General features: G+C 63.0%; 47 protein-coding genes and 2 pseudogenes (2 of these 49 cut by a window edge). 36 read left to right on the top strand and 13 right to left on the bottom strand.

Annotated elements, in window-relative coordinates; all coding sequences use genetic code 11:
* From NKJ11_RS02900 to NKJ11_RS02935, 8 genes are all read left to right on the top strand, one after another.
* Window positions 1–146, top strand: the final stretch of a protein-coding gene (locus NKJ11_RS02900) for a HalD/BesD family halogenase (protein WP_352628587.1). It extends 643 nt beyond the left edge of the window; the window shows 146 of its 789 coding nt (coding positions 644–789); the start codon falls outside the window, past its left edge; its stop codon occupies window positions 144–146.
* A 106-nt stretch (window positions 147–252) separates the two neighbouring features.
* Window positions 253–945, top strand: a complete 693-nt coding sequence (locus tag NKJ11_RS02905) for a GntR family transcriptional regulator (RefSeq protein ID WP_023808713.1) — start codon at window positions 253–255, stop codon at window positions 943–945.
* Window positions 946–979: 34 nt separating this feature from the next.
* The gene (locus NKJ11_RS02910) at window positions 980–2,086 is read left to right on the top strand and encodes a mandelate racemase/muconate lactonizing enzyme family protein (RefSeq protein WP_352628585.1); all 1,107 of its coding nucleotides are present in this window, start codon (window positions 980–982) and stop codon (window positions 2,084–2,086) included.
* 1 nt (window position 2,087) lies between these two features.
* Window positions 2,088–3,272, top strand: coding sequence for a mandelate racemase/muconate lactonizing enzyme family protein (locus NKJ11_RS02915; protein ID WP_352440021.1), 1,185 nt, complete (start codon window positions 2,088–2,090; stop codon window positions 3,270–3,272).
* Window positions 3,273–3,509: 237 nt separating this feature from the next.
* Window positions 3,510–5,174: an ABC transporter substrate-binding protein gene (locus tag NKJ11_RS02920; RefSeq protein WP_352440022.1), complete on the top strand. Its 1,665-nt coding sequence runs from the start codon at window positions 3,510–3,512 to the stop codon at window positions 5,172–5,174.
* Window positions 5,175–5,245: 71 nt separating this feature from the next.
* Window positions 5,246–6,199, top strand: a complete 954-nt coding sequence (locus NKJ11_RS02925) for an ABC transporter permease (protein WP_352792731.1) — start codon at window positions 5,246–5,248, stop codon at window positions 6,197–6,199.
* A complete protein-coding gene (locus NKJ11_RS02930) occupies window positions 6,196–7,074 on the top strand; it encodes an ABC transporter permease (RefSeq protein ID WP_352440023.1) in 879 nt (292 codons plus the stop codon). Before NKJ11_RS02925 ends, NKJ11_RS02930 begins: the two co-directional genes overlap by 4 nt.
* Complete coding sequence (locus NKJ11_RS02935; protein ID WP_352609385.1) at window positions 7,067–9,109, top strand: dipeptide ABC transporter ATP-binding protein; 2,043 nt, start codon at window positions 7,067–7,069, stop codon at window positions 9,107–9,109. Before NKJ11_RS02930 ends, NKJ11_RS02935 begins: the two co-directional genes overlap by 8 nt.
* Window positions 9,110–9,133: 24 nt before the next feature.
* Here the strand turns inward: NKJ11_RS02935 and NKJ11_RS02940 are convergent, their stop codons facing one another.
* Entirely contained in the window at window positions 9,134–10,036 is a 903-nt protein-coding gene (locus NKJ11_RS02940; protein ID WP_352628583.1) for a LysR family transcriptional regulator, read from the bottom strand.
* Between the two features lie 114 nt (window positions 10,037–10,150).
* Here NKJ11_RS02940 and NKJ11_RS02945 point away from each other — a divergent pair, with 114 nt between their 5' ends.
* From NKJ11_RS02945 to NKJ11_RS02970, 6 genes and pseudogenes are all read left to right on the top strand, one after another.
* On the top strand, window positions 10,151–11,806 hold the full coding sequence (locus tag NKJ11_RS02945; protein ID WP_352628581.1) for an ABC transporter substrate-binding protein: 1,656 nt from the start codon (window positions 10,151–10,153) through the stop codon (window positions 11,804–11,806).
* A gap of 17 nt (window positions 11,807–11,823) precedes the next feature.
* The gene (locus tag NKJ11_RS02950; RefSeq protein WP_502895876.1) at window positions 11,824–12,693 is read left to right on the top strand and encodes a DUF427 domain-containing protein; all 870 of its coding nucleotides are present in this window, start codon (window positions 11,824–11,826) and stop codon (window positions 12,691–12,693) included.
* 89 nt (window positions 12,694–12,782) lie between these two features.
* Window positions 12,783–13,546 (top strand): annotated as a pseudogene (locus tag NKJ11_RS02955) (SDR family oxidoreductase).
* Between the two features lie 420 nt (window positions 13,547–13,966).
* Window positions 13,967–14,941 (top strand): ABC transporter substrate-binding protein, encoded by a 975-nt coding sequence (locus NKJ11_RS02960; RefSeq protein ID WP_127291030.1) that lies wholly within the window; start codon window positions 13,967–13,969, stop codon window positions 14,939–14,941.
* Between the two features lie 76 nt (window positions 14,942–15,017).
* Complete coding sequence (locus tag NKJ11_RS02965) at window positions 15,018–16,103, top strand: quaternary amine ABC transporter ATP-binding protein (RefSeq protein WP_352792669.1); 1,086 nt, start codon at window positions 15,018–15,020, stop codon at window positions 16,101–16,103.
* Window positions 16,100–18,082 carry an ABC transporter permease gene (locus NKJ11_RS02970; protein ID WP_352792670.1) on the top strand — a complete coding sequence of 661 codons (1,983 nt, stop codon included), beginning with the start codon at window positions 16,100–16,102 and terminating at the stop codon, window positions 18,080–18,082. The genes NKJ11_RS02965 and NKJ11_RS02970 overlap by 4 nt, the downstream gene beginning before the upstream one ends.
* 11 nt (window positions 18,083–18,093) lie before the next feature.
* Here NKJ11_RS02970 and NKJ11_RS02975 read toward each other — a convergent pair whose 3' ends face one another.
* Window positions 18,094–19,452 (bottom strand): trimethylamine monooxygenase, encoded by a 1,359-nt coding sequence (locus tag NKJ11_RS02975; RefSeq protein ID WP_128302438.1) that lies wholly within the window; start codon window positions 19,450–19,452, stop codon window positions 18,094–18,096.
* A 259-nt stretch (window positions 19,453–19,711) separates the two neighbouring features.
* Between NKJ11_RS02975 and NKJ11_RS02980 the strand changes: the two genes are divergently transcribed.
* A complete protein-coding gene (locus NKJ11_RS02980) occupies window positions 19,712–20,428 on the top strand; it encodes a helix-turn-helix domain-containing protein (protein WP_127270283.1) in 717 nt (238 codons plus the stop codon).
* A gap of 313 nt (window positions 20,429–20,741) precedes the next feature.
* On the opposite strand, the gene NKJ11_RS02985 is transcribed toward NKJ11_RS02980, so the two are convergent.
* Genes NKJ11_RS02985 through NKJ11_RS03000 form a run of 4 tightly spaced genes read right to left on the bottom strand, consistent with a single transcriptional unit; the run spans window position 20,742 to window position 24,525 of the window.
* Complete coding sequence (locus tag NKJ11_RS02985; RefSeq protein WP_352792671.1) at window positions 20,742–21,782, bottom strand: heme-dependent oxidative N-demethylase family protein; 1,041 nt, start codon at window positions 21,780–21,782, stop codon at window positions 20,742–20,744.
* Between the two features lie 9 nt (window positions 21,783–21,791).
* Window positions 21,792–22,757, bottom strand: a complete 966-nt coding sequence (locus NKJ11_RS02990; RefSeq protein ID WP_352792672.1) for a PDR/VanB family oxidoreductase — start codon at window positions 22,755–22,757, stop codon at window positions 21,792–21,794.
* A complete protein-coding gene (locus NKJ11_RS02995; protein WP_352792673.1) occupies window positions 22,754–23,350 on the bottom strand; it encodes a dimethylamine monooxygenase subunit DmmA family protein in 597 nt (198 codons plus the stop codon). Before NKJ11_RS02995 ends, NKJ11_RS02990 begins: the two co-directional genes overlap by 4 nt.
* Before the next feature lie 41 nt (window positions 23,351–23,391).
* A complete protein-coding gene (locus NKJ11_RS03000) occupies window positions 23,392–24,525 on the bottom strand; it encodes an aminomethyl transferase family protein (RefSeq protein ID WP_352792674.1) in 1,134 nt (377 codons plus the stop codon).
* Window positions 24,526–24,811: 286 nt separating this feature from the next.
* Here NKJ11_RS03000 and NKJ11_RS03005 point away from each other — a divergent pair, with 286 nt between their 5' ends.
* The 16 genes from NKJ11_RS03005 to NKJ11_RS03080 all read left to right on the top strand — a co-directional run bounded on the left by NKJ11_RS03005 (window position 24,812) and on the right by NKJ11_RS03080 (window position 42,390).
* On the top strand, window positions 24,812–25,099 hold the full coding sequence (locus tag NKJ11_RS03005) for a hypothetical protein (RefSeq protein WP_023808733.1): 288 nt from the start codon (window positions 24,812–24,814) through the stop codon (window positions 25,097–25,099).
* 12 nt (window positions 25,100–25,111) lie between these two features.
* Complete coding sequence (locus NKJ11_RS03010; protein WP_013532899.1) at window positions 25,112–25,489, top strand: hypothetical protein; 378 nt, start codon at window positions 25,112–25,114, stop codon at window positions 25,487–25,489.
* Between the two features lie 35 nt (window positions 25,490–25,524).
* Complete coding sequence (locus NKJ11_RS03015) at window positions 25,525–25,686, top strand: hypothetical protein (RefSeq protein ID WP_013532900.1); 162 nt, start codon at window positions 25,525–25,527, stop codon at window positions 25,684–25,686.
* 14 nt (window positions 25,687–25,700) lie between these two features.
* On the top strand, window positions 25,701–27,104 hold the full coding sequence (locus NKJ11_RS03020) for an APC family permease (RefSeq protein ID WP_352628560.1): 1,404 nt from the start codon (window positions 25,701–25,703) through the stop codon (window positions 27,102–27,104).
* 45 nt (window positions 27,105–27,149) lie between these two features.
* Window positions 27,150–27,839, top strand: a complete 690-nt coding sequence (locus NKJ11_RS03025; RefSeq protein ID WP_352792675.1) for a hypothetical protein — start codon at window positions 27,150–27,152, stop codon at window positions 27,837–27,839.
* Window positions 27,836–28,159 carry a hypothetical protein gene (locus NKJ11_RS03030; RefSeq protein ID WP_352792676.1) on the top strand — a complete coding sequence of 108 codons (324 nt, stop codon included), beginning with the start codon at window positions 27,836–27,838 and terminating at the stop codon, window positions 28,157–28,159. The genes NKJ11_RS03025 and NKJ11_RS03030 overlap by 4 nt, the downstream gene beginning before the upstream one ends.
* 103 nt (window positions 28,160–28,262) lie before the next feature.
* Entirely contained in the window at window positions 28,263–29,159 is an 897-nt protein-coding gene (locus tag NKJ11_RS03035; RefSeq protein ID WP_127255241.1) for a class II glutamine amidotransferase, read from the top strand.
* A gap of 4 nt (window positions 29,160–29,163) precedes the next feature.
* Window positions 29,164–29,889, top strand: coding sequence for a GltB/FmdC/FwdC-like GXGXG domain-containing protein (locus tag NKJ11_RS03040; protein ID WP_128302431.1), 726 nt, complete (start codon window positions 29,164–29,166; stop codon window positions 29,887–29,889).
* A gap of 6 nt (window positions 29,890–29,895) precedes the next feature.
* Window positions 29,896–31,224, top strand: coding sequence for an FMN-binding glutamate synthase family protein (locus tag NKJ11_RS03045; protein ID WP_023808740.1), 1,329 nt, complete (start codon window positions 29,896–29,898; stop codon window positions 31,222–31,224).
* A gap of 62 nt (window positions 31,225–31,286) precedes the next feature.
* Window positions 31,287–32,594 carry a type III glutamate--ammonia ligase gene (gene glnT, locus NKJ11_RS03050; protein WP_352792677.1) on the top strand — a complete coding sequence of 436 codons (1,308 nt, stop codon included), beginning with the start codon at window positions 31,287–31,289 and terminating at the stop codon, window positions 32,592–32,594.
* A gap of 36 nt (window positions 32,595–32,630) precedes the next feature.
* Window positions 32,631–33,884, top strand: coding sequence for a sarcosine oxidase subunit beta family protein (locus tag NKJ11_RS03055; protein WP_128302429.1), 1,254 nt, complete (start codon window positions 32,631–32,633; stop codon window positions 33,882–33,884).
* Between the two features lie 17 nt (window positions 33,885–33,901).
* Window positions 33,902–34,177 (top strand): sarcosine oxidase subunit delta, encoded by a 276-nt coding sequence (locus NKJ11_RS03060; RefSeq protein WP_128302428.1) that lies wholly within the window; start codon window positions 33,902–33,904, stop codon window positions 34,175–34,177.
* On the top strand, window positions 34,177–37,158 hold the full coding sequence (locus NKJ11_RS03065) for a sarcosine oxidase subunit alpha (RefSeq protein ID WP_352792678.1): 2,982 nt from the start codon (window positions 34,177–34,179) through the stop codon (window positions 37,156–37,158). Before NKJ11_RS03060 ends, NKJ11_RS03065 begins: the two co-directional genes overlap by 1 nt.
* Window positions 37,151–37,780 (top strand): sarcosine oxidase subunit gamma, encoded by a 630-nt coding sequence (locus NKJ11_RS03070; RefSeq protein ID WP_023808744.1) that lies wholly within the window; start codon window positions 37,151–37,153, stop codon window positions 37,778–37,780. Before NKJ11_RS03065 ends, NKJ11_RS03070 begins: the two co-directional genes overlap by 8 nt.
* Window positions 37,781–37,922: 142 nt before the next feature.
* The gene (locus tag NKJ11_RS03075) at window positions 37,923–40,292 is read left to right on the top strand and encodes a trimethylamine N-oxide demethylase (RefSeq protein ID WP_352440037.1); all 2,370 of its coding nucleotides are present in this window, start codon (window positions 37,923–37,925) and stop codon (window positions 40,290–40,292) included.
* Between the two features lie 388 nt (window positions 40,293–40,680).
* Window positions 40,681–42,390, top strand: coding sequence for a trimethylamine N-oxide permease (locus tag NKJ11_RS03080; RefSeq protein ID WP_128302425.1), 1,710 nt, complete (start codon window positions 40,681–40,683; stop codon window positions 42,388–42,390).
* A 68-nt stretch (window positions 42,391–42,458) separates the two neighbouring features.
* Here NKJ11_RS03080 and NKJ11_RS03085 read toward each other — a convergent pair whose 3' ends face one another.
* The 4 genes from NKJ11_RS03085 to NKJ11_RS03100 form a co-directional block, all read right to left on the bottom strand.
* Window positions 42,459–45,605, bottom strand: a complete 3,147-nt coding sequence (locus NKJ11_RS03085) for an efflux RND transporter permease subunit (protein WP_352792679.1) — start codon at window positions 45,603–45,605, stop codon at window positions 42,459–42,461.
* A 199-nt stretch (window positions 45,606–45,804) separates the two neighbouring features.
* On the bottom strand, window positions 45,805–46,956 hold the full coding sequence (locus NKJ11_RS03090; protein ID WP_023808748.1) for an efflux RND transporter periplasmic adaptor subunit: 1,152 nt from the start codon (window positions 46,954–46,956) through the stop codon (window positions 45,805–45,807).
* A gap of 55 nt (window positions 46,957–47,011) precedes the next feature.
* Window positions 47,012–47,617, bottom strand: coding sequence for a TetR/AcrR family transcriptional regulator (locus NKJ11_RS03095; RefSeq protein ID WP_352792681.1), 606 nt, complete (start codon window positions 47,615–47,617; stop codon window positions 47,012–47,014).
* 375 nt (window positions 47,618–47,992) lie between these two features.
* On the bottom strand, window positions 47,993–49,645 hold the full coding sequence (locus tag NKJ11_RS03100; RefSeq protein ID WP_352792683.1) for an acyl-CoA synthetase: 1,653 nt from the start codon (window positions 49,643–49,645) through the stop codon (window positions 47,993–47,995).
* A 191-nt stretch (window positions 49,646–49,836) separates the two neighbouring features.
* Between NKJ11_RS03100 and NKJ11_RS03105 the strand changes: the two genes are divergently transcribed.
* From NKJ11_RS03105 to NKJ11_RS03120, 4 genes and pseudogenes are all read left to right on the top strand, one after another.
* Window positions 49,837–50,802 carry a sugar-binding transcriptional regulator gene (locus NKJ11_RS03105; protein ID WP_127291072.1) on the top strand — a complete coding sequence of 322 codons (966 nt, stop codon included), beginning with the start codon at window positions 49,837–49,839 and terminating at the stop codon, window positions 50,800–50,802.
* Between the two features lie 90 nt (window positions 50,803–50,892).
* On the top strand, window positions 50,893–52,947 hold the full coding sequence (locus NKJ11_RS03110; protein WP_023808752.1) for a bifunctional aldolase/short-chain dehydrogenase: 2,055 nt from the start codon (window positions 50,893–50,895) through the stop codon (window positions 52,945–52,947).
* Window positions 52,948–53,068: 121 nt separating this feature from the next.
* A complete protein-coding gene (locus NKJ11_RS03115) occupies window positions 53,069–53,329 on the top strand; it encodes a type II toxin-antitoxin system ParD family antitoxin (protein WP_023808753.1) in 261 nt (86 codons plus the stop codon).
* Window positions 53,330–53,342: 13 nt separating this feature from the next.
* Window positions 53,343–53,609: pseudogene (locus NKJ11_RS03120) on the top strand (type II toxin-antitoxin system RelE/ParE family toxin); the annotation flags it as partial.
* Between the two features lie 70 nt (window positions 53,610–53,679).
* Here the strand turns inward: NKJ11_RS03120 and NKJ11_RS03125 are convergent.
* From NKJ11_RS03125 to NKJ11_RS03135, 3 genes are all read right to left on the bottom strand, one after another.
* Complete coding sequence (locus NKJ11_RS03125) at window positions 53,680–54,732, bottom strand: substrate-binding domain-containing protein (protein WP_023808755.1); 1,053 nt, start codon at window positions 54,730–54,732, stop codon at window positions 53,680–53,682.
* A gap of 51 nt (window positions 54,733–54,783) precedes the next feature.
* Window positions 54,784–55,779, bottom strand: coding sequence for an ABC transporter permease (locus NKJ11_RS03130; RefSeq protein WP_127291078.1), 996 nt, complete (start codon window positions 55,777–55,779; stop codon window positions 54,784–54,786).
* Between the two features lie 79 nt (window positions 55,780–55,858).
* On the bottom strand, window positions 55,859–57,370 hold the full coding sequence (locus NKJ11_RS03135) for a sugar ABC transporter ATP-binding protein (RefSeq protein WP_352609365.1): 1,512 nt from the start codon (window positions 57,368–57,370) through the stop codon (window positions 55,859–55,861).
* 135 nt (window positions 57,371–57,505) lie between these two features.
* On the opposite strand from NKJ11_RS03135, the gene mtnK reads away from it, so the two are divergent.
* Window positions 57,506–57,671: the start of an S-methyl-5-thioribose kinase gene (gene mtnK, locus NKJ11_RS03140; RefSeq protein WP_128302416.1), read on the top strand. It continues 1,109 nt past the right edge of the window; 166 of the gene's 1,275 nt are visible here — the first part of the coding sequence; the start codon lies at window positions 57,506–57,508; its stop codon lies beyond the right edge, outside the window.

The following is a 57,671-nucleotide window of genomic DNA, read 5'->3' on the forward strand; positions in this document are numbered from 1 at the left end:
TCTTCCGCGGCAAGAACACCGCGCATCGCGTCACCACCGTCGAAGGCGAGCGAGAGCGCATGATCGCGGTGTTTTCCTACTATGAGAAGCCCGGCGTGATGTTTAGCGCCGAGGAGCGCGTCGGCTTCTACGGCCGCGCCGCCTGAGACCGAAGAGGCAATATGCCAGCGGCCCCAAGAATCCGAAGATGACCTCTTGTTAGATTGTCGACAATCTGCTTGTCTTGCTTTCGATTTCCCTGGGAGCGGCCGAATGGCGAAAGCGGATTTCAGTCCGATTGCGGACACGACGCGACGCGCCGAGATCGTCGCGCTGTTGCGGCGCGCGATCCTGACCGGGCAGCTCGCACCCGGCCAGAAGCTCAACGAGCTGCGGATTTCCGAACAGATGCGGGTCAGCCGCGCGCCGTTGCGCGAGGCAATGCGCGAGCTGGTGCAGGAAGGCATCCTGACCAGCATCCCCTATGCCGGCACGTTCGTCATCGAGGTCACGGCCAAGGACATCGATGATGCCTATTCGTTCAACAAAGTGATGGACGAGCTGGCCATCGAGCGGGCGTGGCCGCTGCGCGACCAGCGCTTCTTCGATGAGCTCGACCGGCGCCACGAAGCCGTGAAGCAGGCGACCCGTGCGTTGGACACGACACGCCAAATCGAAACCGCGCTGCAACTGCATGGCCTGATCTACGAATGGGCCGACAATTCGGTGCTGCTGGAAACCTGGCAGCGGCTGACCAGCCGGTTGCAGATGTATTTTGCGCTCCACCAGCATGCCCGCAATGAGCCGGTGCCGGCCGAAGACGTTCACGAAACCTATGTGCGGTTGCTGAAGGGCAAGGACATGCGTGCAGCCCAGCGCCATGCCAGGGAGCACATCGATCTCGATTTCGAGGAGTTGCTTGCCTACGCGCGCGGCCTCGAACAACGCCCGTCGAGGGGCGCCTGACCCGTTCCCAACTCACAGACAGCGGACAAGACACGTGCAGATCGAAACCATCAAGGCCTACCACGTCGTGCAGCCCTTCGTGGACGGGCCATACCGCATGTCGAAGGGGCGCGAAGCCGACGCATTCGACGCGGTGATCGTGTCGATCACCTCAGACAGCGGCCTCACCGGCTGGGGCGAGATGGCGCCGCTCGGCAATTTCTATTCGGCAGCCTTCCCGGCCGGCACCCGCGCCGGCGTGCCCGAAATCGCGCCGCACCTTATCGGCCACGATCCGCGCGGGCTGGCAAGCATCGGGCGGCTGATGGATACGGTGTTCAAGGGCCATCCCTACATCAAGTCAGCGCTCGACATGGCCTGCTGGGATCTGGCGGCACGAGCCGCCGACGTGCCGCTGGTAACGCTGCTGGGCGGCAAGGAGAGCGAGACGGCCGAACTCTACAAGGTCGTCACCCATGGCAGCGTCGACGCCATGGCCGCGCTGGCCAAGCGGATCGTCAAAGACGGCTTCCACCGGCTGCAGGTCAAGGTCGGCGGCAATGTGCATGACGACATCGAGCGTGTCACCGCGGTCGCCGCCTCGGTGCCGAAAGGCACGGTCATCTTCTGCGACGCCAATGCCGGCTGGACGCCCTATCAGGCGCGCCAGTTCGCCGACGCCACGCGCGCCATCGACTACACGTTCGAGCAGCCCTGCACGACGATCGACGAGAACATGTCGGTTCGCCGCATGCTCGACAAACCGATGGTGCTCGACGAATCCGTCACCTCGCTCGAGGCGATGCTGGAAATCCACCGCCAGGGCGCGGCCGACGGGCTAACGCTGAAGATCTCGCGGCTGGGCGGCGTGACCAAGACCCGTCAGATCCGCGATGTTGCCGTCGATTTGGGTTTCATGATCACGGTCGAGGACACTGGTGGCGCCGAGATCGACACCGCTGCGATGGCACACCTGTCGCTGTCGACGCCCGAGGAGCGCCGGCTGCACGCCATCGCCTTCCATGAATGGGTGACGGTGCGCACGGCGTCGAACATGCCGCCGGTCACCGGTAGCCGCATGGGCATTCCGGACGGACCGGGCCTCGGTATCGACGTCGTTCCCGATCTGCTGGGCAAGCCTTTCTTCGAAGTCGGCCGCTGAGATGAAAATCCGCAGCATCAAAGCCACGCCGATCAATTTGCGCCTCGAGGCGCCCTATGCCTGGGTGTTCGGCGAACTCGACGGATTTTCGCCGACCATCGTCGAAGTCGAGACGGAGGATGGCTTGATTGGCCTCGGCGAAGCGCCGACGCCGGCGGCGGCCGCGATCATCAACGATGTCCTGGCGCCATGGCTGGTCGGGCGCGATGCCTTCGACATCGCCGGCGCCGAGCATGTCTGCCTGCCCTTCTGGACCGGCGTGCAGTCGATCAACGACCGCACCCGCATCATGGCTTTCGGCGCCATCGAGATGGCTTTGTGGGACCTGCGCGGGAAGGCGTGGAACCAGCCGCTCTACCAGTTGCTCGGCGGCGCCGTGCGCAAGGACATCCCGTTCACCGACTATTTTTCGCTGCGCGGTGACGGGCCAAAGGTGAAGGGCGAGACGACGCCGGAGGAAGTCGCCGACTATTGCGTCGAATTGCACGAGACGCATGGAACGACCTTCTTCGAAGGCAAGTTCTCGACCGAAGATCCGAAAATCTCGCTCAGGATGGTCGAGCTGATCCGCAAGAAACTCGGCGACGATGCGATGATCCGCATCGATTCCAACCAGGCCTATTCGCTCAGCACCGCGCGTCGCCTAGCGCGGTCGCTGGAAGACCTCGGCGTGCGCAACTGGGAGGATCCGGTGGCGACGATCGAGGAGATGCGCGAATTGCGGCGCCATTGCTCGATCCCGTTTTCGACCCACAACATCGACATTGCGCGCGCCATGGAAACCAAGGTGCCGGACGCCTTCGTCGGCAACCCGACGACGCATGGCGGCATAGGCCGGCTGTTGCGCTTCGTCGGCGCCTGCGAGCATGCCGGCATCGATTTCTGGTGCTACAGCGGTGACAGCGGCATCGGCAGTGCCGCCTATCTGCACCTGTGCGCGGCACTAGGCTGGATCAGGGAGCCTAACCAGTCGCTGTTTCGCATGCTGCCGATGGATGTCACCGAGGAAGGGCCGTTTTCGCCGAGAAACAATTTCGTGCGCGTTCCGGAAGGTCCCGGTCTCGGCGTCACCTTATCGCGCGAAAACCTCGCTGCCTGTCACAGAGACTTTACCGAGAAAGGACCGTGCAACAAGTATCATGACCCGGCAAAGCCCGGAACCTATCGCCGTTTGCCGCTGAACTAGATGACGGCAAGACCGACGGCCAGGCACGAGAAGCCAACCACCGCGACTTCGGCCGGGAAGGTTGGACAAAGACGATGGAAGCAGTGCAGCCAGCAATCCGGCGCGTCCGTGCCACGACTAGATACCGGGCAAAACCGCATGCTAAGATTCCGATCGACAGGCCTCTCTGGCGATCCGAAATGGAGCAATCCACGAAATTTCGTCAACCATAAGAAATAGGGGAAAGGGTAAAAACCCATGAGCAAGAACTACACCATTCTCGACCTGATCCGGCGCAATCGCACGCCGCTTGAAAATCACCTGATCGACGGCCTTGTCGACGGTCGTGTCAGCCGCCGCGACTTCGTCCGTCACGGCAGCCTGCTCGGCCTGTCGCTGCCGCTGCTGGGCCGTATCGGCATGGCAGCCGGCCTCAGCGGCATGCCGTCGCTGGCGCGCGCCCAAGGCGCGCCCGGCGCCACCATCCGCGTCGCCAGCAGCGTGCCGGCAGCGACAATCGACCCGGTCACCATCGCTGACGCAGGCGGCCTGCTGGTCATGCAGCAGGTTGCCGAATTCCTTTGCGTCGACGGCCCTGACCTCGTTCTTCAGCCGGCCTTGGCCGAAAGCTGGAAGCCGAACGACAATGGCACCGTTTGGACCTTCAAGCTGCGCAAAGGCGTAAAATTCCACAGCGGCGGCGAGATGAAAGCCGACGATGTCGTGGCCAGCATCGACCGCCTTGCCGATCCGGCCAATTCGTCCAATGCGCTGTCGGTGTTCACCGGCATCCTGCAGAAGGGCGCCTCGAAGAAGGTCGACGACTACACGGTGGAATTCCACCTCGATGCGCCGAACGGCAACTTCCCCTACATGCTGTCGTCCGACAACTATAACGCCGTCATCATCCCGGCGAGCTACAAGGGCGACTATGAAAAGAGCTTCGACGGCACCGGGCCGTTCAGAATAGAGAAATACACGGCAAAGGTCGGTGCGTCCTTCGTCCGCAACGAGGACTATTGGGGGCCGAAGGCGCTGCCGGAACGCACCGAGTTCACCTTCTTCACCGACATGCAGCCGCAGATCCTGGCGCTGCAGGGCGGCCAGGTCGACATCATCAACCAGATGCCGGTGCTGGCCGGCGTCGCTCTGCTCAACGATCCGAACGTCGACATCATCAGCTTGAAGTCGTCAGCCCATCAGCAACTGCACATGCGCTGCGACGAGGGCCCGTTGAAGGATGCGCGCGTGCGCCGTGCCATTGCGCTCTGCCTCGATCGCGACAAGCTGGCCGCCGGCCTCATGAAGGGACGCTCCGCTCTGGGCAATGACAGCCCATTCGCCGCCGTCTATCCTTCGACCGATACGAGCGTGCCGCAACGCAAGCAGGATATCGCCCAGGCCAAGCAGCTCATGGAAGCAGCCGGCTTTGGCCAGGGCTTCAAGATAACCCTGACCACCGAACGCTACCTAGAAATCCCTGAATACGCCCAGCTCATCCAGAACTGGGTCAAGGAGATCGGTGTTCAACTCGACCTCAATATCCTCGACCAGAGCGGCTATTACGGAGACGCGGTGTTCGGCAAGTCGAACTGGCTGGATTCGGTGATGGGCATCACCGACTATGGTCACCGCGGCGTGCCGAATGTCTATCTCGCGGCACCGCTGAAGAGTGAAGGCACCTGGAACGCGGCACACTTCAAGAACAAGGACTATGATGCGCTGGCGACCAGCTACATCGCGGCCCTTGACCTCGAGGCGCAGAAGGCCGACGCCGGCAAGATCCAGAAGCTGCTGCTCGAGGAAACGCCTGTCATCTTCGGCTATTTCTACGACTATCTGACGGCGACGGCGAAGGGCGTGGCCGGCGTACAGCCGACCGCCATGTCGCAGCTGTTCCTCGATAAGGCATCGAAGGCCTGAGCGGAAAGGAAAAGCCAATCCTCTAACAGCCAGCTCCCGCATGGGGGCTGGCTCCACAAGGAGTCCTAGCCATTCTCTCCTTCCTTGTCCGGCGTGTCTCGCTGTCGCTCGTCACGCTGTTCCTGCTCAGCATCATGGTGTTCCTGGGCGGCCAGGTGCTGCCCGGCAATGTCGGGCGCGCAATATTGGGTCCGTTCGCAGACCAGCGCGCGGTCGACACGCTCAATCACACGCTCGGTGTCGATCGTCCGCTGCTGGCGCAGTATTGGAGCTGGATCTCCAATTTCGTCCAGGGCGACATGGGCACGTCCTACATCTTCCGCTCGCCGGTCGCGCCTTTCGTCATCGATGCGCTCGGCAATTCGATGAAGCTGGCGGCGGTCGCCTTCGTTCTGGTGGTGCCGATCGGCATTCTCGGCGGCGTCATTGCAGCGCTCAACCTCAACCGGCCGCTCGATCGCATCATCAGCCTTGGCGGCCTGTCGGTGACGGTGCTGCCGGAATTCGTCACCGGCATCATCCTGATCCTGATCTTCGGCGTGTGGCTGCGCTGGCTGCCGATCTCGGCCGCATGGCCGCGCGATACCGGCTTCTTCACGCAGCTCTATTACCTGATCCTGCCCTCGCTGCCGCTGTTCCTGGTGCTGTTCGGCTACATCGCCCGCATGGCACGCTCCGGCATGATCGAGGCGCTCGATTCCGACTACACGCGAACGGCCGTGCTGAAGGGCCTGCCCTGGCGCACGGTGATCTGGCGGCATGTGCTGCGCAACGCGCTGCTGCCGACCATCACTGTCATCGCGACGCAGACCGGCTACCTCATCGGCGGCCTTGTCGTCATCGAAACGCTGTTTCGCTATCAGGGAATCGGGTCGCTGATCTTCACCGCCGCGCGCGGCAAGGATTTCCCGATGCTGGAGTCGGGCATCCTCACCATCGGCATTGTCTATGCCGTGGCCACCCTTGTCGCCGACTTCCTCTATTCCGTGCTCAATCCGCGTATCCGTCTGGGGTCAGATCAATGAGCGCCGTCCAAACCAGCTCTCCGACACCAGACGACACGCGCCGGCGCGGCCCGCTGGCGGAGGTCTTTTTCTCGCTGTTGCGCTCCCGAACATTCCTTGTTGGTTTCGCCATCGTGCTGTTCTGGGTTGCCTGTGCGCTGTTCGGCGAGCATTTCGCACCTTATGATCCACTTGCGGACGACATCATCAACGCGCTGGCGCCGCCCTCTTCCGAACACTGGTTCGGCACCGACCAGATCGGCCGCGACGTCTTCTCGCGCGTCATCGTCGGTTCGCGCGACATCCTGACCGTCGCACCGCTGGCAACCTTGCTGGCGACAGTGGCCGGCACGGCGCTCGGCCTCCTTACCGGCTATTTTCGCGGTCTCGTCGACGATGTCGTCAGCCGCATCCTGGAAGCCTTCATGGCGATCCCGGTGGTCATCGTCGCGCTGCTGGCCATCGTTGCGCTCGGCACCTCGAAGACGACCGTCATCGTCGTCATCGGCCTGAGCTTCGCGCCGATCATCGCGCGCACCGTGCGCTCGGCGGTGCTGGCCGAGCGCGAACTCGACTATGTCGCCGCCGCACAGCTTCGGCATGAAAGTGCGCTGCATACGATGTTCGTCGAGATCCTGCCCAACGTCATCCCGCCGATCCTGGTCGAAACCACCGTGCGGCTCGGCTATGCCATTTTCGCCGTCGCCACGCTCTCCTTCATGGGCTTTGGCATCCAGCCGCCCTCGCCCGACTGGGGGCTGTCGATCTCCAACAATTACGGCATGATCGGCGGCGGCTTCTGGTGGACGGTGCTGTTCGATGCGCTCGCCATCGCTTCGCTGGTGATCGGCGTCAATCTGGCGGCCGACGGCGTTCACGGAGCGCTCAATGACTAACTCCGCCAAGGCCGGAAACGCACTCGAACTCACCGATCTTTCGGTTGCCTACCGCGTCGCCGGCCGCAATCGCGCCGTTCTGCGCAACCTCAGCCTCACCATCGGCCAGGGCGAAGCCTATGGGTTGGTCGGCGAATCCGGTTGCGGCAAGTCGACAGTGGCGCTCACTGTCGTGCGTTATCTTCCTAGAAACGGTTCCATCACCGGCGGCGCCATCTCCCTCGATGGCCAGAATGTGATGAAGCTGGACGCCGAGGCGCTCAGGCGGGCGCGCGCGGAAAGCGTCTCCATGGTCTATCAGGACCCGGGCAAGGCGCTGAATCCGTCGATCCGCGTCGGCCGTCAGCTGACCGAGATTTTTGAACTCGGCGGCATTTCGGGACAAGCGGCCACCGACCGGGCGATTGCGATGCTGAACCGCGTGCGCATCTCCGACCCCGTCAGCGTCATGCAGCGCTACCCGCACCAGCTTTCCGGCGGCATGCAGCAACGCGTGGCGATTGCCATGGCGCTGGCCAACGATCCGTCGATGCTGATCCTCGACGAGCCGACCACCGGCCTCGATGCGACGGTGGAGGCCGAAGTGCTCGACCTGATCGCACAGCTCAGGCAGGAACTGTCGGCCTCTATCCTGTTCATCAGCCACAACCTCGCGGTCGTTTCCAACATGTGCGACCGGGTTGGCGTGCTCTATGCCGGCATGCTGGTCGAGGAAGGGCCGACGGAGGTCGTGTTCAACGATCCGCGCCATCCCTACACGGTGGCGCTGCTGCGCTGCCTGCCGCGCGGTGGCCAGCGCAAGGATCAGGGCCGCCTCGACACCATTCCGGGGTTTCTGCCCGGCATCGGGGCCGACATCAAGGGCTGCGCCTTCGCCGACCGCTGCGCGCTCGCCGACGACCGTTGCCGCACCGAATTGCCGCCGCTCTATGATCTGAGTGACGAACGCGGGAGGCGCTTGTCACGCTGCCACTATCACGACAAGGCGCAAGCGTTGCCGCGTGCGACACCGAGCGATGTGGCGCCGGCGCCAAAGGTGGCAGCAGCACCGGTGCTGCGCGTCGCCGGGCTGAACAAGACCTATGCCAGCCACGGCCATGCACTGCGCGCCGTCAAGGACGTCTCGCTTGATCTCAGACCCGGCGAGACGCTCGGGCTGGTCGGCGAGTCCGGCAGCGGCAAGACGACCTTTGCCAGGCTGCTGCTCGGCCTGGTGCCGCCAGACGCAGGCGGCACCATCGAGCTTGAGGGCAAGGCCCTGGCGCCCAGGCTGGAGAACCGCAGCGACGACCAGATCAAGGCGATGCAGATCGTCTTCCAGAATCCGGATTCGGCGCTCAATCGTTCGCATTCGATCCGCCACCTGATCGGCCGCGCGCTGAAGCGGCTGGCGGGTTTGAGCGGCAAGGCACTAGAGGTCCGCCTCAACGACCTCGTCCGCTCGGTGCGGCTCACCGACCGGCATCTTGCCGTCAAGCCGCGCCAGCTCTCCGGCGGCCTGAAGCAGCGCGTCGCCATCGCGCGCGCCTTCGCCGGCGATCCGCGCATCGTCGTCTGCGACGAGCCGACCTCGGCGCTCGACGTGTCGGTGCAGGCGGCCATCCTCAATCTGCTCGCCGACCTGCAGTCGAAGGAAGACGTCAGCTACATCTTCATCTCGCACGACCTTGCCGTGGTTCGTTACCTCTCCGACAAGATCGCCGTGCTCTATCTCGGCCGCATCATGGAACTCGGACCGTCGGAAGACGTCTTTTCCGGGCCGCATCACCCCTATACCGAAGCGCTGCTGTCGGCCGTGCCCAAACTCGACCAGACCGAGACGGCACGCATTCGTCTCGACGGCGAAATCCCCAGCGCCACCAACCCGCCCTCGGGCTGCGTGTTCCACACGCGCTGCCCGCGAAAGATCGGCCCGATCTGCGAACAGCAGGAGCCGCCGCTCAGCGAGGCCCAGCCTGGACATTCGATCCGCTGCCACATCCCCTACGCCGAACTGGCCAGGTTGCAGCGGGCGGTCGCAACCGAGCCGGCATAGCGCTGCGCTTCCGTGGCTTGGCAGTCAGATCTGGCCTGCCATGCTCAGGGAACGATCCCCTTCTGAAAAGCCCTGCCCTTCGGCCCAGTCTCTGGCCAGCGTGCGAAGCCCAGTCAAAGCGACATCCAGGACATCCGAAGACACGGGATTCGAGGGATAGGCGAGGTAGATCGGCCGCTGGAATACCGGTGTGTTGTCGATGCGCCGCATCTCACCGCGCTCGATATGGCCGCTGACGGCGCTGAGCGGCAGATAGGCGGCGGCTTGCTGCGACAGGACATGCTGGAGGCCGATGAAGACCAGCCCGGCCGATATGGCCGGCTTGACCATGCTGGCAAAGGCGCGGTCGTGCTCGATGCGGAATTCCAGTCCCCAGTCCATCAGAATGTAGTTTTCGGTCCACGGCTTGGTCTGCGCAGCATGCTGGACAAGCACGACCTGATCGACGGCCAGCGTCTCGTAGACGATGCCGGGATGCGGTCGCGGAAGATAGAGGATGCAGATGTCGAGCAGGCCTTCCGCCAGCTGGTCGATCGCCGAGTCCGGAAAGCTGCCCTCCAGCCGCAGCGCCACGTTCGGCCGCCTAGTGCGCATCCACTCGACCCATGGCGAGGTGATGCGGTCCCACAGATAGGCCGGCGCGGTCAGCCGCAGCAAGGTCTCGTAGCCATGGGGAACGGCAATGTCCTGCCGCGATTGCTCCCAGGTGCGGGTGATCGACGAGGCATGCGGCAGGAACTGCCGGCCGGCCGGCGTCAGCGTGACACCATCGCGATCGCGCACGAACAGCCGGCGCCCCAACTGTTCCTCCAGCCCTCTGATCCGTGCGCTGACGGTGGACTGGGCGAGATTGAGCCGGCTGGCCGCGACGGTGAAGCTGCCATGGGTGGCAACTTCGAGAAAGCTGCGCAGATTTTCAGTGTCCATGCCTCGCCCCTTGCATCGAAAATTTCGATGACCCCTATCAAAAAATATCGCTTTCCGGCCGCGGTCAACAATGAACTAGATGGCTTGGCCCCACGACTAGCGAGGAATGCAGCCATGCCAAGGCATTTCAGGATAATCGATGCCGCTCGCAGGAATCTGACCGCAATCGAAAATTCCGCTATCGACGAATTGCTGGCCGGCAGGATGGGCCGGCGCGACTTCCTGCGCCATGGCAGCGTGCTCGGCCTCTCGCTGCCGTTCCTGGGCAGCCTCGTCGCTGCTGTCGGCCTTGGCACGCAGCAGGCACGCGCCGAGGGCAAGCCCGGCGGCACCGTGCGCGCCGGCGTGGCGACGCCGGGCGGCGCCATCGATCCCGTCACCTACTATGACAGCGGCAGCTACCAGCTGGTTTTCCAGACCGCCGAATTTCTCTGCATCACGCAGCCAGATCTCACCTTGAAGCCGGTGCTGGCGGAGAGCTGGTCGCCGAACGAGGACGGCAGCGTGTGGACCTTCAAGCTGCGCAAGGGCGTGAAATTCCACAATGGCGAGGACTTCAAGGCCGACGATGTCGTCGCAACCTTCGACCGGCTGGCCGATCCCAACGGCGCTTCCAATGCGCTATCGGTGTTCAAAGGCCTGCTGTCGAAGGGTGGCACCCAGAAGGTCGACGATCACACCGTCGCCTTCCATCTCGATGCGCCGAATGGCAGCTTTCCCTATTCGGTGTCGATCGATAATTACAACGCCGTCATCCTGCCGGCGAGCTACAAGGGCGACTACGAAAAGACCTTCGAGGGCACCGGGCCGTTCCGGCTGGAAACCTACACGCCCAAGGTCGGCGCGACCTTCATCCGCAACCCAGACTATTGGGGTGAGAAAGCGCTGCCCGACCGGCTCGAGTTCAAGTTCTACGGTGACGTGCAACCGCGCATCCTGGCGCTGCAGGCGGGCGAGGTCGACATTCTCGATGCCGTTCCGCTCGATGTCAGCCAGGTCGTGCTGAACAGTCCTGATATCACCGTGTTGCGTGTCGCTTCGACCGCGCACCGCCAGCTTCACATGCGCTGCGACACCGGCCCGTTCACCGACAAGCGCGTGCGCCAGGCGCTGGCGCTGTGCATCGACCGCTCCAAGCTGGTCGACGGCTTGTGCCGCGGCATGGCGGCGACCGGGAATGACAGCCCGTTCGCGCCGGCCTTCCCTGCGACCGACAAGTCGGTGCCGCAACGCGTCCAGGAGATCGCCAAGGCCAAGCAGTTGCTCGAGGCGGCGGGTCTCGCCGAAGGCTTCGACATCACGCTGACCACGCTGCGCTATTCCGACATTCCGGGCTATGCGCAATTGTTCCAGAATTTCGCCAAGGAAATCGGTGCCCGCATCTCGCTCAACATCGAGGACCAGGACAAATATTACGGCAAGGCGGTGTTCGGCCAGTCGGACTGGCTGGACAGCCCGCTCGGCATTACCGACTACGCGCATCGCAGCGTGCCGAACGTGTTTCTCAAGAGCCCGCTGGTCAGCGACGGCCCGTGGAACGCGGCGCATTTCAAGAGCCCGGCCTATGACGGCATGGTCACCAGCTATCTGAAGGCGCTCGACGTCGGCGCGCAGCGCGCTGCCGCCTCCGACATCCAGAAACTGCTGCTCGACGAGACGCCTGTCATCTTCAGCTATTTTCCCGATCTGCTGGTGCCGGTGCGCAAGAATGTCAGCGGACTGCCGCCAATCGCCGCCGGGCTGCTGCTCGATCGCGTGTCATTGAGCTGATCGTGCCCCAACGCCCGATGACAAAAGAAAAGAAACGGGAGACTACCATTCGCAAGCCCCATCTGCGCGGCCGCGGGCCGCATTTTCCGCCACTCGACTCGATCACCCAATATGATTTCGAGCCGGGCTATGTCGCCTTCACCATGCCGACGCAGAAGCGGTTGCGCGTGCAGGTCGGATCGATGATCGTCGCCGACACGGTCAACGCGCTGGTGCTCTACGAGTCCGACCATCTGCCGGTCTACTATTTCCCGATGAGCGACGTGCGCGAGGAGTTCCTGCTGCCGAGCAAGACGACGACGGAGGACCCATTCAAAGGCATAGCCAGCCACTATTCGCTCAACACCGGCATCACGCTGGTCGAGGACGCGGCCTGGCGCTATCTCGATCCGGTCAAGGGCTGTCCGCCAATATCGGACTATATGTCGTTCACCTGGAGCAAGATGGGACACTGGTTCGAGGAGGACGAGGAAATCTTCGTCCACGCTCGCGATCCGTTCCGCCGGGTCGACTGCCTGCCGTCGTCGCGGCGCGTCCAGGTCATTCTCGACGGCGAACAGGTCGCCGATTCACGCCGCGGCGTGTTCCTGTTCGAGACCGGCCATCCGGTGCGCCACTATCTGCCGATCGCCGACACGCGGCTCGATATGTTCGCGCCCAGCCGCTACATCTCGCGTTGCCCCTACAAGGGCATCTCCAACTACTACCACGTGACGACGAAGGCCAAGCGTCACGAGAACCTGGTCTGGTATTATCCCGAGCCGGTGCACGAGGCGGAGCGCATCAAGGGGCTGGTCTGTTTCCACCACGAACTGGTCGACAAGATCCTGGTCGATGGCGTCGAAATCCCGAAGGAAGCCACGGCCGCTTCGAGCGGTTATTTCTGAGCATCGACGCCGCTTGACCCGTTTGCGCGAGGGCGCTTGATCGGAGCATGGTGCAGCGCATACCCTCCCCGAGACAGGGAGGGCACTCGATGGATCTTTTCAAGCTGGACGGCAATGTCGCGCTGGTCACCGGCGCCGGCAGCGGCATCGGCCAGGCAATCGCGATCGGACTGGCCGAGGCAGGCGCCGACGTCGCCTGTTTCGGCCACGCGTCGAAGGGTGGGCTGGACGAAACCGCTCACCGGATCACGCAACTCGGCCGCAAGGCGCTGGTGCTGACAGGCACGGTGACATCTGAGCGCGATCTCGCGGCGGCGATCGATCGCGTCGAGGCGGAACTCGGTGCGCTGACCGTCGCGGTCAACAATGCCGGCATTGCCGGCTCTGAACCGGCCGAGACGATGCCGCTCGAGACATGGCAGAGGGTGCACGAGGTCAATGTCGCCGGCGTCTTCCTGTCCTGCCAGGCTGAGGCGCGCAAGATGCTGGCGCGACGCAAGGGTTCGATCATCAACATCGCCTCGATGTCGGGCACCATCGTCAACCGGGGCCTGACGCAGGCGCACTACAATTCCTCGAAGGCCGCCGTCATCCACATGTCGAAGAGCCTCGCCATGGAATGGGCCGACCGCGGCCTGCGCGTCAATGTCGTCAGTCCGGGCTACACGCTGACGCCGATGAACAAGCGGCCGGAGGTGGCGGAAGAAGTGAAGATCTTCAAGCGCGACACGCCGATGGGGCGCATGGCGGCGCCGGAGGAATGGTCGGGCCGACGGTGTTCCTCGCCAGCCGCGCAGCGAGCTTCGTCACCGGCCTCGACCTGATTGTCGATGGCGGCTACGTCTGCTGGTAAGAGCTCAGCTTCGCCTGCAGTCTGAATTTGTACGTCTCGCGAAGCGTTAGTCGTTGCGCGACATGAACCTTGGTATATATAATTTCATCCTATGAAACGGCCTTGGCGAGATGGGGCTTACCAGGCGGGTAGCCGAGATCATAGGACCTTGATGGCTCGCACCTTGCAGGGGCGCCGCAGGACTGGCAATCGATCCGCAGATGACCGCTCCCGCAGCGATCCGTCGGCAGCCATGACGCCGACACTCCAATCCTGTCCCATCATCACCAGAATTGAGCACCATCTTGCCTGCGCTGGCCAAAGCCGGGGCAACAATTTGGCGCCGACGGCCTTGCGCAAAGACCAGCCTTTCCAACACAATCAAGAAAAGCCGCAAGAAGGGAACGAACGATAATTTTCACAGCTTGAAGGAGAACAAGCATGTCACTTCGCAGTGTGATTTCGAACTTAACAATGGGAGCCTTCGCGCTTGCCGCCGCAAGTGCGCTTACATCACCGGCTTACGCAGCCGCGCCGGAATCGAACGACCCGATCAAGATCGCGCTGTTCGACTGGACCAGCGTCAACCTGAACGCCAAGATCCTCGGCGGCATCCTGGAAAAGCTCGGCTACACCGTCGAGTATCCGACCGCCGACTACCTCTCCAGCCTGACCACAGGCCTCACCAATGGCGATCTCGATGTCGGCATGGAATTCTGGGACACGACCGCCGGCGAGGCCATGAAGGCCTCCGATGCGACAGGCCAGACCGAACGGCTGGGCAAGCTCGGCCCGAAGGCCAAGGAAGAATGGTGGTTTCCCGAATACATGAAGGAGAAGTGCCCCGGCCTACCCAATTGGGAAGCGCTGAAGGACCCGAAATGCGCCGAAGCCTTCTCGACGGCCGAGACCGCACCGAAGGGGCGCTATCTCGGCGGCCCGGTGACCTGGGAAGGCTTTGACGACGAGCGCGTCGAGGCACTGAAGCTGCCCTTTACCGTCATCCATGCCGGCACCGACGCGGCGATGTTCGCCGAACTCGATTCCGCCTATCAGCGCAAGGCGCCGATCATGCTGTGGATCTATTCGCCGCACTGGGCGCCGGCCAAGTACAAGGGCGAGTGGGTGGAATTCCCCGAATACACGCCCGAGTGCTACAACGACCCGAAATGGGGCACCAATCCCGACGCCAAATATGATTGCGGCAAGCCGCATGGCGAGATCTGGAAGTACTCCTGGTCCGGCATGAAGGACAAATGGCCGGTCGCCTACAAGGTGGCCAAGGCCTACACGGTCGACACCGACGAACTCAACAAGATGAGCGGCGAGATCGATCTCGGCGGCAAGACGCCGGAAGATGTCGCCGCAGCCTGGATCGCCGCCCACGAGGCCGACTGGAAAGCCTGGGCGCAGTGATCGTTCCGACTGGAAGATGAGACCCGGCTGCTGATCAGCCGGGCCTGGGTTCTTGGTGTTCCAGAAGGACGTTTGAATGACGGACAAGACTGAACAGGGCGCCAAGGAGGCGGGCACGCCAAAAGATGCCCGCCCGATAAAGCTTGCCTGCCGCAACGTCTGGAAGCTGTTCGGATCGAATGCGGCCAGTTTCATCCGCGAACGCAACGGCAAGGCCAGCATGGCTGATGTCACCGCCGCCGGGCTGGTCGGCGCGGTGCGCGCCGTCGACCTCGAAATCCGCCAGGGCGAGATTTTCATCATCATGGGCCTGTCGGGCTCCGGCAAGTCGACGCTGGTCCGCTGCATGTCGCGGCTGGTCGAGCCGACCCATGGCAAGGTCGAATTCGAAGGCAATGACCTCCTGAAAATCTCCGATGCAGCACTCATCGAATTGCGGCGGCACCGCATGGGCATGGTGTTCCAGAACTTTGCCCTGCTGCCGCATCTCAACGTGCTGGAGAACATCGCCTTCCCGCTCGGCATCCAGGGTCAGGACCGGGCGACACGCGAAGCGCGGGCGCGCGAGGTCATCGAACTTGTCGGCCTGCGTGGCCGCGAGCATTTCTATCCGCGCGAGCTGTCCGGCGGCCAGCAGCAGCGTGTCGGCATCGCCCGGAGCCTTGCGACAAAACCGGAAATCTGGTTCCTCGACGAGCCGTTCTCGGCGCTCGATCCGCTGATCCGCCGCGAAATGCAGGACGAGCTGATGCGGCTGCAGACCATGCTGCACAAGACCATCGTCTTCATCACCCATGATTTCGACGAGGCCATCCGGCTGGCCGACCGCATCGCCATCATGAAGGATGGCGAGGTCATCCAGATCGGCACGCCGGAGGAGCTGGTGGTCAATCCGGCGACCGACTATGTCGCCGAGTTCACCCGGGACGTCGACCGCGCCAAGGTTATTTCAGCACGCAGCCTGATGCGCGCCTGCGACGGGTCGGAACATGGCGGCACCGTTGCCCCGGATGCCAAGATCGCCAGCTTCTCGGCCGGCATCGTTGCCGCCAACAAGCCGTTCGCGGTGGTCAACGGCACCGGCAAGCCGATCGGCGAGGTGACGCCGCAAGCGGTGATCGATCTGCTGGCCGGCATCGATCGCTCAAGGGTCGGCGCATGACGGTGACAGCAAGCGCCAGCGAGGCAAGGCCACGGCCGATTCAGGTATGGCTGCTGATCTGGGCGGCAGCGCTTACCGTTGTGCTTGTCGTGCTCCTGCTGCAGGATCGCCTGCCCTGGGCCGTCAATTATCCGGCCAGCGCCGTCGTGCCGGTCGCCGATTGGGTCAGCGCGCTGATGCGCTGGATCAAGTCGAACCTGTCCTGGTTGACCCGCTCGATCACCGCTGTGCTCGGCGTTCCCCTCGATTTCGCGCTCAATCTGTTGGCCAAGAATTTCAAGATCGGCCACGGCGCTGACGCCTATATCCTGCCGCGCCTGTCCTGGGTCGGCGTCTGCGCCGCCGCCTTCCTCGCCGGTCATGCCGTTGGCGGCAGAAAACTCAGTCTGCTGGTCGGTGGCTGTTTCCTCTACATCGCCCTGTTCGGCCAATGGACCAGCGCCATGCTGACGCTGGCGCTGATCTCCATCGCGGTTCCGTTCTGCATCGTCACCGGCCTGTTCGCCGGCATCTGGGCGTGGCGCAAGCCATGGGCCGAAAGGCTCATCGTCTCTCCTGCCCTTGACCTGATGCAGACGATCCCGACTTTCGCCTATCTCATCCCGATGCTGCTGCTGTTCGGCAACAGCCCGGTGTCGGCGATGATCGCGACCGCCATCTTCGCCACGCCGCCGATGGTGCGGGCAACGATGCTCGGCCTGTCGCGGGTGCCGTCGGAGATCGACGATTTCAGCGAGATGGCAGGCTGCACGGCGCGGCAGAAACTGTGGCGAGTGCTGCTGCCCTCGGCACGGCCGACACTGATGGTCGGCGTCAACCAGGTGATCATGCTGGCGCTGAACATGGTGATCATCGCCTCGATGATCGGCGCCGGTGGACTCGGTTATGACGTGCTTCTGGCACTGCGCGCCCTTAAGGTCGGCGAGGCGATGGAAGCCGGCCTTGCCATCGTCGCGCTGGCCATCGCGCTCGACCGGCTGAGCCAGGCCATCGCGCACAAGCAGGCAAAGGGCCATGTCCATCAGGAGGTAAGGCTGAGCCTCTGGCGGCGTTACCCCAATCTGACGCTGGCCATCGCCATCCTTGTGGTGACGACACTTCTCGGCCTGTTCGTGCCGGCCTTCGCGGCGGTGCCGAAGGCGATCACCTTCACCACCGCGCCCCTGTGGAAAGCGGCCGTAAACTGGGTGACGATCAATTTCTTCGACATGATCGAGGCGTTTCGCGTGACGCTCATCCTCAATCTGCTGAACCCGCTGCGCGCCTTTTGCGAGGGCTTTCCCTGGCTGGGCGCCGTCTTCCTGCTCGGCCTCGCAGGCTATCAGCTCTCCGGCCTGCGGCTGGCCGTGCTGGTGGCAGCGCTGACCGCTTTCTGCGCCATCACCGGCCTGTGGGAAAAGACCATGGCGACCGTCTATCTCTGCGGCATCTCTGCCTTCATTGCCTGCCTGATCGGCATCCCCATCGGGCTGATGGCTTCACGCAGCAACCGTTTCGAGAAGATCGTCACACCGGTCATCGATACGCTGCAGGTGCTGCCGTCCTTCTGCTTCATCATCCCGGTGGTGATGCTGTTCAGGGTCGGCGACGTCACCGCGATGATCGCAACGATAGCCTTCGCCGTGGTACCGGCGATCCGCTACACCAATCACGGCATCAGGCAGGTGCCGCCGGCGCTGATCGAGGCAGCCAAGGTTTCCGGGTGCACGCCACGCCAGACCTTCTTTCGCGTGCAACTGCCGCTGGCGCTGCCGGAGATCATGCTTGGCGTCAACCAGACGATCCTGATGGCGCTGGCGATGATCATCATTTGCGCCATGGTCGGCACGCGCGATCTCGGCCAGGAAGTGTTCATCGCGCTGTCCAAGGCCGATTCCGGTCGTGGTATCGTTGCGGGCTTGGCCATCGCCTTCATCGGCATCGTCGCCGACCGGCTGTTCGGCGCCTGGACGGCGAAGGCCAGGGCGAGGCTGGGATAGCAGGCGCCGCCCTACTCCGCCGCGACGCCCTTCATCTCGAGATAGCTCTCCATCGAATCGTCCAGCGCCTGCAGCCACGGCGTATGATGCAGCGGCGCCATGGTCCCGGTCATCAGCGAGCGGTAGGCGTGGTCGCGGAAGCCCATGATGTTCTCCGCCTTGTGATGTTCCCATTCCATGAAGGTCTGGTTGACCGCCTCGACGTCGAAGCCCGGATAGTCGGTCTGGTCCATCAATTCCTTGGTGTAGTCGCCCTGGAACCAGATCATCTGCTCGGCGTCTTCGAGCGTTTCCTCACGCGTCCTCCATTTCGCGCCGTGCTCGGCCATTGCCTTGGCCGACGGCAGCTTGATGCGGCCCATGATGACGTCGCGGGCGAACCAGGCCTGCGCGTCGAACATGTTGAAGGTGTAGAACTGGTCCTGCATGCCGATGAAGGACAATTTCGGGTTCTTCTCCCAGACGACGCCCTCATAGAGCCCGTCCGGCCACATGCGGTTGGCGGTCTTCAGCTTCAGGTCCTCGGTGAGGAACGGGAAAGAGTGCAGGTAGCCGGTGCACAGGATGATGGCATCGACATCCCTAGTGGTGCCATCCTTGAAATGCGCGGTCTTGCCGACGACCTTCTGCAGCAGCGGCACCTCTTTCCAATTGTCGGGCCATTTGAAGCCCATCGGCTTCGAGCGGTAGCTGGAGGTGATCGATTTGGCGCCGTATTTGTAGCATTGCGAGCCGATGTCCTCGGCCGAATAGGAGCGGCCGATGATCAATATATCCTTGCCCTTGAACTCCATCGCGTCGCGGAAATCGTGGCTATGCAGGATGCGGCCGTTGAAGGTCGAAAAGCCCTCGAAATAGGGCACGTTGGGCACCGAGAAATGCCCGGAAGCGACGACGACATTGTCGAACTCTTCCGAATAGGTGACGTCGTTGGTGCGGTCATGCGCGGTGACGGTGAATTTCTTCGTCTCGTCGGAAAACGTCACCATGCGCACCGGGCTGTTGAAGCGCACCCATTTGCGAAGGCCTGATTTCTCGACGCGTCCCTTGATGTAGTCCCACAGCACGGCGCGCGGCGGATAGGAGCCAATCGGCCGGCCGAAATGCTCCTCGAAGGTGTAGTCGGCGAATTCCAGGCATTCCTTCGGTCCGTTCGACCAGAGGTAGCGGTACATCGAGCCGTGCACCGGATCGCCATGCTCGTCGAGGCCGGTGCGCCAAGTGTAGTTCCACAGGCCGCCCCAATCCGACTGCTTTTCGAAGCAGACGATCTCGGGAATGTCGGCGCCCTTGTCGGCCGCCGACTTGAAGGCCCTGAGCTGTGCCAGGCCGGACGGGCCGGCTCCGATGACGGCAACGCGACTTTTCATGGCAGGCCTCCCGATCTGAATTGCTCTTACGAAACAAATTTCACTCACAGGACAGTAATTGGCCCTTTCGTGCTGTCAACAGCCCGATGCTGAAACAAGGTTCCGCCGATGTGGATTTCCCGCGAAAAACCGGACGCTGCCAAACATCATTATCGTGCGCATGCGCGTTCACGCGACTTGCCGTCGCAGTTGCGCTCCTGTATCGGCACCTGACATGTTCACCTAGAGTGAAATAAATCCCAGGAGTGCCGGGGGCGACATGGCGAAGAAGGTTTCCGATCCCAAGGCTGGTCTCGCCGGTGCGACGGCCAAGCCGCTGCCAAAGGTTTCGGCCGACGGCAAGACCATCCGCGCGCCGCTGACGCAGAACCCGCATGCCATTCGCGACACGCGCGAAAAAGTGCTGGAGGTGGCGATCGGCCGCGAGGTGCGGGCGTTCCGCAAGAAACTCGGTATCACCGTCGCTGATCTCGCGGTCGCCACCGACATTTCGCTGGGCATGCTGTCGAAGATCGAGAATGGTATCACCTCGCCGTCGCTGACCACCTTGCAGGCGCTGTCGCGGGCGCTCGGCGTTCCTGTCACCGCCTTTTTCCGCCGCTTCGAGGAAGAGCGCAGCGCCGTCTTCGTCAAGGCCGGCCAAGGCCTCGATGTCGAGCGCCGCGGCACCCGTGCCGGTCATCAGTACAATCTGCTCGGCCATATCGGCTCCAACACCAGCGGCGTCGTCGTCGAGCCCTATCTGATCACGCTGACCGAGGATTCCGATGTGTTCCCGACCTTCCAGCATGAGGGCATGGAGTTCCTCTACATGCTCGAAGGCGAGGTCGTTTACCGCCACGGCAGCAACCTCTACCCGATGAAGCCCGGCGACAGCCTGTTCTTCGATGCCGACGCACCGCACGGGCCGGAGCAACTGACGAAACTGCCGATGCGGTATCTCTCAATCATCTGCTATCCGCAGAGCGCGGGGTGAGGTTAGCTGTCCCGCAAAACTCTCTTCCTCTCCCTCCGGAGGGGGGAGAGGTGGCGCTGCGAAGCAGCGACGGAGTGGGGGAAGGCGGTCCTCAAACGCGAAGCCGCCGACAAGTGGCACGACCGAGCGGGCCTGAAATCTCGGCAGGCAGCTGAACAATCGCAAGCATCGCCTGGGCGCGAACTCACAACCGCCTAATCAGGTCGACCCCAACTCGGGCGAGCTTCGCTCGACACCTCTCCCCCGATCGACGGGGTAGAGGAAGGGAGCGAAACCGTCCCGCCGGGCTCCTTTCTTTCTCTCCCAGCAGGCTCTAATCCGGCCCAAAGCCCGAACTTGTCGCACTCCCATCATCCAGCTTCGACAGCCACTCGACCAACGCCGGACGATAGCGCGTCAGGCCCTTGTAGTTGGCGAGTTCGTCGGGCAGGTCGCGGATGACGCGGTGCAGGCGCCGTGCCCATTTCGGCTGCATCACCAGTTCATCCATCTTGATCAGGTAGCAGCGGATCGGGAAGACGATGCCGTTGGAGCGCGGCAGGCGCCAGAAACTCTGCAGCTCGACACGCAGATGTACCTTGTCGCCGACATTGTCCGGCGTCACCGTCGCCCGGTCCGGACCCCATTTGTGGTAGTTCTCGGGGCTGGTGTCGAGGCGCGGATTGATGGTCATCGTCCAATTCAGGCGCCGCGCCGGCTTGCCCTGCTGGATGTTGGTGAGGAATTTCAGCGCCCTGACGAAAATCCCCTTCTCATGCGCCAGCGGCACCGGCGCATGCCATTCGAAGAAGTTCATGCCGATGTCGAAATCGAGCGACCAGTCGGCCTGGGTGGTGACCATGCCGGCATCCATCCACAGATTGCCGTCGCGCTGGTCGAGGATGCAGAAATCGCCCTGGCTTTGCCGGGTGATGTATTCCATCGGGCCGTAAGGCAGCGTCGAGGTGTCGCCGAAAGTGAAGGTGTCGTCGATACCGAGCGGCCGGTTGATCCAGCGCCAGCGATCGCCGTCGCGGGTCAGCGTGAAATGCTCGGGATAGCCCAGCGCCTGCTGCTCCATCAAAAGCTCGAGCAGGTCCCAGCCGGCCAGCGTCATGTGCGGCAGCGACTGGCAGCGCAGCGGATCCTCGGCCAGGACCAGTGCGCGGTCCTGCATCTCGGCGACATAGTGCTCGTCGACGTCGATCAGGTTTTCCAGCACGCTGCCCCTGGGCCCGACGACATGCGGCTCGATGTTGACCGCATACATGTAGGCGTCTTCGTGGAACGGGAACGGGAAGCGCCTGATGTGCTCAGGGCTGTTCTTGAAGGTGAAGTCGTCGCGGAACGTTTCCTTGCGAAAGGTAATGCCCATGATCTTCTCCTACCGTTCCAGGACCAGCGACCGGCCTTCGAAGCGCGACACGCACGGCATGATCTTCTTGCCCGAACGGTGCTCTTCCTCGCTCAGCCAGTGGTCGTTGTGGATGAACCTGCCGTCGCAAGAGATGACGTTGGTCTCGCACTGGCCGCAGACGCCGCCGCGGCAGAGATAGGGCGGATCGACGCCGGCCGCCTCGATCGCCTCGAGCAGGCTCTGCTGTTCGTCGACGCGGATCGCCTTGCCGCTGACGGCAAGCGTCACGTCGAACGCCAGTCCGGGTTGAGGTGCCGCGAAATGCTCGAAATGCACAGTTTCCGCCGGCCAGCCAAGGCTTGCCGCGCGATCGCGCACCCAGTTGATCATCCCGGCCGGGCCGCAGACATAGAGATGCGTGCCGAGCGGCTGCGTCGACAGCAACCGGTCGAGTTCGATGCGCTCCTCGAGGTCGTCGTGATAGAGCCTGACCCGGCGGTCGTAGCGCTCGCGCAGCACATCGGCATAGGTGCCGAGCGATGCGGTGCGGCAGGTGTAGTGCAGTTCGAAATTGCCGCCTTCCGCCGCAAGCTGAGCGGTCTGCGCCATGAACGGCGTGATGCCGATGCCGCCGGCCAGCATCAGATGCTTTTTGGCGCGCAGGTCGAGCGAGAACAGGTTGACGGGATAGCTGACCACCATCTCCAGGCCGGGCCTGACGCTCCGGTGCATGAACAGCGAGCCGCCACGGCCGACATCGTCGCGGCGCACCGAGATCGTGTATTCGCGCGTGTCGAGCGGCGAGCCCATGAGCGAATAGGGATTGAGCCTGGTGCGTTCGCCGTCGCGCATCTCGACCACGACATGGGCGCCGCCGGAAAAGGTCGGCAGAAGCTCGCCGTCGCGCCGGCGAAAATGGAAGCGGGTGACGAGGTCGTTGACCGGGACGACGTCGCTGACAACGACATCGAGTTTTGTTGTTCCGGTGCTCATCGAAAAATCTCCTCCATCGGAGGAATCTCCGAGCGATCTTCCGCATTGATGCAGACGCCCTGGAAGGCTGCGATGCGCCTGGAATAATGGTCGCGCACCAGAAGCAGCAGGCCGCAATGCGCGCAGGTCGCCGGCTGCGTCGTGACATTCTCGGTGATGCCTTTGCAATGGACACATTGCATGCGCCGCGCCAGGGAACCGCGATGCTCGGTCTGGATCGAGGTGTGGTCGATGCCGGCTTCAAGCGCCAACTGCATCGCCTGGCCGATCAGGCCCTCCGTGCCAGCGAGATAGAGGCGCAAGCCCATATGCGCGTTGGCCAGTGTCTGCCTGAGCCGTGGCAGCAGGCTGGCGAAGGACGGCGCCTGATGAAATTGTGCCGGTTTCAGCGCTTCGAGGGCGGCGGTGTGTTTGCCGTCCGGCCCTGGAATGAAGACGATTTCGGCGTCGTCGAAAAACCCGGGCGGCGCCCTCCCGGCCATCTCCGCTATCGCCAGCGCCCCTTCCGCGTCCGCGATGAAAAGATGATGCTTGCCGGGTTGCGGAGACAAGGTTCCGTAAACGGGCCGGCTGATGATACTTTTGGCTGCCATTTATGTCTTCGTGCCTCGAACCCCTCGGTGTTGACTATGCCTCAACCTTTCGCCGTGCGCTTGGTCTTCTTGGGATCATCGAAGGGAAGCGGCTGCGCCGTCGCCTTGATGGCACCGCTCTTGTTGCGGATTTCGAGCTTGGTGTCCTGGACCGCGCAGTCGACATCGAGCCGGGCGATGCCCATCGATTTCTCGACCAGCGGCGAATACATGGCGCAGGTCACCACGCCGACCTTTTTGCCGTCGCGATAGACCGGCGCTCCTTCATCGGCCGGCTCCTTGCCGTCGAGCAGCACGCCATAGATCTTGAAGCGCTCCTTGCCCTTCAGCCGATAGTGCTCCTCGGCGCCGCGAAAGCCGGTCTTGCCGGGGCTGACGGTGAAGTCGAGGCCGAGTTCCCACAGCGTGTCGCCCGGGCCTTCGTTCTCAAACGGATATTTCTGCGAATTGTCGTAGGGGTAAAAGAGCAGATAACTTTCGACGCGCAGCATGTCGAGCGTGGTGAAGCGGCACGGAATGATGCCGGCGCTCTTGCCCTCGTCGAGGATCCTGTCCCAGATCGTGCCGGCATCCTGGCCGCGGCAGAAGATCTCGTAGCCGCGCTCGCCGGTATAGCCGGTGCGCGAAATCATGACGGGCAAGCCGAACAGTTGCGTCTGCATGTGATGGAAATAGTTGAGGTCGCGAATGCCCGGCACGTGCTTGGCCAGATAGTCGACCGCTGTCGGACCCTGCAGCGACAGATCGTGCAGATTGTCGTCGAAGCGCAGCGAGACGTCGCGTCCTACCGAAGCACGCTGCAACTCCTCATGGCCGGTGCCCGAACCATGCACCACCATCCAGGAATTCGGTCCGGTGCGGTAGAGGATGCAATCGTCGGTGAATTTTCCCGCCTCGTTCAGCATGCAGGCATAGGCCGACTTGCCGGGATAGATCTTTTCGACACCGCGCGTCGTCGCCAGATCGATCAGGTGCGAGGCATGCGGCCCGGTGATGTGGACCTTCTTGAGGCCGGAGACATCCATCAGACCGGCCTTGGTGCGGATGGCGATGTACTCCTCGTCGGCGTCCTTGTCGTAGGTCCAGGCGGTTCCCATGCCGCTCCAGTCTTCGAGCTTCGAACCGAGCGCGCGATGGCGATCCGCCAGCGTCGAAAATCTCCAGGATGCCGTCATCCGCACGTCCTCCGTTTCAAAAAGTCTTTGCTGTTCCCTGCTCCCTGCGCAGCGGCGGGAGCTTTGGCCGAATATTGATCGCAAACCTCCGGGCGCCGCAATACCCATAAGCAATTAATTTCATTATCAGGCAAAATCCGTTGCGCCAAGCAAACGGTTAACCCCGCGTAAATCGCGCTTGACAATTGCAGGATTCAGTCAGAACTTATGAAAAAAATTTCACTCTGTTGAAAGAGGACGGCGGACGGGAGATTCGGAACCGGACGGCGGAAAAGGGGAGAAACCGATGTCAGACATGCAGCAGCGCATCGAAGCGCTGTACCGTTCCGACCTGCGCGGAGCCGCGCTCCTGATCGTCTGCCTGTGGGCGACGATCCTCTTCGTCCTCCTCATGACATGGCCCTACATCCCGCACAGCGGCATCAAGGCCGTCGTCGCGATCGCCGCCGCCGCCGTGCTGATCTTCAACACCGCGGCCATCCTGGCGATGGTCAAGCACTACAAGGAAGACAAGGAATTCATTTACGGACTCGACATCAAGAACGCCGACGCGTTCAGCAACCGCAAGTCCTGAGGGGTAGAAGAAATGTCCCGCTACACGCCGCCGGAGCAAAGCAAGGCCGGGCAGGTTTTCGACATCGCCGTCGTCGTCGTCGCCATTTTCGTGGCACTGTGGCTACCGCTCAAGCTGGGCCTCGCCGGCGCGGCGAAATCCATCGACGCGCTCGACGCCAAGACCTGGGAAGCGCTAGGCCAGAACCCGACCATGGCGTCTATCTGGGAAAAGCTCGGCTATACGCCCGAGACCGCGCACGACATCATCCAGAACCGCTTCCACTATGTCATCGACTGGCCGACGCTGATCATCATGGCGGCGGTGCTGATCGGTTATTTCGTCTTCCTGTTTCGTGCATCAGACCGCGAATATCGCGACGTCATCAACGAAAAATTCGACGACAAGTAAGAGTTCTGAGGACGATCTAATCGGGGGACACGATCATGTGGGTAGCACTCTCTTACGCATGCTGGGGCATCTCGATCGTGCTCGCTTTGTGGATGCTCTACGACTGGTTCAAGGTCGACACGACCTTCTCCGAAGAGGTGCTGACCTCCTCGCGCGAAGGCGAACTGGAAGCCACTTCCGAAAAACACCGGATCTGAGTGAGGATTGAACAATGACGATCGCACTTGAACCGGCTGCCCCGGCTGCCCAAGGGGACAGAGTTTCACTCCTGCGCGTGCTCGGACCGGCCCATGTCTGGGCGCTCGGCGTCGGCATCGTCCTGGTCGGCGAATTCACCGGCTGGAATTTCTCGGCCGACAAGGGTGGCGCACTGGCCGCGCTGATCGTCTGCTGGGTCGTGGGATTGCTCTACACCTCGGTCGCCATGATTGATTCCGAGGTGACATCGACCGTGGCCGCCGCCGGCGGCCAGTATGCGCAGGCAAAGCACATCGTCGGACCGCTGATGGCGTTCAACGTCGCGCTGTTCCTGGTCTTTGCCTACACCATGCTCGAAGTGTCCGACGCCATCCTGCTCGGCGATACCATCGTCGCCAAGGCCGGCGTCGAAGGGCTCACCCACAATTCCTTCATCGCCGCGACCATCGTCGTGCTGGCGTGGCTGAACTATCGCGGCGTGCTGATGACGCTCAACGTCAACTTCGTCATCACAGCAGTCGCCTATATCTCGATCGTCATCCTGTTCTTTTCGGTCAGCCCGTGGACGCAAGGCGCCGTGCTGAAGCTGAACGAGTTGGTCACATCAGGCAATGCGCTCCCCTATGGCTGGATCGGCGTCATCGCCGCCTTCCAGTTCGGCATCTGGTACTATCTCGGCATCGAGGGCACCACACAGGCCGCCGAGGAAGTGCGCTCGCCGGCCCGCTCGCTGCCTTACGGCACCATGGCCGGCATGATCACGCTTTTGATCGCAGCCGCCATGACCTGGTATGTCTGCGCCTCGATGATGCCATGGGAGTATCTCGGCATCACCTATTATCCGCTGTGGGACGCCGGCAAGCTGACTGGCAGCCCGCTGCTCGAGAACCTGTTGTTCGTCGCCACGCTGCTTGCTGCAATGGCCTCCGCCAATGGCTGCATCAACGATGCGGCGCGCGCCTGGTTTTCGCTCGGCCGCGACCGCTATCTGCCGACATGGTTCTCGGCTGTGCATCCGAGATATCGCACGCCCTATCGTTCGATCCTGTTCCTGCTGCCGATCGCGCTGGCCTTCGCCTTCATCGCCGACCTCAACCAGGCGATCACCTTCTCGATCCTGTCGGGCGTGCTGCAATATACCTTCATGAGCATCAACATCATCATGTTCCGCAAGAAGTGGCCGCTGGGCTCGATCCGGCGCGGCTACACGCACCCCTTCCACCCGATCCCGGCCATCGTGCTGTTTTGCCTGTGCGTGGTGACCTTCTTCGCCATCTTCCTCGGCTTCGGCTCGCAGCTGATCGCCATGGTCGCCTTCTACTTCCTGATCTCACTGTGGTTCCATTTCTATCGCTACAAATTCGTGCGGCGCGGCGATCAGTTCACCATGCCGTGGCCGAAGCCGCAGGGTTATTGATGGGAGAAGGCCCGTCCATAGCCTGGGCGGGCCTGGCATGAGAAAATGTCCGAGGTGACATCAGCACTGCTGGCCGGGGCCATTGTCCTGGCTGTCGTTCTCCACCTTGCCCGGCAGGCGCGTGCCAGCCGCAGCAGGGCATCGATGGCGCTCGCCGTTGAGCAAGGCCGCATCCGCACAGTCATCGCCGACGCTGCCAATGTTTCGGATGGCACCGCCGGCGTCATCACCTGGGAAGGATCCTGGAACAGCAAACGTGTCCAGGTGCGCACCATCGTCGATACGCTGGCGACGCGAAAACTGCCGGCGCGCTGGCTCAGTGTTTCGGTCACCGAAGAGGTCGCGGTGCCGGCGACGTTCGACATGATGATGCGGCCGGGATCGCCGACGACCTTCTCCAATTTCGATCATCTCGAGCACACGCTGCCGAAGAGCTCAGCATTTCCGGCTGAGGCCGTGTTGCGGACGGATCGCAGGGGCGTCCACTTCCCACTGGAGACCATCGCCGGCCACCTCGGGATTTTTTCCGAAGGACGCGCCAAGGAACTGCTGATCACCCCGAAAGGGGTACGCATCGTGTGGCTGCTGGCCGAAGCCGAACGGGCGCGCTACGGTGTGTTCCGGCAAGCCGAATTCGGCGACGCCACACTCGATCCCGCGCTGATCGAAAGACTGCTGGTGTCGGTGTCGGCGCTTCGCGACGCCATCAACAAAAGCGAACGGCAGGCCGCATGACCATTCCCACCACGGCGCCCACTAACCCCTATCTGGTTCTCGGCGCCGCAATCGTGCTGCCGGGAAGCGGGCATGTCATTCTCGGCGTGCCGGTGCGCGGCCTTCAGTTCCTTTTCTTCATGGTGATCCTGGCATGGGTGACGGCCAAGATCGCACCGTCGGATGCCAGCTTTGTCGGCCGTCACGCCGGCGGCTTCCTGATCTATGCCTTGTCGATTCTCGACGCCTACAAGATCGCTCGCATCCGCACCGCGAAATGGGTTCACAATGCCCGGCGAGACGGCGACAGTGCGCAGAGCGGTATTGAGCCGCCTAGGTAACTAGAGGAATATTTTTTTCATACGATTGAATTTGTGCAACTCATTCGATACATCCTCTCTTAGCTACAAACGATCTCTTGGCTACAAACATCGGGAGGCTGACATGTGTGGAATTGTCGGACTGTTTTTGAAGGACAAGTCGCTGGAGCCCCAGCTTGGCGCGATGCTGTCGCAGATGCTGATCTCGCTCAGCGATCGCGGTCCCGACAGCGCCGGCATTGCCATCTATGGCGCGCCTTCCAAAAATGAGGCCAAGATCACCATCCAGTCGGCCAAGCCGGACCGCGATTTCCGCGGCCTCGAGGCGGAGCTCGCCAAGGCCATCGGCACGCCGGTGACGATCGCGGTGAAATCCACCCATGCGGTCGTCAGGACCACGCCCGCCAAGATCGATGAAGCGCGCGAAACCATCCAGACGCTGCGCCCCGACATCCGCATCATGGGCGCCGGCGACGTTGTCGAGATCTACAAGGAAGTCGGCCTGCCCGAGGCGGTCGTCGATCGCTTCGATGTCCGCAAGATGACCGGCACGCATGGCATTGGTCATACCCGGATGGCGACGGAATCGGCCGTGACGACAATGGGCGCGCATCCGTTCTCGACCGGCGCCGACCAGTGCCTTGTGCACAATGGCTCGCTGTCGAACCACAACAATGTCCGCCGCGAGCTGATCCGCGAAGGCATGACCTTCGAGACCGAAAACGACACCGAGGTTGCTGCCGCCTATCTCTCGTCGCAGATGGCGCATGGCAAGAATCTCGGCGAGGCGCTGGAAGGCACGCTCTCCGACCTCGACGGCTTCTTCACCTTCGTCGTCGGCACCAAGAACGGCTTTGGCGTGGTGCGCGATCCGATCGCCTGCAAGCCCGCCGTGATGGCCGAGACCGACCAGTATGTCGCCTTCGGCTCGGAATATCGCGCGCTGACCAAACTGCCCGGCATAGACAATGCGAGGGTCTGGGAACCCGAGCCCGCAACCGTCTATTTCTGGGAGCATTGAGTTCATGCCGGCGACCACGCTTTCAAAGACCGCGGCGCACGACCCTCGAGTCTTCGATCTCGACCAGCTGTCGTTACGCGAACTCAACCAGGCGCTGCACAATCTGGCGCCCGGCTCGAACGAAACGGCATGGGAAGTGCTGAACCCGAAAGGCAGCCACTCGGTCGCCGTCGGCGTCGACCAGCCTGTTGCCATCGATGTGCGCGGCAGCGTCGGCTATTACTGCGGCGGCATGAATTCCGGCAGCACCATTACCGTGCATGGCTCGGCAGGCCCTGGCGTCGGCGAGAACATGATGTCGGGCTCGATCACCATCAAAGGCGACGCCAGCCAGTATGCCGGCGCCACCGGCAAGGGCGGCCTGCTGGTCATCGAAGGCAATGCCTCGTCGCGCTGCGGCATCTCGATGAAAGGCATCGACATCGTCGTGCACGGCAATATCGGCCACATGTCGGCTTTCATGGCGCAGTCGGGCAATCTGGTGGTGCTGGGTGATGCCGGCGACGCGCTGGGCGATTCCATCTACGAGGCGCGGCTCTTCGTGCGCGGCAAGGTCGACAGCTTGGGTGCCGACTGTATCGCCAAGGAGATGAGGGCCGAGCATCTGGAATTGCTGCAGGGCCTGCTCGACCGCGCCGGCGTGACCGGCGTCAAGCCGGCGGAGTTCAAGCGCTACGGCTCGGCGCGTACCCTCTACAATTTCAATATCGACAACGCCGACGCGTATTGAGGCAGCATGACCTACAGGAACCCGCCGACGACGCCGCGCAAATCCGCGACCTTCGACGACTATACGCTTTCCGAAATCCGCCGCGCCGCGGCGACCGGCATCTATGATATCCGTGGCGCCGGCGCCAAGCGCAAGCTGCCGCATTTCGACGACCTGTTGTTTCTCGGCGCCTCGATCTCGCGCTATCCGCTCGAAGGCTATCGGGAGCGCTGCGACACATCGGTCGTGCTGGGCTCGCGCCATGCCAAGAAGCCGATCGAGCTGAAGATCCCGATCACCATCGCCGGCATGAGCTTTGGCTCGCTGTCCGGTCCGGCCAAGGAAGCGCTCGGACGCGGCGCGACCCTGTCGGGCACCTCGACCACGACGGGCGACGGCGGCATGACCGAGGAAGAGCGCGGCCATTCCAAGCAGCTGGTCTATCAATACCTGCCGTCGCGCTATGGCATGAACCTGCGCGATCTGCGCCGTGCCGATGCGATCGAAGTCGTCGTCGGCCAGGGCGCCAAGCCGGGTGGCGGCGGCATGCTGCTTGGCCAGAAGATTTCCGACCGCGTCGCCGAAATGCGCACGCTGCCGAAGGGCATCGACCAGCGCTCGGCCTCGCGCCATCCGGACTGGACGGGTCCCGACGATCTCGAGATCAAGATCCTCGAATTGCGCGAAATCACAGACTGGGAAAAGCCGATCTACGTCAAGGTCGGCGGTGCCCGGCCCTATTACGATACCGCGCTTGCGGTGAAGGCCGGCGCCGATGTCGTCGTCGTCGACGGCATGCAGGGCGGCACCGCAGCCACCCAGGAAGTGTTCATCGAAAATGTCGGCATGCCGACGCTTGCCTGCATCAGGCCGGCGGTGCAGGCGCTGCAGGATCTCGGCATGCACCGCAAGGTGCAGCTGATCGTCTCCGGCGGCATCCGCAACGGCGCCGATGTCGCCAAGGCGCTGGCGCTCGGCGTCGACGCGGTCTCGATCGGCACGGCGGCACTCGTCGCGCTCGGCGACAATGACCCGCGCTGGGAGGCGGAGTACAACGAGCTCGGCACCACGGCCGGCGCCTATGACGACTGGCACGAGGGGCGCGACCCCGCAGGCATCACCACGCAGGATCCCGAACTGATGAAGCGGGTCGATCCGGTCGCCGCCGGACGCCGGCTGGCGAACTACCTCAAGGTGATGACGCTTGAAGCTCAAACGATCGCCCGCGCGTGCGGCAAGAACAGCCTGCACAATCTCGAACCCGAGGACCTCGTCGCCCTGACGATCGAGGCCGCCGCCATGGCCGGCGTGCCGCTGGCCGGCACCAACTGGATACCGGGGAAGAACGGCTTCTAATCAATGAAGGGCCGAAGCCCGCATACTCTGGGGCCAACAATCGACAAAAATGGGGAACTAGCGTGGCAACTGATCTTGCAGAATTCGCAAGGGCGAAAAACGTCAAATATTTCATGATTTCCTACACTGACCTGTTCAGTGGCCAGCGTGCCAAGCTGGTGCCGGCGCAGGCGATATCAGACATGCAGAAGGACGGCGCCGGCTTTGCCGGGTTCGCCACCTGGCTGGACCTGACGCCGGCGCATCCCGACATGCTGGCGGTTCCGGATCCGGATTCGGTGATCCAGCTGCCGTGGAAGCCTGAGGTCGCCTGGGTCGCGGCCAACTGCATCATGGACGACAAGGAGGTCGACCAGGCGCCGCGCAACACGCTGAAGCGGCTGATCGCGGAAGCCGCCAGCGACGGCATGCACGTCAAGACCGGCGTCGAGGCCGAGTTCTTCCTGATCTCGCCGGACGGCAAAACGATTTCCGACGAATACGACACGGCCTCGAAGCCCTGCTACGACCAGCAAGCGGTGATGCGCCGCTATGACGTCATTGCCGAGATCTGCGACCACATGCTGGCGCTCGGCTGGGGCGCCTACCAGAACGACCACGAGGACGCCAACGGCCAGTTCGAGATGAACTGGGCCTTCGACGACGCGCTGGCGACCGCCGACAAGCACTCGTTCTTCAAGTTCATGGTCAAGTCGATCGCCGAGAAGCATGGCCTGCGCGCGACCTTCATGCCGAAACCCTTCCAGGGGCTTACCGGCAATGGCTGCCATGCCCATATCTCGGTCTGGGACAAGGCCGGCAAGACCAACGTCTTCGCCGACAATTCGATGGAGCTTGGCCTGTCGGCCAAGGGCAGGAATTTCCTCGGCGGCATCATGAAGCACGCCTCCGCGCTGGCCGCCATCACCAACCCGACGGTCAATTCCTACAAGCGCATCAACGCGCCGCGCACCATTTCGGGCGCCACCTGGGCGCCGAACACGGTCACCTGGACCGGCAACAACCGGACCCACATGGTGCGCGTGCCCGGCCCCGGCCGCTTCGAGCTGCGGCTGCCGGATGGTGCTGCCAACCCTTATCTGCTGCAGGCGGTTATCATCGCCGCCGGCCTCGACGGCATCCGCTCGAAGGCCGATCCCGGCAAGCGCTATGACATCGACATGTACCAGAACGGACACACTGTGAAGGGCGCGCCGAAGCTGCCACTCAACCTCCTCGACGCCTTGCGCGAATTCGACAAGGACAAATCGCTCAAGGCGGCGCTGGGTGAGGAATTCTCGTCGGCCTACCTAAAGCTGAAGCACCAGGAATGGAATTCCTATGCTTCGCACTTCACGCAATGGGAGCGCGACCACACGCTGGATATCTGACCACCAGCGCGGTGCGAGCGACCTCGGAATGAACTTATGAAATATTCTATCTTCTCGCTCGCCCGCGCCGCCCTGTCCGGCCACAAGAACTGGCAGCGCACCTGGCGCGACGCCACGCCGAAGGATCGCTACGACGTGGTGATCATCGGCGGCGGCGGCCACGGACTTGCCACCGCCTGGTTCCTCGCCAGCGAGTACGGCATCAAGAATGTCGCCGTACTCGAAAAAGGCTGGATCGGCTCCGGCAATGCCGGCCGCAACACCACCATCATCCGCTCCAATTACGGCCTGCCCGGCAACACCGGCTTCTACGAATTGTCGATGAAGCTGTGGGAGCGGATGGAGCAGGACCTCAACTACAATGCAATGGTCAGCCAGCGCGGCGTCATCAACCTCTACCACTCCGACGCACAGCGCGACGCTTATGCGCGGCGCGGCAACACCATGCGCATCAACGGCATCGACGCCGAACTGCTCGACCTCGCTGCCGTCAAGAAGATGATACCGTTCCTGAACTTCGACAATGCACGCTTTCCCGTGCAAGGCGGACTGTTGCAGCGGCGCGGCGGCACGGCGCGGCACGACGCCGTGGTCTGGGGCTATGCGCACGCGGCAAGCGCGCTCGGTGTCGACATCATCCAGAACTGCGAAGTCACCGGGTTCACCCGCGACACCAACGGCAAGGTGACCGGCGTCGAGACCTCGCGCGGCAGGATCGGCGCCGGCAAGGTCGGCATGGCGGTTGCCGGCAGTTCCTCGCGCGTCGCGGCAATGGCCGGCCTGCGCCTGCCCATCGAAAGCCATGTGCTGCAGGCCTTCGTCTCCGAGGCAATCAAGCCGCTCATCCCTGGTGTCATGACCTTCGGCGCCGGCCATTTCTATGTCAGCCAATCCGACAAGGGCGGCCTGGTCTTCGGCGGCGACATAGACGGCTACAATTCCTACGCCCAGCGCGGCAACATGCCAGTGATGGAGGACGTCTGCGAGGGCGGTATGGCGCTGATGCCGATGATCGGCCGCGTGCGCCTGCTGCGCCAGTGGGGCGGCATCATGGACATGTCGATGGACGGCTCGCCGATCATCGACAAGACGCCGGTCGACGGGCTCTATCTCAACGCCGGCTGGTGCTATGGCGGCTTCAAGGCGACGCCGGGCTCCGGCTTTGTCTTTGCCCACCTTCTGGCCCGCGATGAATCGCACGAAGAGGCCGCACGGTTCCGCCTCGACCGGTTTCGGACCGGCGCCATGATCGACGAAAAGGGCCAGGGCGCCCAACCGAACCTGCATTGAAGGCGGTTTAGAAGAAAATGCGCATTGTCTGTCCCTTCTGCGGCGAACGCGAACTCGGCGAGTTCACCTATCTCGGCGACGCCAAGCCTGTGCGGCCCGAAGCCGGCGCCTCGGAAGACGAGGTCTTCGACTATGTCTATCTGCGCGACAATGTCGCCGGACAGACCAGCGAACACTGGTACCATGGCGGCGGCTGCCGGGCCTGGCTGAAAGTCACCCGCAACTCGCTGACGCACGAGATTTCGTCGGTCGAACCGGCGGCGGGTGCCGGCGCCGCGAAAGTCGGTGCGTGATGGCCGGCGCGCAGACACACCGGCTCGGCAATCGCGGTCTCATCGACCGCTCGGCGCCGCTGAACTTCCGTTTCGACGGCAAGGCTTTCTCCGGCTTCCAGGGCGATACGCTCGCCTCGGCGCTGATCGCCAATGGCGTCAAGCTGGTCGGCCGCTCGTTCAAATACCATCGCCCGCGCGGCATTCTCACCGCCGGTTCGGAAGAACCCAACGCGCTGGTCGAGCTGCGCACCGGCGCACGGCGCGAGCCGAACACCAAGGCGACGACAGCCGAACTCTATGAAGGGCTGGAAGCCGCCAGCCAGAACCGCTGGCCATCGCTGCGCCACGATGTGATGTCGGTGAACCAGCTGTTCGCGCCGATCTTCGTTGCCGGCTTCTACTACAAGACCTTCATGTGGCCGGCGAAATTCTGGGAAGCGATCTACGAGCCGGCGATCCGTCGCGCCGCCGGCCTTGGCCGCGCCGCAGGCGTCGCCGATCCGGACCACTACGACAAGGCATGGGCGCATTGCGATGTGCTGATCGCCGGCTCCGGCCCGGCCGGTCTGGCCGCGGCATTGGCAGCCGGCCGCGCTGGTGCCCGCGTCATCCTGTGCGAAGAGGATTTTGTCCCCGGCGGCCGCCTGCTGTCGGATGGCGGCACGATCGATGGTGTGCCGGCAGCCGAATGGCTGTCGCGGACGCTGACTGAACTGGCTGATATGCCGGACGTCCGCATCATGACCCGCACGGCACTATTCGGCGTCTACGATGGCGGTACCTATGGCGCGATCGAGCGGGTCAACGACCACCTGCCCTCGCCGCCTCAGCATCAGGTGCGCCAGCGGCTGTGGCGGATCGTGGCCAAGCGTTGCGTTGTCGCGGCCGGCGCCATCGAACGGCCGATCGTCTTTGCCGGCAACGACACGCCCGGTGTGATGATGGCGTCCGCCATGCGCACCTATGTCGCGCGCTATGCGGCGACACCGGCCAAACGCATCGCGCTGTTCACCAACAATGAGGATGGCTGGCGCACGGTCGAGACTGCACTCGGTGCCGGCCTACAGATCGCGGCGGTCATCGATGCACGGTCCGAAGTGTCGCCGGCGCATCGTTCGCTGGCCTCCAAGGGCGGCTTCCCGGTGCTGCATGGTTCCGTCAGTGGCGTCGATGGCGGCAAGGATGGCGTCAGGAAAATCGCGGTGTCGCTCACCGGCGGCGCGCGCGCCGAGGTCGAAGCGGACGGGCTCGCCGTTTCCGGCGGCTGGAACCCGGCGGTCGGGCTGACCTCCTTCCATCGCGGTCGGCCAGCGTGGCGTGACGACATCTCCGCCTTCGTGCCCGACGGCGCGCCTCCCGGCATGGTCGCCGCCGGCGCCGCCAATGGCGATTTCGGCCTCGGCGCCTGCCTGAGCCAGGGATTTGCCGCCGGCGCGGCAGCGGCGCGTGACACGGGACATGGCGGCACAGTGGGTACCGCGCCTTCCGCCGACGACGAGGCATTCTCGCTGACGCCGCTCTGGCACGTCGCCGGCAAGGGCAAGGCTTTTGTCGATTACCAGCACGACGTCACCGCCTCTGACATCGAACTGGCGCAACGCGAAGGCTTTGAATCCGTCGAACACCTGAAGCGCTACACGACGCTCGGCATGGCCACCGACCAGGGCAAGACCTCTAATGTCGCCGGCCTTGCCATCATGGCCGCGGTCAGCGGCCGTTCGATCCCCGAGACTGGCACGACGATCTACCGGCCGCCTTACGTGCCGGTCGCCATCGGCGCCTTCGCCGGCCATCACCGCGACGAGACGTTCCATGCGACGCGGCTGACGCCGTCGCACCACTGGGCCGTGGAACAAGGTGCTGTCTTCGTCGACACCGGCCTGTGGAAGCGGGCACAGTGGTACCCCCGCGCGGGCGAGAAGGACTGGCTGGAATCGGTGACCCGCGAGGTCAAGGCGGTGCGCGGTGGCGTCGGCTTCTGCGATGTCTCGACGCTCGGCAAGATCGACGTGCACGGCCCCGATGCCGGCGCCTTCCTGGATCGCGTCTACATCAACACCTTCTCCAGCCTCGCAGTTGGCAAGGCGCGCTATGGGCTGATGCTGCGCGAGGACGGCATCGTCTATGACGACGGCACGACGTCGCGGCTGGCCGAGGACCATTATTTCCTGACCACCACCACGGCCAAGGCCGGGCTGGTGATGCAGCATCTCGAATTCTGCCGCCAGGTGCTGTTCCCGGAGCTCGACGTGCAGCTCACTTCCGTCTCCGACCAGTGGGCGCAATTCTCGATCGCCGGGCCGAAGACACGCGACCTGCTGAGGGAAATCGTCGATCCGACCGAGGACCTTTCCAACGAAGGCTTTCCATTCATGGGCGCGCGCGAAGTAGCACTTCGCGGGGGCCTGAGGGCAAGGCTGTTCCGCATCTCGTTCTCAGGCGAGATGGCTTTCGAGATTTCGGTGCCGGCGCGCTTTGGCGATGCCATGGCGCGCAATTTGATGCTGGCCGGAGCGCCATTCGGCGTGACGCCTTACGGCACCGAGGCGCTCGGTGTCATGCGCGTTGAAAAGGGTCACGTCGCCGGACCGGAACTGAGCGGCACGACGACAGCCGCCGATCTTTGCCTCGGCAAAATGATGTCGACCAAGAAGGATTTCATCGGCCGCGTGATGGCCGGACGCGAGGCACTGATCGCCCCGGATCGCCAGGTCGTGGTCGGCATCAAGCCGACCGACAAGGGCCGCCGCTTGCGCTCTGGCGCGCACATCATCCCGAAGGGTCAGACGCCCGGCCCCGGCAACGACCAGGGCTATGTCACCTCGGTCTGCTTCTCGCCGACGTTGGATCAGTGGATCGGGCTCGCGCTTGTCGAACGCGGCCGCGAGCGCATCGGCGAGATCGTCCACGCGCATGATCCATTGCGCGGCGAAGACTACGATGTCGAACTCTGCAATCCCGTCTTCTACGATCCGGATGGAGGGCGTCAGCGTGGTTGATTTTTCCTGGACTCCCCGCAGTCCGCTTGAAAAAGCGCTTGTCACCGGTGCGCATGGTGCACGCGGTATCGAGGCTGGCGTCTCGCTGACCGAGGTTCGCAATTTTGATCCGATCCAGGTGATGGCGCGGCGCGGCAAAGGAGCCGAACTGGCAAAGGCGACTAGGACCCGCTTCGGCATCGCGGCACCGGATGCGCCGAAGGCGGTACAAACTCCGGATGCCACGCTGATCTGGTCGGGGCCGGATCAGTTCTTGATCCTGTCGAAAAGTGGCAAGCACACGATGTGGACGCTGGCGCCGGCATTCACCGGTCCCGCTTCGCTATCGGACCAGTCGCATGCACGCGCGTTGATCAGCGTTTCCGGAATCCAGGCGCGCGCCATGCTCGCCAAGCTGTCGTCGATCGACCTGCATGCCGCCTCGTTTCCGATTGGTGCCGCTGCTGCGACGTCGATGGACCACACCAGCGTCACGCTCTGGCGCGGGAATGATCGGCCGGATGGCCTGGCGGTGTTCAACCTCCTGGTGTTCGCGACCTTTGCCGAAAGCCTTTGGCATACGATGCTCGACTCGGCTGCGGAGTACGGCGTTACGGTCAGCCATTCCGAGGATTTCGAATAGCGTTTGCGCGCGCCCCACCTTCTCCCTTGGGGGAGAAGGGAAGAAGTGCGCTTCGCCTTGCCAAACGCACGCGCACTGCTATTCTTACCGCTAAAATAATTTCACACACAGGCAAACTTGTTTCTCGAACCGCAAGGCTGAGATGAGCCAGTCGCCCTACCCCGCAATTGCCGCCGGACCGCCGCGGCCGAGCCTCATCCTGAGGCCCGGCCAGATCGCGCTGCCGCCGGGCATGGAGCGTTATACGATCCATGGCAATGGCGCGGTGCTCATCGATATCATGGCCGGCGACACGATCACCGTGCGCAATGTCGAGGGTGGCCAGGCCTGCGAGTTGCTGGCCTGGGACAGGACCGGCGCGACCGATCCCGGCATTTTCGGTGAAGCATCGGACAGCAACGCTGCCGGCATCAAGGCGCTGCTCATAGAGGACGACGACAGCCTCGCATCGCTACGGAGCGGGCTCGCGCGCCGGCAGGTGCAGCTTGACCATGCCAAGGCGGTGCGGGTGTTCGGCGCCACTACGCCTGCCGGTACAGAACAAACATTCACGGTCACGCGTGACGGCTCGATGCTGATTGCGGCCCCCGGCGGGCCGATGCTGGTCGACGGTCACGACACGGCGACGCCGCTGACCGCCATCGTTCGCCGCGCCACGATCCGCCCGGCGGCGAAATCGCTGTTGGCGGACCCGCTGGCCGACCCGGTGCTCGATTTGCGTGTCCATTCGGCGACGGCGGAGGCCTATTTCGTCAAGGCCGGTGACTATCTGCAGATCATCGATGTCGACGGCCGCCAGTGCACCGACTTCCAGTGCTTTTCGGCGCGCAAGCTGGACAGGGGACTGGATCATCCGCTCGACGTGACGACAACGCGCACGCTGATGGGTGCGAGCTACCCGATGCCCGGCCTGCATTCCAAATACTATGACCAGGACATGGAGCCGCTGGTCGAGGTGGTGCAGGACACATGCGGTCGGCACGACGCCTTCGCGCTCGCCTGCGCCGCCAAATATTACGACGACATCGGCTATCCCGGCCACACCAACTGCTCTGAGAACTTTAATCGCGCGTTGTTGGACAAAGGCGTCACGCCCCGCGCCGGCTGGATGGCGATCAACTTCTTCTTCAACACCGCGATCGACGCGCATGGCGTCATGGTGTCCGACGAGCCGTGGTCGCGGGCGGGCGACTACGTGCTGCTGCGGGCGCTCACCGACATCGTCTGCGTTTCCTCCGCCTGCCCCGACGACACGACGCCGGCCAATGGCTGGAACCCGACCGACATCCATGTGCGGACCTATTCCGGCCAGCACAAATTCTCGCGAGCGATCGCCAGACGCATGACGCCCGATTCGGAACCGAAAATGACCCGCGAGACAGCTTTTCATTCGAGCTTTGCCAAGCACACCCGCAACTTCGGCGAGTACAGGGGCTATTGGCTGGCCAATTCCTTCGCCAAGGACGGGCCGATCGCCGAATACTGGGCCTGCCGGCAGGACGCGGTGATCATGGACCTGTCGCCGCTGCGCAAGTTCGAGGTTACCGGTCCGGATTCCGAAGCGCTGCTGCAATACACGCTGACCCGCGAGGTCAAGAAGCTGGGCGTCGGCCAGGTGGTCTACTCGGCGATGTGCTACGAGCATGGCGGCATGGTCGACGACGGCACCCTGCTGCGGCTCGGCAAGGACAATTTCCGCTGGGTCGGCGGCGACGATCTGTCCGGCGAATGGCTGCGCGAGACGGCCGCCAAGCTGGGTCTCAACGTGCTGGTGCGCTCGTCGACCGACCAGATGCACAATGTCGCCGTGCAGGGTCCGAAGAGCCGCGACATCCTGCGAGAAGTGATCTGGACTTCGCCATTGCAGCCATCGATCGACGAACTCGAATGGTTCCGCTTCGCCGTCGCCCGCATTGGTGGCGGCAACGGCATTCCGGTCGTGGTCTCGCGCACCGGCTATACCGGCGAGCTCGGCTACGAGATCTGGTGCCATCCGCGCGACGCCGAAAAAGTGTTCGACGCCATCTGGGAAGCCGGCCAGTCGCATGGACTGAAGCCGATGGGGCTGCAGGCGCTGGACATGGTGCGCATCGAGGCCGGGCTGATCTTCGCCGGCTACGAATTCTCCGACCAGACCGACCCGTTCGAGGCCGGCATCGGCTTCACCGTGCCGCTGAAGAGCAAGACCGACGATTTCATCGGCCGCGAAGCGCTGATCCGCCGCAAGGAGCACCCGCAGACGAAGCTGGTCGGCCTCGACATCGAGGCCAATGTCGACGTCGGCCATGGCGATTGCGTGCATGTCGGCCGCGCCCAGATCGGCGTGGTCACGTCGGGCATGCGTTCTCCGATGCTGAACAAGACCATCGCGCTGGCCAGGCTCGACGTCACCCATTCAGCTGTCGGTACCGAGGTCGAGATCGGCAAGCTCGACGGCCATGCCAAGCGGCTGCCGGCGCGCGTCGTCGCCTTCGCCCACTACGATCCGCAAAAGACCAAACCACGCTCCTGACGGCCTTCCTCCCAAGACAGTGAGGCCGTGCTGGCAGTTCGTGATAGGAATTTTTTCTTGACCTGCTGAGGGCAGCTATGCTACATATTCGTCCATGGTGCTGATTTGCGCCGCGACCCGCCTCCGGCGGGTTTTTCGTTTCCAGACCCCTGGTCCTTTTCCGAACAATCCTGCCCGCCAGTGTGAAGCTGACATGTTTCGCAAGCGGGATGTGCACGGCGCGACAATTCGCTTGACCTGAAAGCGCGCCGGATCAATCTTCACTGTTAAGAAAAAAATACGACTGAGTGGAAACACCGGCAGTCGAACAATGCATGCGTCGATGGTGAAGCCTCGCGAAGCCGCGGCGGTCACGAACGGGGAACATCAAAATGGGGAACAAAGACATATGAGCACGATAGTGACTGTCCTGGAGCCGCTTGCCGAAGGCAAGTTGCACCGAAATATCGACTGGCGCGGCGCCTTCTGGGTGGCGAGCGGTGTGCCTGCCCTCGTCCTGTTCTCGATCGGCGGCATTGCCGGCACGACCGGCACGCTGGCCTTCGCGATCTGGATCTTCTCCATGATCATGGGCTTCCTGCAATCCTTCACCTATGCCGAAATCGCCGGCCTGTTTCCGAACAAGTCGGGCGGCGCGTCGATCTACGGCGCCACCGCATGGCTGCGCTATTCCAAGTTCATCGCGCCGCTGTCGGTGTGGTGCAACTGGTTCGCCTGGTCGCCGGTGCTATCGCTCGGCTGCTCGATCGCCGCCGCCTATATCCTCAACGCGTTGGCGCCGGTGCCGCTGTTCACCGATGCCTCGCCCGAAGTCGTCGCCTATATCGCCGCGCATGCCGGGACGAGTGCCGCCGACGCCATCACGGCGGTGACCGCCGCGGCAACGCCGGTGATCCGCAACTGGACGCTCTACAGCCACACGCTGGGGCCGGTCTCGTTCACCCTCAACGCGACCTTCTTCATCGGTGCGGTGCTGATGCTGATCATCTTCGCCATCCAGCATCGCGGCATCCTCGGCACTGCCAACGTGCAGAAATATATCGGCCTGCTGGTCATCATTCCGATGCTGATCGTCGGCGTGGTGCCGATCGTCACCGGCCAGATCAACTGGGCGAATTTCTCGCCGCTGGTGCCGCTGGCGGCCGCCTATGCGCCCGAACCCGGCGCCTGGAACATTGCCGGCTGGACGCTGGTGCTTGGCGGCATGTTCATCGCCGCTTGGTCGACCTACGGTTTCGAGACCGCCGTCTGCTACACCTCGGAGTTCAAGAACCCGGGCACCGACACGTTCAAGGCGATCTTCTATTCCGGCCTTTTGTGCATGCTGCTGTTCATCCTGGTGCCGTTCACCTTCCAGGGCGTGCTTGGCCTCAACGGCATGCTGGCGACACCGATCGTCGACGGCTCCGGTGTCGCCGACGCGCTGGCCGGCATGGTCGGCGGCGGCGCACTGATCCACAGCCTCTTGGTGATGCTGATGATCCTGGCTCTGGTTCTGTGCATCATGACCGCCATGGCAGGCTCTTCGCGCACGCTCTACCAGGGCTCGGTCGATGGCTGGCTGCCGCGCTATCTCAGCCATGTCAACGAACATGGCGCGCCGACGCGGGCAATGTGGACCGATCTCGTCTTCAACCTGATCGTGCTGGCCATCGCCTCTGCCGACGCGACGAGCTTCTTCTTCATCCTCGCCGTGTCGAACTGCGGCTATATCATCTTCAACTTCCTCAACCTCAACGCCGGCTGGATCCACCGCATCGACAACGGCCATATCGCCCGGCCCTGGAAAGCACCGAGCTGGTTGCTCGGCGTCGGCGCGATCTTCGCCTATGTCAACATGATCTTCATGGGCGCCGGCGCCAAGGTGTGGAACCCGATGGCGCTGTGGGCCGGCCTGATCACCGCGGCCCTGATCATCCCGGTGTTCTGCTTCCGCCACTATATCCAGGACAAGGGCAAGTTCCCCGACCACATGCTGGCCGATCTCGGCATGACGGGGGCCGACCTCTCGGTCAAAAAGGCGGGCATGCTGCCTTATCTGACGCTGGTCGCCGGCGTGGTGGTGATGCTGCTCGCCAACTGGTTCTTCGTCATCTGACCTCGTAAAAGTGAAAAGGATCGGGCGCGCTTCGGCGCGCCCGATCCTTTTCGACTGGCGTGATCGATCTATTCGGCGGCCAGCGCCAATTGCGGCTTTTCGGCTTCCTGGCTCAGTTCCAGATCGTCCGTCCGGCCCTCCGCCCCGCGCTTCTTCGGCTCCCGGCCGAAGAACAGGGCGTAACCGGCCGGCAGGACCAGGATGGTCAGCACCGTGGCAACCAGGATGCCGCCCATCATGGCGTAGGCAAGCGGACCCCAGAAGACGCCGCGCGAGATCGGGATCAGCGCCAGTACCGCCGTCAGCGCCGTCAGCGTGATCGGCCGGAAACGGCGAACGGCCGAACCGATGATCGCCTCGTAGCGGTCCATGCCCGCGGCGATGTCCTGGTCGATCTGGTCGACCAGGATGATCGAGTTGCGCATGATGATGCCGAGCAGCGCGATGACGCCGAGAATGGCGACGAAGCCGAACGGCGCGCCGCTGATCAAGAGTGCCGCGGCAGCACCGATAATGCCAAGCGGACCGGTCGCCAGCACCAGCATCGCCTTGCCGAAGTTCTGCAGCTGGATCATCAAAAGCACGACGATGACGGCCAGCATGATCGGCGCCTTGGCGGCGATCGAAGCTTGGCTTTCCGCCGAATCCTCCGCACCGCCCTGGATCTCGACCTTGTAGCCGGGCGCCAATCCGTCACGCAGGCCCTGCATATCCTTGTACAGTTTGGTGACGACGTCATTGGACTGCACGCCGTCGGGCAGCGTTGCCCGCACACTGATGGTCGGCAGACGGTCGCGGCGCCACTCGATGCCTTGCTCCAGCACCGGCACCACCTTGGCAACCTGCGACAGCGGCACGAAGCCACCGAAGTCGGTCGGGATATAGACCGAGTCGACCGAGGACAGCAGGCTGCGGCTGGCATCCGGCTCGCGGGCGACGATGGACACCGTCTCCTCGCCGTCGCGGAAGTCGTCGAGCGGCGCGCCGGACATCGCCGCCTGCAGCATCTGGCGGATGCGCTGCGAGGTGACGCCGAGTGCGCGGGCACGATCCTGGTCGATGACCAGCTTCATCGCCGGAACCGGCTCCAGCCAGTCATCATGCACGGCGCCAAGCAGCGGATCCTCGCGGAACTTCGCCTTCACCTGGTCGGCGATGCGGCGCACCTCCTGGCGATCCGGCCCCATGACGCGCATCTGCACCGGCCAGCCGGTCGGCGGGCCGAGGAACAGACGATCGACTTTGGCACGGATGGATGGGAAGTCTTGCGCCAGGACGGTGCGCAACTTGACGATCAGCCGTTCGCGGGCCGGTTCGTCATTAGCCATGACGAGCAGCTGGGCGAAGTTGGGGTTGCTCAGCTGCTGGTCGAGCGGCAGGAAGAAGCGCGGCGCGCCTTCGCCGATATAGGTGGCGATGAAACGCTTGTCCTTGTCGTCCATCATCTTGGTTTCGAGCGCCTTGGCCTGCGCCTCGACTTCCTTGATGCTGGTGCCTTCCGGCAGCCAAAGGTCGACAAGGATTTCCGGCCGCGACGATTGCGGGAAGAAGTTCTGCGGAATGAACTGGAAAGCCCACAGGCTGGTGCCGAAGGTGACCAGCGTCATCACCAGGACGATGATGCGATGGCGCACGGCCCAGCCGACGGTAGCACGAAGCCGGCGGTAGAAACGTGTGTCGAAGACATCGTGATGGCTGCCGGCATGCTTGCGCTGCTTGAGGATCATGTTGCCGAGCCATGGCGTGAAATAGACCGCGACGAACCAGGAGACGATCAGCGCGATGCCGACGACATAGAACAGGGTGCGGACATATTCGCCGGCGGTCGAGGCCGCGAAGCCGACCGGAATGAAGCCGGCCGTGGTGATCAGCGTGCCGGTCAGCATCGGGAAGGCGGTCGAGGCATAGGCGAAGCTCGCCGCCTCGACCTTGACCATCCCCTCCTCCAGTTTGCGCTCCATCATCTCGACGACGATCATCGCGTCGTCGACCAGAAGACCGAGCGCGATGATCAGCGCGCCGAGCGAGATGCGCTGCAGGTCGATGCCGAGTTCGTACATGATGGCGAAGGTCGCAGCCAGCACCAGCGGGATGGCGATGGCGATGACCAGGCCGGAACGCCAGCCTATCGACAGGAACGAGACGACGAGCACGATCAGCAGCGCTTCGCCAAGCGCATGCATGAACTCGGCCACCGCATCGGTGACGACGCCGGGCTGGTCGGAGATCTGGTCGACCGCAGCGCCGTAGGGCAGCGCCTCTTCGAAGCGCTTGTAGGTGGCCTCGACATCCTTGCCGACGTCGGTAACCTTGAAGCCCTTGGCCATGACGACGCCCAACTGCACGCTGTCGTGACCGTTGAAGCGGTATTTGCGCTGGAACGGATCTTCCAGCCCCGAGGTCACCGTGGCGATGTCGCCCAGCCTTGTGACCTGTCCGCCGGCGCGCAGGCGCAGGTTCCGGATATCCTCGACCTTGCCGACATCGCCCTCGACGGAGATGCGTACCGAGTTGGTGCCGGTATCGACGGAGCCGGCCGGGTCGACATTGTTCTGTCCCTTGATCGCATTCTGCAGATCGGTCAGCGTCAGGCCGCGTTCGGCCAGGGCCTTGGACGAGACGTCGATATAGAGCTTTTCCGGCTGGTCGCCGATGATGACGGCCTTCTCGACGCCGGGCGTCGTCAAAAGCATGTCACGCGCCTGGATGGCGAACTTCTTCAGCTCGGGATAGCTGAAGCCATCGCCGCTGATCGAATGCAGCGTGATGAAGGTGTCGCCGAACTCGTCGTTGAAATAGGGGCCGAGCAGACCTTGCGGCAAGTCACCGGCAATGTCACCGACCTTCTTGCGCACCTGGTAGAAAGCGTCCGTCACCTCGGCGGTGTTGGTGTCGCCCTTGATCTGCACAGTGATGATGGCGCTGCCGGCGCGGGTGAAGGAGCGCACGAAATCGAGATGCGGCGTTTCCTGCAGCTTGCGTTCGATCTTGTTGACGACCTGGTCTTCCATCTCCTTGATCGAGGAGCCCGGCCAGATCGCCTGGACGACCATGATCCGGAAGGTGAAATCGGGATCTTCCTTCTGGCCCATACGCATCAGGCCGAGCGCGCCGGAAATGATGATCAGGCCGAACAGGAACCGCGCAACGGCGGGATGGCCGATTGCCCAGCGCGACAGGTTGAAGGGCCGCTTCTCTTCCGTGGAATTGGTCATCGACGCTGGTCCATCTATCTAGCGCAACAAAATCGAGGGTTCGTAGTGGCTTCCGGGCGGCAAGGCTCTCCGAGAGGAGAAACGCTCATCGCGGTGGGACGCGAAATCGATGTGGGGGTTACATCAATCGAGCGTCTCGGTCGGGCGCCTGCCGCCCGGAAACCAGCGACTGCGGGAACGCGCAGCCGGTTGTCTGTCGTCAGCGCACCTGCTTGGCGTCGCCGTCTGCCGCGGATGCCGATTGCAGCGCCGTCTCACCGGCGAGCTTCACCTTCAGGTTTTCGGTCATGAATTGCGTGCCGGCGGCGACCACGACATCGCCGGGGTTCAAACCCTCTGCGACACGCACCCCATCGGCGGCGAATTCGGCGACCTTGATCGGACGGGCATGAACGGTGTCGGCGCCACGATTGACGGTCCAGACGATCGATTGCGTGCCTTGCTCGGCCAGTGCGCTCAGCGGGATCGAGACCAGCTGCCGCTCATTGGCCGCCGAGGCTTCGATGCTGGCGGTCATGCCGAGCAGCACACGCGGATCGTTGGGCAGGCTGACGCGGACGGCAAAGGTGCGTGACTGCGGATCGGCGCTGCCGGCGACTTCGCGGACCTTGCCATCGAGCGCCAGCGCATCGTCGGACCAGAAGCCCGCCTTGACGGCCTTGCCCGGCTTGAATTCGGCGATTTCCATTTCGGGAACGGCGATCAGCACTTCCTTTTCGCCGTCGACAGCGACAGTAACAACCGGCGTGCCGGAACCGACCACCTGGCCGACGTCGGCGCTGACCGTGGTGACGATGCCATCCCTGTCGGCCTTGAGATCGGTATAACCGACCTGGTTCTTCGCCTGAGCAAGTGTCGAAAGGGCGGAATCACGCGTGGCGACCGCTTGGTCATAGGTCAAGGTCGCCTGTTCGAGTTGTGATTTCGGGGCAAAATTCTTGGCAAAAAGCTGCTCGGCACGCTTGCGGGCAAGCTCCACGGTCTCGACCTGCCGCTCGGCGGCATCGAGCGCTGCCTGCGCGCTCTTGACCGAGAGGTCGTAGTCAATGGGATCGATGCGGGCGAGCACATCGCCCGAGGCCACATGCTGGCCGATATCGACGAGGCGCTCGGTGATCTTGCCATTGACGCGGAACGCCAGAGCGCTCTCGGTGCGGGCCCGCACCGACCCGGAATAGGAGAGCATGCGGGTGTCATGCACCTTCGCGATCTCGACAACCTTGACCGGACGGATGATATCCTTGACTTCGGCTTTTTCCTGGCTGCAGCCGGCAAGCCCGAGAGTGGCGGTGACAAGCAGCACCGGGCCCACAGCCGGCAGCCTGCTGATGATTGAACTGAACGAAGACACGCGCGTACTCCCGAAATGGAGATGAATCGTTGAACCGGCGCCCGGCGGGCGGCAGCTACTTCAAAGCCTTGATTGCATAATCGATGAGGTCGTCAGGCATTGCCCGGTTGGTCTTGGCAAGGCATTGCGCCACCATCTGCGGATGACACAGGATGACGGTCGCGGCGCCGAAACAGCGAGACGCGATCACCGGATCCTGTTTTCTGAACTCACCGGCCTCGATGCCGTCACGAATGATTTCCGCAAACAGGTCGTGAATGCTGTCGACATGCTTGTCGATCACACCCCAATCCCGTTCGAGGGCGACGATGACCATCTCGTGGACCTTTTGGTCGTCGAGCATGACCTCCATCGTCATCTTGTATTGCGCATGCACGTAACGCCGGAGCCGCTCCTCGGCGCTGATCGGCAGGCGCGAAATCTCGTAGGCCATCTTGTAGCTGGCACCGAGCATCCGGCCGCAGACGGCCTGGTGGATTTCGACCTTGGAGGCGAAGAAACGATAGATGTTGGCCGGCGACATGCCGAGCTCACGCGCGATGTCGGCGACATTGGTCTTGCCGTAGCCATAGTGCCGGAACAAGCGCTCGGCGCAATCGAGAATGCGCGTTACATTTTCCTGTCGGGCGCCTTCGGCGACTATGGTGGCGGCTTCGGACATGATCCTCTGTCAATTTACGAGTGACGAATTTCGATTTTCGTCACTCGTAAATTGAAAAGAGCGGCCTGTCAACGCGGATTCGATGTACGCGTACGAATGGTGACAGATGGTGACAGATGGTGACAGTGAGAAGGTGGAATCGACGATCGCTATTAGCGGCTGGCCCTGATGAATTCGTCATCCTAGGGCGAAGCAAGGAGCGAAGCGACGCGGCGCAGACCCTAGGATCCATGCCGCGACGTCTGCTGAAGAGTGTGGCGGATCAAGAAGTTACGCTGGTAAGCGCGCCCTGTCATCCTCGACGTTGGAGCATGGCTGAGAGGTCACGGCATGGATCCTAGGGTTTCCGCGACGTCGCTTCGCGACTGCTCCACCCTAGGATGACGAAGTCAGGTCCTTTGCCATCTCGCGCAACCGGAATTTCTGGATCTTGCCGGTCGAGGTCTTCGGGATTTCGGCGAAGATGACCGCCTTCGGCACCTTGAACCGGGCAAGCAGCGCGCGGCAGTGATCGATGATCTCGGCTTCGGTCGCGATCTTGCCGGGCTTCAGCTCGACATAGGCGACAGGCACCTCGCCCCATTTGTCGTCGGGCCTGGCGACGACGCCGCAAGAGGCAACCGACGGGTGCTTGTAGAGCGCGTCCTCGACCTCGATAGAGGAAATGTTCTCGCCACCGGAGATGATGATGTCCTTGGAGCGGTCCTTGAGCTGGATGTAGCCATCGGGGTGCATGACGCCGAGATCGCCGGAATGGAACCAGCCGCCGGCGAAGGCTTCGTCGCTCGCCTTGCGGTTTTTCAGGTAGCCCTTCATGACGATGTTGCCGCGGAACATGACCTCGCCGATGGTCTCGCCATCGGCCGGTGTCGTCCGCATCGTCTCGGGGTCCATGACTGTCAGGCCTTCGAGCGCTGCATAGCGCACGCCCTGCCGCGCCTTCCTGGCGCTGCGCTCGCCCTTTTCGAGATCATCCCAGGCGCCATGCCATTCGTTGACGACCGCCGGGCCATAGGTCTCGGTCAGGCCGTAGAGATGGGTGACGGCAAATCCGGCATCCGCCATCCCCGATAGCACCGCTTCCGGCGGGGGTGCTGCGGCGGTGTTGAAAGTGACCGTCTGCGGAAATACGCGCTTGTCCTCGTCCCTGGCATTGATCAGCACCGACATGACGACCGGCGCGCCGCACAGATGGGTGACGCCCTGATCGGCGATCGCATCGTAGACCGGCTTCGGCCGCACCCAGCGCAGGCAGACATGGGTGCCGGCCTGGACTGCGAGCGTCCACGGAAAGCACCAGCCATTGCAGTGGAACATCGGCAGCGTCCAGAGATAGACGGCGTGCTTGGCCATGCCGGCATGAATGGTGTTGGTGTAGGCCATCAGCGCGGCACCGCGATGGTGGTAGACGACGCCCTTCGGATTGCCTGTAGTGCCGGAGGTATAGTTCAGCGAGATCGCGTCCCACTCATCGTCGGGCATCGACCAGGCGAAGTCCGCGGCGCCCCCAGCGATGAAGTCCTCATAGTCGAGCGAACCGATGCGCTCACCCTTCGGGTACGGCGCGTCGGCGGCGTATTCGGGATCGTCATAGTCGATGACCAGCGGCTTGACCTTGGCCAGTTCCAGGGCCTGTCTGACGACGCCGGAGAATTCGCGGTCGACGATCAGCACCTTGGTCTCGGCATGATCGAGCTGGAAGGCGATGACCGCGGCATCGAGGCGGGTGTTGAGCGAATGCAGCACCGCCTTGGTCATCGGCACACCGAAATGCGCCTCCAGCATCGGCGGCGTGTTTGACAGCATGACGGTGACGGTGTCGCCCTTGCCGATGCCGCGCCTGTCGAGCGCCGAGGCAAGCTTCAGCGACCGCTGCCAGAAGGTGCGATAGTCGATGCGCTGGCGGCCATGGATGATGGCGATATGGTCGGGATAGGTCTTGGCCGCGCGCTCCAGATAGGTGAGCGGCGTCAACGGCTGATGGTTGGCCGCGTTCTTGTCGAGATCCTGTTCGTAAGGACTGCCCATCCCATGCTCCCCCGCGGTTTTCTTTCAGACGTTCTAATCACAGGCTCGGGCCGCGTCACCACAAACGATGCCACGACAGAGCGCATTCGGCGCAATGATGAACCAGATTCGGCGTAAGCGGGAGCATCGCATACCTCTGCCCAGTTTGACTTTTGTCGAGAGCCGTGAATAATGTCAGCCGAGGAGACGGCATGGCGATCCGACCGGCAGAACAGCTCATCCACAAGGCCGCCTGGCTCTACTATGCCCATGGCCTGCGGCAGGACCAGGTGGCGAGCCAGCTTAACATTTCCCGTGCCTCAGTCGCCATGTACCTGCGCAAGGCACGCGAGACCGGCATCGTCAACATCTCGACTTCGACCCAGCTTTTCACCGACGACGTGCTGGCGCGCAAGCTCGAGGATGCGTTGAGCCTCGACGCCGTCTGGATCGCACCGGAGAATGATCATATTGCCGACCCGTCGACGGAAATCGCCGTGCTGGCGGCGAGCGTCTTCCTCGAACTGGTCAAGAAGGGCGACCGCATCGGCGTAGCCTGGGGCCGCACCGTCTATATGATCGCCGACGTCATGTCCTATGCCGATCTGCAGGATGTCACGGTGGTGCAGCTCTGCGGCAATCTCGGCGCGCCCTATTCCTACCGGCCCGACCAATGCACGATGGAGATCGCTCGGCGGCTCAACGCCAAGGGACTCAACTTCTACGCGCCGCTGGTGCTGTCGACGGAAGAGCTGGCGCGCGCGCTGCGTGCCGAGCCGGTGATCCGCGAACAGCTCTCAGGTGTGAGTGAATGCGATCTGGCGCTGTACTCGGTCGGCGCGGTCGACGCCGACAGCCATCTGGTCAAATGCGGCGCGCTGACGCCCAGTGAAATGGCGGATCTGCGCAGCCAAGGCGCTGCCGGCGTGATTGCCGGGCAGATCATAGACGCCGAGGGCAAGGTGCTCGACTGCAGTTATAACAGGCGGGTGATCTCCGCCGAGCTTGCCTCGCTGCGCGCCATCGCCAGGCGGTTGGTGGTGGTGCAGGAGGACAGCAAGTTCGAACCGCTGCTCGCGGCGATCGCCGGCGGCCTTTGCACGCATCTGGTGGTCGGCGCGCACATGGCGCAGCGGCTCCTGGACCATGCGGCTGCCACCATAGAAAAGGCCTCCTAGAACCCCCCCTCTCCGCTGCCGGCGCATTGTCATCAAAGCGTCGCGGCAATCCTGTTTCACCAACAAAGACAGCAACCGGACGAAGCGAACATGAAGAATTTGTGGAATGACGAAGCAGCCGAAAAACTCGTCGCCGACTACGCAAAAAAGGGTGTCGGCCGCGACCTGGCGCTGCGCGTCTACACGACCCGGCTGCTCGGCGGCGAACCACGGCTGGTCCTGCATGGCGGCGGCAACACCTCGTGCAAGACGACGGCAACCGACCTCGTCGGCGACCAGTGGGACGTGCTGTGCGTCAAGGGCAGCGGCTGGGACATGGGCGTCATCGAGCCGCAGGGCCTGCCGGCGGTCAAGCTCAAGCCGCTGCTCAAGGCGCGCGCGCTGAACAGGCTGGCCGACGAGGACATGGTTGCCCTGCAACGCGTCAACCTCATCGATCCGTCCTCGCCCAACCCGTCGGTCGAGACGCTGCTGCATGCCTTCCTGCCGCACAAATTCGTCGACCACACGCACTCGACCGCCATCCTCGCCATCGTCGACCAGGAGGACTCCAAGCCGCTGGTGAAGACGGTTTTCGGCAGCAAGATGGGTTACGTGCCTTATATCATGCCCGGCTTCGACCTCGCCAAGGCGGCGGCCGACATCTTCGATGCCGACCCTGATGTCGAAGGGTTGATCCTCGACAAGCACGGCATCTTCACCTTCGGCGACGACGCCAAACAGGCCTACGACCGGATGATCCACTATGTGAATGTCGCCGAGGACTTCATTGCCGCAAGCGGCAAGCCGAAGGCGGCAAAGGCAGTCTTGCCGGCAAAGCTCGCGACACCGGCGTCCATTGCGCCGATGCTGCGCGGAGCGGTGGCGGTAGCGCGCGGCGAAGGCCGCTTCGACCGCATGATCTCTGACTTCCGCACTTCGCCGGCAATCGTCGATTTCATCAATTCATCCGAGATTGCCGATTATGCCGGACGCGGCGTGTCGACACCCGATCTGTCGATCCGCATCAAGACCGGGCCGATGGCGCTGCCGGCGCCCGATGCGGACAAGGCCGGCGACTACAAGGCGGTGATCAAGAGCCATGTCGACGCGTTCGCCAATGATTATCGCGCCTATTTCGAAACCAATGATTCGCTCGACGACGTCAAGCGCACCATGCTCGACCAGATGCCGCGGCTGACGCTGGTGCCCGGCCTCGGCATGTTCGGCCACGGCCGCACGCTGAAGGACGCGAAGATCGCCTCGGATGTCGGCGAGATGTGGATCGAGGCGGTGCGCGGCGCCGAGGCGGTCGGCCGTTTCCACCCGCTCTCCAAGGCCGATCTGTTCCCGCTGGAATACTGGTCGCTGGAACAGGCCAAGCTCGCGTCCAACAAGCCGAAGCCACTGACTGGCCAGGTGGTGCTGATCACCGGCGGCGCCGGCGCGATCGGCGCAGCGACAGCCAAATTGTTCGCCGACAATGGCGCCCATGCCGTCGTCGTCGATCTCGACGCCGAAAAGGCTGCCGACGCGGCGAAGAAGGCCGGCAACAACTCGATCGGCGTCGCAGCCGACATCACCGACCCGGCGCAGGTGCGTGCCGCCTTCGACAGAGCCGTCGCCGTGTTCGGCGGTGTCGACATCATGGTTTCCAATGCCGGCGCGGCCTGGGAAGGCCGCATCGGTGAGCTCGACGACGCACTCCTGCGCAAGAGTTTCGAACTCAATTTCTTCGCCCATCAGTCGGTGGCGCAGAATGCCGTGCGCATCATGCTCGAGCAGGGCACAGGCGGCGTGCTTTTGTTCAACACCTCCAAGCAGGCGGTCAATCCAGGTCCGAAGTTCGGCGCCTATGGCGTGCCGAAAGCAGCGACGCTGTTCCTGTCCCGGCAATACGCGCTCGACTATGGCGCGCATGGCATCCGCTCCAACGCCGTCAACGCCGACCGCATCCGCTCAGGGCTTCTGACCGACGCCATGATCGCCAGCCGTTCGGGCGCGCGCGGCGTGTCGGAGAAGGACTACATGTCCGGCAACCTGCTCGGCCAGGAAGTGACGGCGCAAGACGTGGCGCAGGCCTTCCTGCATCACGCGCTGGCCGACCGCACCACCGCCGATGTGACGACGGTCGATGGTGGCAATATCGCGGCAGCGCTGCGGTAGGAATCCTGCCTTGATCACCCTGCTGCCGCCAGGCAGCGGGGGCAAGGCGCGACGTTAACTCCTAACAATAATTGTTAACTCTTGTTAGGTGTGGTACAGGCTGGCAATGAAACCTGAACCAATGCGTACCCTTACCATATCCCTGACCCCTCAGCAGGTTGCTCGCCTGCAAAGCGCCGTCGAAGGCGGCGGATACGCCTCCAACAGCGAGATTGTTCGTGACGCCCTTCGTCTGTGGGAGCAGCGCGAAGAATTGCGAGCCTTGGAACTCGAACATTTGAAACGGGCCTATGCCGATGGCATGGCCAGCGGCAAGCCGGTGGAAGTCGAACCCGCCGAGTTTATACGCGGCCTGAAGGCAGAACGCCGCGCTCGTAGCTAGATATCGGCTCACACCACGCGCCTCGCAGGATTTGCGAGACATCTGGCACACCATAGCAATCGACAATGAAAAAGCGGCGGACAAGCTGCTCATGCGCATTTTTGACAAGCTGGAACTGGCGACCCAGCACCCCAAGATGGGCACGGCCCGACCGGAATTGAGCGTGACGGCCCGCGTGCTCATCGAAGGCCGCTATATCGTCATTTACGAGCCGCAATCGGATGGCGTGCTGGTCGTCGCGATTGTCCACGGAATGCGCGACCCGGAACACTGGCTGTAATCGGGAGAGGTGGAGCATTCACATGGAAAGAGCGGCACGAGCGCCGCCCTTTCTTTGTCAGAGGTCCAACTTACTTCGCGTTCGGGTTCGGCATCCAGGCCGGCATCGCGACATCGGCGTGGGCGAACTGCGGCAGCTTGGCCGACAGGTCCTCCATGTTCTTGATGTCCTTGTCGATGAGGTCCTTCTGGGTGATCAGCGTCGGCGGCACGACGACGTTGTGGCCGGGATCTTCGCCGGCCAGCAGCTGCGCCAGCGCACGCACCGAGACTTGGCCGACGACGGCCGGATTGGTCGCGGCGGTCGCGGCCCAGGCGCTGTCGGGCTCACGCATCGCAGCGATATCGGACGTCGAGATATCGGCCGAATAGATCTTGATGCCCTTGTTCAAGCCTGCTTCATCGACAGCGATTTTCACGCCCTTGGCGAATTCGTCATAGGGAGCGAACATCACCTTGATGTCGGGATGCGCCGTCAGCACCGAACGCGCCTGGTTGGCGACGGAGTTGGCAATCGGATTGTCGAGCGTGCCGAACATCGCGACTTCCTTGATGCCGGCATACTTCTTCTTGACGTCGACCCAGGTCTCGTTGCGGCGGTCGAGCGGCGCGATGCCGGCGACATAGACATAGCCGGCATTCCAGCTTTCGCCATTGTCCTTGACCGCCTGCTCGAGCGCGAGGCGCGCCAGGTCGCGGTCGGACTGTTCGATCTGCGGGATCTTGGGATTTTCGACATTGACGTCGAACGCCACCACCTTGATGCCGGCGTCGACCGCACGCTGGGCGGCGTCCTTCATCGATTCCGTCAGGCCGTGCTGGATGATGATACCCTGCACGCCAAGCGCGATGGCCTGATCGACCATGTCGGACTGAAGGGCGGCATCCTGGCGGCTGTCGAGGACGCGCAGGTCGATGCCGAGCGCCTTCGACTGCGCCTCGACACCCGAGAGATAGGCCTGGAAGAAGTCGCCGGTCGAGAGATAGCGCACCAGCGCGATCTTGACGCCGGGCTTGTCAAAAGGCGCCGGCTTGTCCGCGGCAAAAGCCGGGACCTGCATCAGCATGGTTGCGCCGGCCAATCCGAGCGCCACCTTCCCCAGAAGTCTTCTTGTAATGCTCACTTTGTTTTCCTCCACTCTTGTTGAACTCGAAAATCCTGTTCCGGTCGAAAGCTACCTCCTGCCCCTGCCCGAAAGCGCAAAGGTGAAGACAAGGGCGACGACCAGAACCACGCCCTTGACGAAATCCTGCGTGTAGTAAGGCGCGTTCATCATCGTCAGGCCTTGCAGCAAGATGCCGACGAACAGCGCACCGATGGCAGTGCCGAAAGCGTTCGGCTTGGCGGCGCCAAGCACCGCGTACCCGATCAGTGCCGCGGCAACCGCATCCAGCAGCAGATTATTACCCGAGGCGATGTCACCGCGTCCAAGCCGGGCAGCGAGCAAAATACCGCCGATCGAGGCAAAAACTCCTGAAATAACGTAGGCCCAGATCTTGTATGCCTTGACAGGCGCACCGGCGAGTTCGGCGGCACGCTCATTGCTGCCTACGGCATACATCATGCGCCCGAAACGTGTGTATTCGAGGAAGAACCAGATCAGTACGGCGAGCACGAGCAGCACGACTACCGACACCGGAATGAGGTTCGGGATGAAGAAATCGAAGCGGTGGCGGCCGAGCGCCAGGAAGGCGTCGGAGAATTTGCCGTTGGCGACCGAACCGTCCGGCATGGTCATGCCGGTGGCGATCGAGCGGCCTTCTGTCGGAATGCGCTGCAGGCCGACCAGCAGGAACATCATGCCGAGCGTCGCCAGCAGATCGGGCACGCGCATGTAGACGATCAGCCAGCCATTGATCAGGCCGACAACGGCGCCGATCAGCAGGCAGACGACGACCGCGACAAGGGCGTTCTGTTCCAGCACCACCATCACATAGGCGGCCGCCATCATGGCTGATGTAGCGACCGATCCGATCGACAGATCAAAGCCGCCGACGACCAGCGTGGCGGTGACGCCGAGCGCCAGCACGCCGGTGATGGCGACTGACTGGAAGATGAAAACGGCACTTTGCGGCGAAACGAAACCGTCGGCGGCGATCGAGAAATAGGCGACGAGCCCGAACAAGAGCACGATGAACCCGTAGCGGATGGCGTGGTCGCGCAATGTCATCCGGCGCTCCCGCGCGCTGCTGCCGTCTTTACCCAACCCGAACCCATGCTCTCTCCATTCCAATTCCTATCGCCCACGCTCAGGCCGCACTGTGCAGCGGCCCGCCGGCGACCTCGGCCAACAGACGGTCGAGATCGACATCGGCATTGCGGTGCTCGCCGACGATGGTCTGTTCCGACATGACCAGGATGCGATCGGCGGTCTCCAGCGCCTCATCGAGCTCGGTGACGAACAGCAGCGTGGCGCGGCCGTTTGCACTGGCCCTGAGCTTGGCGGCAATGTCGCGCCGGGCCGAGATATCGACGCCCTGAAACGGCTCATCCAGAATGAACAGTCTTGCCTTCTGCGCCATCCAGCGGGCGACCATCACCTTCTGCTGGTTGCCGCCGGACAGCTCCGACATCTCGTCCTTCTCGGAACGGCAGACGATGCTCAGTTCCTCGATCTGCCGGCGTGCCGTGGCGCGTTCGAGGCGGCGCCTCAGGATGCCGAAGCGCGACATGCGCTTGTGAAACGGCAGGCTGATATTTTCCTGGATGTTGAAGCCTTGGACGATGCCGTTCTCGCCGCGGTCCTTGGCGACGAGGAACACGCCGGCGGCGATCGCCTCGCCGGCTGTTTCAGGCGCATAAGGCCTGCCGTTCAGCGTCATTGTACCGGCGAGCGGCTGGCGCACGCCAAACAGCGTCTCGGCAAGCGCCGTCTTGCCGACGCCGACGAGGCCGGTGATGGCAACGACCTCGCCGTCGCCGAGCGTCAGCGAAATCGGCCGAGCGCCGTGTGCAATGCGCAGACCTTCTATCTTGAGGACGGCCTTGGCCGAATTCCTGACGACGATCTGGTCGAGATGGATCTTGCGGCCGAGCATGGCGTTGACCGCGCCTTCATAGTCGAGCGGCTTCTTGTCGAAAATGCCTGAGATGATCCCGTCACGCATCGAGACGATGCGATCGGCCAACCGCCTGATGTCCGACATGCGATGCGAGATGTAGAGGATCGCCACGCCCTGCTCGCGCAGCCTGTCGATCAGCGCGAACAGCCGGTCGGCCTCGGCGCTGGAGAGCGATGAGGTCGGCTCGTCGAGGATCAGCACTTTCGGCTTGTGCGCCAGCGCGCGGGCAATCGCCACCATCTGACGATCGGCCAGCGAAAGATCGCTCACCCGCGCCTTCAAATCGATGGTCAGCCCCATGCGCTCGGCAACCGCCTTGGCCTCCCGCCGCACGCGCATTGGATTGAACAGGGTCGGCGCACCGCTGCCGCTCAGTCGGTCGAGGGTCAGGTTGGTGGCGACGTCGAGATCGGCGACGACACCGTCGTTGATATTCTGGTGCACGGTGACGACGCCGGCGCGGATCGCTTCGGCAGGGGTTTTCGGTGCGAAATCCTGGTCGGCGAGCGTCATCGTGCCGCCGCCGCGTTCGTAGACACCGGAGATGATCTTGACGAGGGTGGATTTGCCGGCGCCGTTGGCGCCCATCAGCACGGTGACTTCGCCGGCATGCAATTCGACCGAGACGCCGCCTAGCACCTCGTTATGGCCAAAGGATTTCCTCAGTCCCTCTACGCGGAACACGGCATTACCGACCATGCGTTCCTCCCTGACATGACGCTATGGGCTGCATCGGCAATTGTCAACACGATTGACAATTGCCAGATCGCTTCCTAGCTTGGCCCAGCCGCCATGCGTCCGTTATGTTCGGAGCGCATAAGCGGGAGGATGACGATGACTGAAAAATTGCCGTTCGAAGCACTATCGGTCGAAACCCTGGCTGCACGCCTTGGCGGCAACGAGGCGCTGTGCGCGAAGATCGGCAAGGACACTGGCGCCTGGAAGGTCCGCGAGGTCGGCGACGGTAATCTCAACCTGGTGTTCATTGCCGAGGGCGCCA

The sequence above is a fragment of the Mesorhizobium sp. M0243 genome (genome assembly GCF_040321775.1).
Classification (GTDB): domain Bacteria; phylum Pseudomonadota; class Alphaproteobacteria; order Rhizobiales; family Rhizobiaceae; genus Mesorhizobium.

Excerpts from the sequence above, each read along its gene's own strand:
- NKJ11_RS02905 (WP_023808713.1), top strand. The coding sequence starts at position 253 with ATGGCGAAAGCGGATTTCAGTCCGATTGCGGACACGACGCGACGCGCC.
- NKJ11_RS02915 (WP_352440021.1), top strand. The coding sequence starts at position 2,088 with ATGAAAATCCGCAGCATCAAAGCCACGCCGATCAATTTGCGCCTCGAG.
- NKJ11_RS02920 (WP_352440022.1), top strand. The coding sequence starts at position 3,510 with ATGAGCAAGAACTACACCATTCTCGACCTGATCCGGCGCAATCGCACG.
- NKJ11_RS02930 (WP_352440023.1), top strand. The coding sequence starts at position 6,196 with ATGAGCGCCGTCCAAACCAGCTCTCCGACACCAGACGACACGCGCCGG.
- NKJ11_RS02935 (WP_352609385.1), top strand. The coding sequence starts at position 7,067 with ATGACTAACTCCGCCAAGGCCGGAAACGCACTCGAACTCACCGATCTT.
- NKJ11_RS02940 (WP_352628583.1), bottom strand. The coding sequence starts at position 10,036 with ATGGACACTGAAAATCTGCGCAGCTTTCTCGAAGTTGCCACCCATGGC.
- NKJ11_RS02945 (WP_352628581.1), top strand. The coding sequence starts at position 10,151 with ATGCCAAGGCATTTCAGGATAATCGATGCCGCTCGCAGGAATCTGACC.
- NKJ11_RS02950 (WP_502895876.1), top strand. The coding sequence starts at position 11,824 with ATGACAAAAGAAAAGAAACGGGAGACTACCATTCGCAAGCCCCATCTG.
- NKJ11_RS02960 (WP_127291030.1), top strand. The coding sequence starts at position 13,967 with ATGTCACTTCGCAGTGTGATTTCGAACTTAACAATGGGAGCCTTCGCG.
- NKJ11_RS02965 (WP_352792669.1), top strand. The coding sequence starts at position 15,018 with ATGACGGACAAGACTGAACAGGGCGCCAAGGAGGCGGGCACGCCAAAA.
- NKJ11_RS02970 (WP_352792670.1), top strand. The coding sequence starts at position 16,100 with ATGACGGTGACAGCAAGCGCCAGCGAGGCAAGGCCACGGCCGATTCAG.
- NKJ11_RS02975 (WP_128302438.1), bottom strand. The coding sequence starts at position 19,452 with ATGAAAAGTCGCGTTGCCGTCATCGGAGCCGGCCCGTCCGGCCTGGCA.
- NKJ11_RS02980 (WP_127270283.1), top strand. The coding sequence starts at position 19,712 with ATGGCGAAGAAGGTTTCCGATCCCAAGGCTGGTCTCGCCGGTGCGACG.
- NKJ11_RS02985 (WP_352792671.1), bottom strand. The coding sequence starts at position 21,782 with ATGGGCATTACCTTTCGCAAGGAAACGTTCCGCGACGACTTCACCTTC.
- NKJ11_RS02990 (WP_352792672.1), bottom strand. The coding sequence starts at position 22,757 with ATGAGCACCGGAACAACAAAACTCGATGTCGTTGTCAGCGACGTCGTC.
- NKJ11_RS02995 (WP_352792673.1), bottom strand. The coding sequence starts at position 23,350 with ATGGCAGCCAAAAGTATCATCAGCCGGCCCGTTTACGGAACCTTGTCT.
- NKJ11_RS03000 (WP_352792674.1), bottom strand. The coding sequence starts at position 24,525 with ATGACGGCATCCTGGAGATTTTCGACGCTGGCGGATCGCCATCGCGCG.
- NKJ11_RS03005 (WP_023808733.1), top strand. The coding sequence starts at position 24,812 with ATGTCAGACATGCAGCAGCGCATCGAAGCGCTGTACCGTTCCGACCTG.
- NKJ11_RS03010 (WP_013532899.1), top strand. The coding sequence starts at position 25,112 with ATGTCCCGCTACACGCCGCCGGAGCAAAGCAAGGCCGGGCAGGTTTTC.
- NKJ11_RS03015 (WP_013532900.1), top strand. The coding sequence starts at position 25,525 with ATGTGGGTAGCACTCTCTTACGCATGCTGGGGCATCTCGATCGTGCTC.
- NKJ11_RS03020 (WP_352628560.1), top strand. The coding sequence starts at position 25,701 with ATGACGATCGCACTTGAACCGGCTGCCCCGGCTGCCCAAGGGGACAGA.
- NKJ11_RS03025 (WP_352792675.1), top strand. The coding sequence starts at position 27,150 with ATGTCCGAGGTGACATCAGCACTGCTGGCCGGGGCCATTGTCCTGGCT.
- NKJ11_RS03030 (WP_352792676.1), top strand. The coding sequence starts at position 27,836 with ATGACCATTCCCACCACGGCGCCCACTAACCCCTATCTGGTTCTCGGC.
- NKJ11_RS03035 (WP_127255241.1), top strand. The coding sequence starts at position 28,263 with ATGTGTGGAATTGTCGGACTGTTTTTGAAGGACAAGTCGCTGGAGCCC.
- NKJ11_RS03040 (WP_128302431.1), top strand. The coding sequence starts at position 29,164 with ATGCCGGCGACCACGCTTTCAAAGACCGCGGCGCACGACCCTCGAGTC.
- NKJ11_RS03045 (WP_023808740.1), top strand. The coding sequence starts at position 29,896 with ATGACCTACAGGAACCCGCCGACGACGCCGCGCAAATCCGCGACCTTC.
- NKJ11_RS03055 (WP_128302429.1), top strand. The coding sequence starts at position 32,631 with ATGAAATATTCTATCTTCTCGCTCGCCCGCGCCGCCCTGTCCGGCCAC.
- NKJ11_RS03060 (WP_128302428.1), top strand. The coding sequence starts at position 33,902 with ATGCGCATTGTCTGTCCCTTCTGCGGCGAACGCGAACTCGGCGAGTTC.
- NKJ11_RS03065 (WP_352792678.1), top strand. The coding sequence starts at position 34,177 with ATGGCCGGCGCGCAGACACACCGGCTCGGCAATCGCGGTCTCATCGAC.
- NKJ11_RS03075 (WP_352440037.1), top strand. The coding sequence starts at position 37,923 with ATGAGCCAGTCGCCCTACCCCGCAATTGCCGCCGGACCGCCGCGGCCG.
- NKJ11_RS03080 (WP_128302425.1), top strand. The coding sequence starts at position 40,681 with ATGAGCACGATAGTGACTGTCCTGGAGCCGCTTGCCGAAGGCAAGTTG.
- NKJ11_RS03085 (WP_352792679.1), bottom strand. The coding sequence starts at position 45,605 with ATGACCAATTCCACGGAAGAGAAGCGGCCCTTCAACCTGTCGCGCTGG.
- NKJ11_RS03095 (WP_352792681.1), bottom strand. The coding sequence starts at position 47,617 with ATGTCCGAAGCCGCCACCATAGTCGCCGAAGGCGCCCGACAGGAAAAT.
- NKJ11_RS03100 (WP_352792683.1), bottom strand. The coding sequence starts at position 49,645 with ATGGGCAGTCCTTACGAACAGGATCTCGACAAGAACGCGGCCAACCAT.
- NKJ11_RS03105 (WP_127291072.1), top strand. The coding sequence starts at position 49,837 with ATGGCGATCCGACCGGCAGAACAGCTCATCCACAAGGCCGCCTGGCTC.
- NKJ11_RS03110 (WP_023808752.1), top strand. The coding sequence starts at position 50,893 with ATGAAGAATTTGTGGAATGACGAAGCAGCCGAAAAACTCGTCGCCGAC.
- NKJ11_RS03115 (WP_023808753.1), top strand. The coding sequence starts at position 53,069 with ATGCGTACCCTTACCATATCCCTGACCCCTCAGCAGGTTGCTCGCCTG.
- NKJ11_RS03130 (WP_127291078.1), bottom strand. The coding sequence starts at position 55,779 with ATGACATTGCGCGACCACGCCATCCGCTACGGGTTCATCGTGCTCTTG.
- NKJ11_RS03135 (WP_352609365.1), bottom strand. The coding sequence starts at position 57,370 with ATGGTCGGTAATGCCGTGTTCCGCGTAGAGGGACTGAGGAAATCCTTT.